Raw genomic sequence first — 57,671 nt, 5'->3', positions numbered from 1 at the left:
GGCCGGTCCGGACGATACCTATATCTCGCCCAGCCAGATCCGTCGCTTCAACCTGCGCACCGGCGATCACCTGTCCGGCCGCATCCGCTTCCCGAAGGACGGCGAACGCTATTTCGCGCTGTCGATCGTCGACACCATCAATGGCGAGCCGCTGGAAGCCAGCAAGAACAAGGTGCTGTTCGAGAACCTGACCCCGCTGTTTCCACGTCGGCGCTTCCGGCTGGAGCGTGGCGATGGGTCCACCGAGGACATCACCGGCCGCATCCTGGATCTGATGGCGCCGCAGGGCAAGGGCCAGCGCGCGCTGATCGTCTCCCCGCCCAAGGCCGGCAAGACGATGATGATGCAGCAGGTGGCCACGGCCATCACCAGCAATCATCCCGAAGTGCACATGATCGTGCTGCTGATCGACGAGCGCCCGGAAGAAGTGACCGAAATGCAGCGCACCGTGCGCGGCGAGGTCATCTCCTCCACCTTCGACGAACCGGCCGCGCGCCACGTGCAGGTCGCCGAGATGGTGATCGAGCGCGCCAAGCGCCTGGTCGAGCACAAGAAGGATGTGGTGATCCTGCTCGACTCGATCACCCGCCTGGCGCGCGCCTACAACAACGTGGTGCCCAGCTCCGGCAAGGTGCTCACCGGCGGTGTGGACGCCAATGCCCTGCACCGTCCGAAGCGCTTCTTCGGTGCGGCCCGTAACGTCGAAGAAGGCGGCTCGCTGACGATCATCGCCACGGCGCTGGTGGAAACCGGCAGCAAGATGGACGAGGTAATCTACGAAGAGTTCAAGGGCACCGGCAACAGCGAAGTGCACCTGAACCGTCGCATCACCGAAAAGCGCGTGTACCCGGCGATCGACATCAACCGCTCGGGCACGCGTCGCGAAGATCTGCTGATCGAGCCGGAGCTGCTGCAGAAGATCTGGATCCTGCGCAAGCTGCTGCACCCGATGGACGAAATCGCGGCGATGGAATTCCTGCTGGACAAGATGAAGACCACCAAGTCCAACGACGAGTTCTTCAGTTCGATGAAGCGCTGACCCGGTCGGCGTCATCGAGACAAAAAGCCCCGCACCGCGGGGCTTTTTTGTGGGTGCGGGGTTTGTACGGGCAGGCACTTCGCATGGCCCATGCCTTGCAGGTCGACATCGGGCGGCTACGCCAGACGACGCGAGTCCGCATAGGGCGGCGTGTCCGGATAATCATCCTCGCGCAGCCGGGTTTGCAGGTCGCGCCACCACTGCGGGTCGAACAGTTCCGGGTGCAGGTGCTTGACCGCTTCCAGCTGCGAGGGTGGCAAGCCCATGAACAGCGCGAAGCGCTCTGGGAACACATCGCGCGGGCCGACGTGGAACCAAGGTTCGGCGGCCATCTGTTCTTCGTAGGTGGTGGGCGTGGGCCAGTCGCGGAAGGTGCATTCGGTGATCAGGCACAGCTCGTCGTAGTCGTAGAACACCGCGCGCTGATGGCGGGTGATGCCGAAGTTCTTCAGCAGCATGTCGCCGGGAAAGATGTTGTTGCGCGCCATGTCCTTGATCGCCTGGCCGTAGTCCAGCGCGGCCGCATGCGCGGCTTCGGGCAGCTGTTCGCGCAGGTAGAGATTGAGCGGGCGCAGGCGGCGCTGCACGTAGCACAGCGCGATCAGCACGTCCTGGCCATCTTCGCTCAGGCTCGTCGCACAGCTGGTTTGCAGCTCTTCCAGCAACGCTGGCGCGAAACGTGATTTGGGAAACCGCAGGAAACGATACGGCTGCGCGTCCAGCAAGCGACCGATGCGATCGAGCTGGAACACCAGCTCGTACTTGCCCTCCACCTGCGCGCGACTCATGGTCTTGGGATAGGCAAAGCGGTCGCGAATCAGTTTGAACACCAGCGGATAACTGGGCAGGGTAAATACCACCATGACCATGCCGGGCGTGCCGTCGGCATGCACCAGCTGCTCGGAGGGATGCGCCTGGAAATGGCTGAAAAACGTGCGATAGCGTTCGGTCTTGCCCTGCTTGGCGCGCCCGAGCATCGTGTACAGCTCGTCGACCGGCTTGTGGGTAAGCAGGCTGCGCAAGAACACCACCGCGTCGCCGACGGTGGCCAGATCGGCCTGGAAGTAACTGCGCGAGTTGCTGAACAATTGCGCGACGTCGCTGCGTTTGGTCAGCACCGCTTCGGCACGCAGGCCGGCGTCGTTGTTGACCAGGGCGATGACGCATGGCGAGAAGCGATGTTCGCCGAACACGCGGCCGACCAGGTAGGCGCGCCGCTCGCGATAGAACACCGTCTCCAGCAGCTCCACGCTGCGCACCGGGTGCTCGCCCCAATGCGCGAGATCGTCGAGCAGGCGCACCGCGATCGCCGCTGCACAGCGGGTGCGATGCGCATACGGAACGTCGAAGGAATAATCGCCGAGCACGCACACCAGCATGTCGGTCAGCCGGCCGGGCGAGACCGCATAGGTGTGCCGCGCAACCGGCACCGTGATCGCATCGGTCGGCTCGATATCCAGCGCGATGAATTCGATCTCGGCATCCACGCCGTGGGTGCCGAAGTAACGCCGGGTCAGGGTGTTGTAGAAGGTCTTGTACAACTCCTGATCGATCAGCCCGCGCAGCAGCGCAGCGTAATGCACGCGTGCGCGCATCCACAGCGCGCGATCATGCGCCTGCCCCAGCAGTACCGCGCGCAGGCGCAGCATGCATTCGCTGATGTACTGGTCGTACAGCGCGATCCGCGCCACCGCGTCATCGCGCGCGCCGCTCCAGTCGCGCGTTTCGAAGCGCTGTTTGGCGCGTGCGGTGATCTCGGCAAACCGGGCGTGGTAGTCCTCGAAGGCGTCGTACACGGCATGGGCGATCGCCAGCGCACGGCGCTCGGACTGCGGCGGTAACGGGAGCTGGCTCATGGCCGCAGTGTACCCAGCGCATGTTGCGGCGTGCAGCCGAGAGCAAGGATCAATCGAACAGGCGCACAGTGGGCCAAATGCCCAGGCCGCTCGCAACGAGGCGCAGGACTCCTCGCAGGCAAGGCATTGCCAGGTCGTGAGACCTGGCACGCAACGACCGCGTTCTCGCGGTTGCACGCAAACGCCGGAAACGACAAGGCCCGCCTCTCATCGAGGCGGGCCCTGCCTGTCGCATCGCTGCACACACCGCCGACAGGCGGTGCGCTGGATCAGGCCTTCAGCGTGGCCAACACGTCGTTGAAGGTCTTGCTCGGGCGCATCGCCTCGCTGACCTTGGCCAGCTCGGGGTGGTAGTAGCCGCCGATCTCGACCGGCTTGCCCTGGGCGCCGTTGAGCTCGGCCACGATGGTGGCTTCGTTCTCGGTCAGCGCCTTGGCCAGCGGTGCGAACTTGGCCTGCAGGGCGGTGTCCTCGGTCTGCGCAGCCAGGGCCTGCGCCCAGTACATCGCCAGATAGAAGTGGCTGCCGCGGTTGTCCAGTTCACCGACCTTGCGCGCTGGCGACTTGTTGTTGTCCAGGAACTGGCCGTTGGCCACGTCCAGCGCCTTGGCCAGCACCGTGGCCGACGGATTGTCGTAGCGGTTGCCCAGATGCTCCAGCGAGGCGGCCAGGGCCAGGAATTCGCCCAGCGAATCCCAGCGCAGGCTGTTCTGTTCGACAAACTGCTGCACGTGCTTGGGCGCCGAGCCACCGGCACCGGTCTCGAACAGGCCGCCACCGGCCATCAGCGGCACGATCGACAACATCTTGGCGCTGGTGCCCAGCTCCAGGATCGGGAACAGGTCGGTGAGGTAATCGCGCAGCACGTTGCCGGTGACCGAGATGGTGTCCTGGCCCTTGCGGATGCGCTCCAGCGAGAAGGTGGTCGCTTCCACCGGCGGCAGGATGCGGATATCCAGGCCGTTGGTGTCGTGATCCTTCAGATAGGTGTCGACCTTGGCGATGACCTGCGCATCGTGCGCGCGGGCCTTGTCCAGCCAGAACACCGCAGGCGTCTCGCTCAGGCGCGCACGTTCGACGGCCAGCTTGACCCAGTCCTGGATCGGCGCGTCCTTGACCTGGCACATGCGCCACAGGTCGCCGGCTTCCACCGCATGTTCGAACACGGTGGCGCCGGTGTCGTCGGTGACCTTGACGGTGCCGGCGGCGGCAATCTGGAAGGTCTTGTCGTGCGAGCCGTATTCCTCGGCTTTCTGCGCCATCAGGCCGACGTTGGGCACCGAACCCATGGTGGACGGATCGAATGCGCCATGCGCCTTGCAGTCATCGATCACGGCCTGGTAGACATCGGCGTAGCAGCGATCCGGGATCACCGCCTTGGTGTCCTGCAGCTTGCCTTCGGCATTCCACATCTGACCGGAGTCGCGAATCATTGCCGGCATCGACGCATCGACGATCACGTCGCTGGGCACATGCAGGTTGGTGATGCCCTTGTCCGAGTTGACCATCGCCAGGGCCGGACGCTGCGCGTACTCGGCCTGGATATCGGCCTTGATCTGCGCCTGCTGCGCTTCCGGCAGCGTGGCGATACGTGCATACAGGTCGCCGATGCCGTTATTGGGATCGAAGCCGACCGACGCGAGCGCATCGGCATGCTTGCTCAGCGTGTCCTTGTAGAACTCGCCGACCACCACGCCGAACAGCACCGGGTCGGAGACCTTCATCATGGTCGCTTTCAGATGCACCGAGAACAGCACATCCTTGGCCTTGGCATCGGCGATCTGCGCGTCGATGAAGCTGGCCAGCGCGCGCTTGCTCAAGACGGCGGCATCGACGATCTCGCCGGCCTTGACCGCGACTTTTTCCTTCAACACGCTGCTGCTGCCGTCGTTGCCGACAAACGCGATCTTCAACGCGCCGGCGGCCGCCACGGTGGTGGATTGCTCGCTGCCAAAGAAGTCGCCCTCGTCCATGTGCGCCACGTGCGACTTCGAATCGCTGCTCCACTTGCCCATGCGGTGCGGATGCTTGCGCGCGTAATTCTTCACCGACAGCGGTGCGCGGCGGTCGGAATTGCCTTCGCGCAGTACCGGATTGACCGCGCTGCCCTTGACCTTGTCGTAGCGCGCCTTGATGTCCTTTTCGGCATCGTCCTTGGGCGTGTCCGGATACGCCGGCAGCGCATAGCCCTGGCCCTGCAGTTCGGCGATGGCGGCCTTGAGCTGCGGCACCGAGGCGCTGATGTTGGGCAGCTTGATGATGTTGGCTTCCGGCGTGGTGGCCAGCGCGCCCAGCTCACCGAGGTCGTCGGCGATCTTCTGCGCGTCGGTCAGGTGTTCGGGAAACAGCGACAGGATGCGGCCAGCCAGCGAGATGTCGCGGGTTTCGACCACGATGCCGGCGGTATCGGTGTAGGCATCGATGATCGGCAGCAGCGACTGCGTGGCCAGATACGGTGCTTCGTCGGTGAGCGTGTAGATGATCTTCGGTGTCTTCGACATAAGGTGCGATGGCTCGTGTGGTCGGAAGGAGCGCCAGTGTTCACGGCACCGGCGTTGGCGTGCGCGACGCAGGTCGCTGATGGCACGCCGATCGGCCTGCGCGCGGAACGCGGCAATGGATCAGCATGGCATTGTCGCGTCTGAGCCGCGCCCGGGTAAAGCGACCACAGGCGGATGCTCCGTCCCGCCACCCGGCCAATGCGATGGATGCAGCTGTAACGAACAGGCCATCCATGCAAAAGGGCGCGACCTTGCGATCGCGCCCTGCTGCGTCATGTAGCGAGTCAAGCATGCTGCGCGACATCCCCCGCCTCATCAAACAGCCGCAAGAATTGCCTTGCGGGCCGTCGGCTGCCAGCGATGTGCCAGATGCCTCCCTGTCGGCGCGCTTACTTCACCGTAACGGTCTGCGGCGTACCGGCCGGCTTGCCATCCACCATCGCCTGCACGGTATAGGTGCCGGCCGGCCAGCCATCGGGCTTGCTGAAGCTCAGGTTGGTGGTCTCGGCTCCGCTGGTATTGAGCGTGGCGGTCTGTTCGCCGGCAACCTGGCCATCCTGGTAGGTCATCTTGGCCGACACCGGCACGTTGCTGGCGCTACCGTCGGTCTTGATCGACACGATGATGGTGCTCTTGGCCCCGATGCTGGCCGACGGTGTCACGCTCTTGTCGGCAGCGGCCTCGGTACCGACCACCACGCTGGAGACCGCGACTGCCGATCCAGTCGTGGCGGCGCTGTCGGTGCTGGCGGCGCCGGTCGCCGTGCTCTGGCCGGCCTGGTCACTTGCCGGCGGTGTTGCGGCCGGGCCCGGCATCGCTTCGGTGGCGGCGCCGGAAGTCGGATCCTTGGACACGCTGTCGTCGTCGGCCTTCTTGCTGCAACCCGACAAGGCAAGCACGCCGGCCAGCGCGATGGCGAGGGTGCTGGAAACGGATTTGGTACGCATGGATCAATCTCCGGAAGATCAAGCTAAAAGTGGGTTTCGAAAAGTGGATTCGAGAAGTGGGTGCGCGGTGCGCCTAGGCCTTCGGCGGCAACTGCAAGACCTGACCAGGAAAGATCTTGTCCGGATCCTTGAGCGTTTCGCGGTTGGCCTCGAAAATACGCGGCCACAGGTTGCCGTCGCCGTAATGGCGCTTGGCAATGCTGGACAGACTGTCGCCCGCCTGCACGGTGACCGATTCGCCAACCAGTTGCGCGGTGCTCTGCACGCTGGTGCGAACGTTGGAGAAATCCGCCGCAGGCGCAACCTCCGCGGTGCTGTCGACCGAGGAGGTCACGTTGGAGAAATCTGCTTTCTTGTCGACATTCATTGCCGCAATCCCTTTGCATCACGATGCCTGAAGGGTGCGCGGTGCGCTGTTAAGCGTGGATCGCGCCACCGTGAAGCTGGCGCGATCCTGCAATGGCGGCGATTACTGGCGCAGGTCGCGGAAGATCGACAGCGGTGTCGGCACGCTGGGTGAGCTGCGCAAGGGGTTGATGTCCAGCCCGCCACGACGGGTGTAACGCGCTTCGACCACCAGCCACTCGGGCGCGCAGCGGAGCAGCACGTCATGGAAGATCCGCTCCACGCATTGCTCATGAAACTCGGCGTGGTCGCGGAAACTCACCAGATAGCGCAGCAGGCCTTCGCGGTCGATCGGCGCGCCGCGGTAGCGCAGCGTGACGCTGGCCCAATCCGGCTGACCGGTGACCGGGCAATTGGATTTGAGCAGGGCCGAGGTCAGCACTTCTTCGGCGACCGGTTGCGCGAGCGCCGACAGATGCGCGGCATTGGGCGGGCCATAGTCGTCGATGCTGACGTCCAGCGTATCGATCGATTCGCCCTCGCCGACCGCATCGATCGGCGGCAGGCCGAATTCCACCGCCACGTCGGCACCGGCGCGCGTGGACAGGTCGGTGGCGATGCGCGTACGCACCGCCTCGGCGCTATTGAAGCGGGTGGCGTTGAGCGAATTGAGATACAGCTTGAGCGACTTGGATTCGATCAATGAAGGGGAATCGCAGGGCACGTGCAAGGTGGCAGTGGCCACGCACGGCTTGCCCTGCGCATCGAGCCAGCTCAGTTCATAGGCATGCCAGCGGTCACGCCCGATGAAGGGCAAGGCCCCGCGCAGGCCGATCGCCTCGCGCCCGGCCGCGCGCGGAATCGGAAACAGCAGCGACGGATCGTAGCCGCTGGGGTAGGCAACCTCACGGCCGAGGGTGGAATCTTCTGGGGTATTCATCGCGCCATTTTAGGCCGGGCGGGCTGGCCGTGAGGTATATGGCAGACGCGGGAGCGCGCTGGCGACAGCAGCAGGCCGCTCCGAGCAGCCCGCCGACCAATGGATCGCCACCGGTCAACGGGAACCGTGCAACTGCACACGATTCCCGATTCCCGATTCAGCCCGCCTGCCCCTGATGCAGGTAATCCAGCGACACCTGCAACAGCGCCCGCAAGCCCACACCCAGCGACGATTCGTCGAGCAGGAACTGCGGCGAATGGTTGCTGGGTGCGGTGGCCGGGTCGATGCCCTTGGCGGTGGAGCCGACGAAGAAGAACATCGACGGCACCTGCTGGGCGTAGAACGAGAAATCTTCCGCGCCCATCTGCAACGGCGGTTCGTAGACATTGTCGGCGCCGACCACGGCCTGCAGGCTGGGCAGCATCTTCGCAGTCAGCGCCGGGTCGTTAACGGTGGCCGGATTGCCGGGCTGGTCCGGTACCTGCGCCTGGACGGTGGCACCGTGGGCGGCGGCGGTGTGCTCGGCCACCGTCTTGAGATCGGCGAAGATCTGCTGGCGCATGCCTTCGTCGAAGGTGCGGATGGTGCCGACCATGTCCACGTCGTCGGGGATGATGTTGTAGCGGATGCCGCCCTTGATCGCGCCAAAGCTCAGCACCGCCGGCTGCTTGGACAGGTTGGCGCGGCGGCTGACCACGGTCTGCGCAGCGCCGATCATGTCGGCACTGGCCACGATCGGGTCGATGCCGTTCCACGGCGCCGAGCCATGCGTCTGGCGGCCGATCATCTTGATCGCGAAGCGGTCCGAGGCCGCCATCAGCGGGCCACTGCGCACGGCGATCTTGCCGGCCTGCACGCTGGAGAACACATGCAGGCCGAACACCGCCTGTGGCTTGAAGTCGGCAAACAGGCCTTCCTTGAGCATCAGTGACGCGCCGCCCTCCTCGTTGCCCGGCGCGCCTTCCTCGGAGGGCTGGAAGATCAGCATCACTTCGCCCGGCAGCTGCTCGCGCATGCCGACCAGCGCCTCGGCCACCCCGAGCAGGATCGCGGTGTGGGCGTCGTGGCCGCAGGCGTGCATCACCCCGACCTGCTCGCCGCGGTACTCGGCAGTGGCCTTGGAGGCGAACGGCAGGCCGGTCTGCTCCTTGACCGGCAAGGCATCCATGTCGGCGCGCAAGGCGATCTTCGGACCCGGCTTGCCGCCCTTGATGATGGCCACCACGCCGTGATGGGCGATGCCGGTGCGCGGCTTGAGGCCGAGCTTGCGCAGCTGCGCGGCCACGGTGGCGGCGGTGCGCTCCTCGCGGTTGGACAGTTCCGGGTGCTGATGGAAGTCGCGGCGCCACTGCACCAGCTTGGTCTGCAACGGCGCGGCGGCGGCCTGCACCTCGGGCCGGGGCGCAGCCTGGGCGGCGGCCAGGGTGGGCAGGGCCAGCAGCAAGGCGCTGGTCAGCAGGCGGGAGTGGCGCATCGGCAATCCTCTGAAGATGGTTGCTTAATGTAGTGCAGGCGCGTGCCCGGCGGGCGGCAGTGGGCTCGATTCAGTCCTGCGGTCAACCGCATCGGCCCTGGCGCGTTGCCGCTGCACTGCATCCGTGAACGCTGCGGTCGTTTCGCCCGGCGAGCCGTTACTTCAGTAACGCTCAATTGCCTGACCGCAACGATATGCTGCGCACAGCCGCCCCACGGTCGCACCAGCGCCCGGCCCGCCATCAGGAGTTGTCGCATGTCGCGTTTTTGGAAGATCACACTGCTGGTCGTAGCGGTGCTCGTCGTGGTGTTCGTCGCCATGCGGATGTTCGGCGGGGGCAACCACGGCAAGCGGGCGGACGCGCCGGACGGCAATGGCACCGAGAACAGCGGCCCGGTGCCGGTCACGGTCGTGGCCGCCACCACCCAGGATGTGCCGGTCTACGCCAGCGCGCTGGGCACGGTGACCGCGCTCAATACGGTCACGGTCAGCCCGCAGGTCGGCGGCCAGCTGATGAGCCTCAACTTCAAGGAAGGCCAGGAAGTGAAGAAGGGCGAGCTGCTGGCGCAGATCGACCCGCGCACCCTGCAGGCCAGCTACGACCAGGCACTGGCGGCCAAGCGCCAGAACCAGGCGCTGCTGGCGACCTCGCGGGTGAACTACCAGCGCTCCAACGACCCGGCCTACAAGCAGTACGTCTCGCGCACAGACCTGGATACTCAGCGTAACCAGGTGGCGCAGTACGAGGCGGCGGTGGCGGCCAACGATGCGCAGATGCGCTCGGCGCAGGTGCAATTGCAGTTCACCCGCGTGACCGCGCCGATCGACGGGATTGCCGGCATCCGCGGCGTGGACGTGGGCAATATCGTCAGCGCCAGCTCCACCATCGTCACCCTGACCCAGATCCGCCCGATCTACGTGTCCTTCAACCTGCCCGAGCGCGAGTTGCAGGCGGTGCGCAGCGGCCAGGCTGCTGCCCCGCTGGACGTGGCGGCGCTGGATCGCGGCGATGCGCACGTGATCAGCGGCGACGGCAAGCTGGAGGTGATCGACAACCGCATCGCCGCCGACAGCGGCACCTTCGGTGCGCGTGCGATCTTCGCCAACACCGACAACGCGTTGTGGCCGGGCCAGTTCGTCAACGTGCGCCTGCAGCTGCGCACCATCTCCGGCGGCACCGTGGTGCCGACCCAGGCCGTGCAGCGCGGCCCGGACGGCGATTACGTCTACGTGGTCGGCAGCGACAACACCGCGCAGATGCGCACCGTGGTGCAGGGCGTGGAAGTGGACGACAGCCATGTGCAGGTCACCAAGGGGCTCAAGCCGGGCGAGCGGGTAGTCACCGAAGGCCAGTTCCGGCTCAAGCCGGGCAGCAAGGTCAGTGCGCTCAAGCCCGGCGAAACCCCGCCGGAGCCGACCGAGGCCGAACTCAAGGCCGCGCAGGACAAGAGCCATGGCGGCGCCGGTGGCCGACGCGGCGGCGGCGGTCCGCGCTAACTCGCGCGCACCGGCGACGGGACTTCCGTCACCGGTGCGCATCGGCGCCATGCGCGCCGGCATCGATTGACGTCTTCAGCAAGGACACCCCCCGTGGGCTTTTCGACCATCTTCATCCGCCGTCCCATCGCCACCTCGTTGTTGATGGCGGGCATCCTGCTGCTGGGCATCCTGGGCTACCGGCAATTGCCGGTCTCGGCGCTGCCGGAAATCGATGCACCCAGCCTGGTGGTCACCACCCAGTATCCCGGCGCCAACGCGACCACCATGGCCTCGCTGGTGACCACGCCGCTGGAGCGCCAGTTCGGGCAGATCTCCGGGCTGCAGATGATGACCTCCGATTCGTCGGCAGGCCTGTCCACGATCATCCTGCAGTTTTCGATGGACCGCGACATCGACATCGCCGCGCAGGATGTTCAGGCGGCGATCCGTCAGGCCACCCTGCCCTCGTCATTGCCGTATCAACCGGTCTACAACCGGGTCAATCCGGCCGACGCGGCGATCCTGACCCTCAAGCTCACCTCCGACTCGCTGCCGCTGCGCGAGGTCAACCGCTATGCCGATGCGATCCTGGCCCAGCGCCTGTCGCAGGTGCCGGGCGTGGGGCTGGTGTCGATCGCCGGCAACGTGCGCCCGGCGGTGCGCATCCAGGTCAATCCGGCGCAGCTGTCGAACATGGGCCTGACCATGGAGTCACTGCGCAGCGCGCTGACCCAGACCAATGTCAGCGCGCCCAAGGGGTCGCTCAACGGCAAGACCCAGTCCTACAGCATCGGCACCAACGACCAGCTCACCGACGCGGCGCAATACCGCGAAACCATCATCAGCTACAGCAATGGCCGCCCGGTGCGGCTGGCCGATGTGGCCAACGTGGTCGACGGCGTGGAGAACGACCAGCTCGCCGCCTGGGCCGACGGCAAGCCGGCGGTGCTGCTGGAAATCCGACGCCAGCCCGGCGCCAACATCGTGCAGACGGTGGAGCAGATCCGCAGCATCCTGCCGCAGCTGCAGTCGGTGCTGCCGGCCGACGTCCACCTGGAGGTGTTCTCCGACCGCACCGAAACCATCCGCGCCTCGGTGCACGAGGTGAAGTTCACCCTGGTGCTGACCATCGCGCTGGTGGTGGGGGTGATCTTCGTGTTCCTGCGCCGGCTGTGGGCCACCATCATTCCCTCGGTGGCGGTGCCGCTGTCGCTGGCCGGCACCTTCGGGGTGATGGCGTTTGCCGGCATGTCGCTGGACAACCTGTCGCTGATGGCGCTGGTGGTGGCGACCGGTTTCGTGGTCGACGATGCGATCGTGATGATCGAGAACATCGTGCGCTACATCGAACAGGGCAAGAGCGGGCGGGAAGCGGCCGAAGAAGGCGCCAGGCAGATCGGCTTCACCGTGCTGTCGCTGACCGTGTCGCTGGTGGCGGTGTTCCTGCCGCTGCTGCTGATGCCGGGCGTGACCGGGCGCCTGTTCCATGAGTTTGCGTGGGTGCTGTCGATTGCGGTGGTGATCTCGATGCTGGTGTCCCTGACGCTGACGCCGATGATGTGCGCCTACCTGCTCAAGCCCGACGCCCTGCCCGAAGGCGAGGACGCGCACGAACGCGCCGCCGCCGCCGGCAAGACCAACCTGTGGACGCGCACCGTGGGCGCCTACGAACGCAGCCTGGACTGGGTGCTGGCGCACCAGCCGCTGACCCTGGCGGTGGCGATCAGCGCAGTGGCGCTGACCGTGGTGCTGTACGTGGCGATCCCCAAGGGCTTGCTGCCCGAGCAGGACACCGGCCTGATCACCGGCGTGGTGCAGGCCGACCAGAACGTGGCGTTCCCGCAGATGGAGCAGCGCACCCAGGCGGTGGCCGCGGCGCTGCAGAAGGACCCGGCGGTGACCGGCGTGGCCGCCTTCATCGGCGCCGGCACCATGAACCCGACCATCAACCAGGGCCAGCTGGCAATCGTGCTGAAGACGCGCGGCGACCGCGAGGGCCTGGACGAGGTGCTGCCGCGCCTGCAAAAGGCGGTGGCCGGCATTCCGGGCGTGGCGCTGTTCCTCAAGCCGGTGCAGGACGTCACCCTGGACACCCGCGTGGCCGCCACCGAATACCAGTATTCGATATCGGACGTGGACAGCAGCGAGCTGGCCACCTGGGCCGGGCGCATGACCGAGGCGATGCGCAAGCTGCCCGAGCTGGCCGACGTGGACAACAACCTGGCCAATCAGGGCCGTGCGCTGGAACTGAGCATCGACCGCGACAAGGCCAGCATGCTCGGCGTGCCGATGCAGACCATCGACGACACGCTGTACGACGCCTTCGGCCAACGCCAGATCTCCACCATCTTCACCGAGCTCAATCAGTACCGGGTGGTGCTGGAAGTGGCGCCGGAATTCCGCAGCAGCACCGCATTGATGAACCAGCTGGCGGTGGCCAGCAACGGCAGCGGCGCGCTGACCGGCACCAATGCGACCAGCTTCGGCCAGCTGACCTCGTCCAATTCGTCCACCGCCACCGGCGTGGGCGCGCAGAACACCGGCATCGTGGTCGGGGCCGGCAGCATCATTCCGCTGGCCGCACTGGCCGAGGCCAAGGTCACCAACACGCCGCTTGTGGTCAGCCACCAGCAGCAGCTGCCGGCGGTCACCATCTCGTTCAATCTGGCACCGGGGCATTCCTTGTCGCAGGCAGTGGCGGCGATCGAGCAGGCGCGCCAGGACCTGAAGATCCCGACCCAGGTGCACGCGCAGTTCGTCGGCAAGGCGGCCGAATTCACCGGCAGCCAGACCGATATCGTGTGGCTGCTGCTGGCCTCGATCGTGGTGATCTATATCGTGCTGGGGGTGCTGTACGAGAGCTACATCCACCCGCTGACGATCATCTCCACGCTGCCGCCGGCCGGCGTCGGCGCGCTGCTGGCACTGATGCTGTGCGGGTTGAGCCTGTCGGTGGACGGCATCGTCGGCATCGTGCTGCTGATCGGCATCGTCAAAAAGAACGCGATCATGATGATCGACTTCGCCATCGACGCCCGCCGCGAAGGCGCCAACGCGCACGAGGCGATCCGCCGCGCCTGCCTGCTGCGCTTCCGCCCGATCATGATGACCACCGCCGCGGCGATGCTGGGCGCGCTGCCGCTGGCCCTGGGCACCGGCATCGGCTCGGAACTGCGCCGTCCGCTCGGCATCGCCATCGTCGGTGGCCTGCTGCTGTCGCAGCTGGTGACGCTGTACACCACGCCGGTGATCTATCTGTACATGGAACGTGCCGGCGAGCGGCTGCGCGACTGGCGCGCGCGCCGTGCTGCACGTCATGGCGATGCAGCTGCGGCTCCAAGCCCGGAGCGCCCGGCATGAGGACCGGTAGCGGTATCGCTGACCGATCCGCTGGCCCGCGGCATCGCCCGCTCGCACGCACGCGTGACAGTCGCTTTGGTTTCGGCTTTGGTTCTGGCCTTTCCCGAATCCCTAATCCCGATTCCCAAATCCCGGCACCACGGCCATGAACATCTCCGCGCCCTTCATCAAGCGCCCGATCGGCACCGCGCTGCTGGCGATCGGTTTGTTCGTGATCGGATTGATGTGCTACCTGCGGCTGGGCGTGGCGGCGTTGCCGAACATCCAGATTCCGGTGATCTTCGTGCACGCCACGCAGTCCGGCGCCGATGCCAGCACCATGGCCTCCACCGTCACCGCCCCACTGGAACGCCACCTGGGCCAGTTGCCCGGCATCGACCGCATGCGCTCCTCCAGTTCGGAGAGCAGCAGCCTGGTGGTGCTGGTGTTCCAGAGCAATCGCAACATCGATTCGGCCGCGCAGGACGTGCAGACCGCGATCAACTCCTCGCAGTCGGACCTGCCGTCCGGGCTCGGCACGCCGATCTATTCGAAAGCCAATCCGAACGACGATCCGGTCATCGCCATCGCGCTGACCTCGGACACGCAATCGGCCGATGAGCTCTACAACGTTGCCGACTCGCTGCTGGCGCAACGGCTGCGCCAGATCACCGGCATCAGTTCGGTCGACATCGCAGGCGCCTCCACGCCGGCGGTCCGCGTGGACGTGGACCTGCGTGCGCTCAACGCGCTGGGCCTGACCCCGGACGACCTGCGCAACGCGGTACGCGCGGCCAACGTCACTTCGCCGACCGGGTTTTTGTCCGACGGCAACACCACCATGGCGATCGTGGCCAACGATTCGGTGTCCAAGGCCGCCGACTTCGCGCAGCTGGCAATCTCCACCCAGTCCAACGGGCGCATCGTGCGGCTGGGCGACGTGGCCACCGTCTACGACGGCCAGCAGGACGCCTACCAGGCGGCCTGGTTCGACGGCAAGCCGGCGGTGGTGATGTATGCCTTCACCCGCGCCGGCGCCAACATCGTCGAAACCGTGGACCAGGTAAAGGCGCAGATTCCGGAGCTGCGCGCCTACCTGCAGCCCGGCACCACGCTGACGCCCTACTTCGACCGCACCCCGACCATCCGCGCCTCGCTGCACGAGGTGCAGGCCACGCTGATGATCAGCCTGGTGATGGTGATCCTGACCATGGCACTGTTCCTGCGCCGCCTGGCGCCGACGCTGATCGCGGCGGTCACCGTGCCGCTGTCGCTGGCCGGCTCGGCGCTGGTGATGTACGTGCTGGGCTTCACCTTGAACAACCTCAGCCTGCTGGCGCTGGTGATCGCCATTGGCTTTGTGGTCGACGATGCGATCGTGGCGATCGAAAACATCATGCGGCATCTGGACGAAGGCATGCCACGCCTGGATGCCGCATTGGCCGGTGCGCGCGAGATCGGCTTCACCATCGTGTCGATCACTGCCTCGCTGGTGGCGGTGTTCATTCCGATGCTGTTTGCCAGCGGCATGATCGGCGCGTTCTTCCGCGAGTTCACCGTGACCCTGGTGGCGGCGATCGTGGTGTCGATGCTGGTGTCGCTGACCCTGACGCCGGCGTTGTGCAGCCGCTTTCTGTCCGCGCACACCGAACCGGAAAAACCTAGCCGTTTCGGCGCCTGGCTGGACCGCTTGCACGAGCGCATGCTCGCGGTGTACACGGTGGCGCTGGATTTCTCGCTACGGCACGCCTTGCTGCTGTCGCTGACGCCGCTGCTGCTGATCGCCGCCACCGTCTTCCTCGGCGGTGCGGTCAAGAAGGGCTCGTTCCCGGCGCAGGACACCGGCCTGATCTGGGGCCGCGCCAATTCCAGCGCGACGGTGTCGTTTGCCGACATGGTCAGCCGCCAGCGCCGCATCACCGACATGTTGATGGCCGACCCGGCGGTGAAGACCGTCGGTGCACGGCTGGGTTCCGGTCGCCAGGGTTCCAGTGCGTCGTTCAACATCGAATTGAAGAAGCGCGACGAAGGCCGCCGCGAGACCACCGCGCAAGTGGTCGCGCGCCTGAGCGCCAAGGCCGACCGTTACCCGGATCTGGATCTGCGTCTGCGCGCGATCCAGGACCTGCCCAGCGACGGCGGTGGCGGCACCAGCCAGGGCGCGCAGTACCGTGTCTCGCTGCAGGGCAACGACCTGGCCCAGCTGCAGGAATGGTTGCCCAAACTGCAGGCCGCGTTGAAGAAGAATCCGCGCCTGCGCGATGTCGGTACCGACGTGGATACCTCGGGCCTGCGCCAGAACATCGTGATCGACCGGGCCAAGGCCGCGCGCCTGGGCATTTCGGTCGGTGCCATCGATGGCGCGCTGTATGGCGCGTTCGGTCAGCGCTCCATTTCCACCATCTATTCGGATCTCAACCAGTACAGCGTGGTGGTCAACGCACTGCCCTCGCAGACGGCAACGCCCAAGGCGCTGGATCAGGTGTTCGTGCCCAACCGCGCCGGCCTGATGGTGCCGATCACCTCCGTCGCCACCCAGGTGCCCGGGCTGGCGCCGCCGCAGATCGTCCACGAAAACCAGTACACCACGATGGATCTGAGCTACAACCTCGCACCGGGCGTGAGCACCGGCGAGGCGGACCTGATCATCAAGTCCACCGTGGAGGGCTTGCGCATGCCCGACGGCATCCGCCTCAGCGGCGACGACAGCTTCAACGTGCAACTCAGCCCCAACTCGATGGGCGTGTTGCTGCTGGCCGCGGTGCTCACCGTCTACATCGTGCTGGGCATGCTGTACGAGAGCCTGATCCACCCGGTGACCATCCTGTCCACGCTGCCGGCCGCCGGCGTCGGCGCGCTGCTGGCGTTGTTCCTCACCAACACGGAGTTGTCGGTGATCTCGATGATCGCGTTGGTGCTGCTGATCGGCATCGTCAAGAAGAACGCGATCATGATGATCGACTTTGCGCTGGTGGCGCAGCGCGTGCACGGCATGGATCCGCGCGCGGCTGCGCGCGAAGCCTCGATCGTGCGCTTCCGCCCGATCATGATGACCACGATGGTGGCGATCCTGGCCGCAGTCCCGCTGGCGGTGGGCCTGGGCGAAGGCTCGGAACTGCGCCGCCCGCTGGGCATCGCGATGATCGGCGGGCTGATCTTCTCGCAGGGCCTGACCCTGCTCAGCACCCCGGCGCTGTACGTGATCTTCTCCTGCCTGAGCGAACGCTGGAAGGCGCGTCGTGCACGCGCGCGTGCACGTCGGGCCGAGCGCGCGGCGGCACGGCGCCCGGCAACCTCGGCGCACTGAGCGTGCTCAAAAGACCGCACCCCGCCAGACGCATGCGGTCTTTGTGTGGGTAACAGATCGGGCTTTTTTTTACCAAGCTCACCGCCATATGGATGGCGCAGGCTTTCTGGTTCCCATCGGTACACGACCACGTTGGCAGGTGCGGTGCCCTCGCCGCTTGCGGGACCGTGTGGCGGCATGGATGCCGCCACCGAACCTACATGGACGTACTTGCGGCGTGTTCCGCAAGTGGTGAGGGCATCGCGCCCTCGACTCACCAAGCTTTTGGCCTGAGCCCACCTGACCGCATCCAGACGCCGCTGCTGAGCGGAATCGTCTGCTTTCCTGGCCTGACGTCGGGAGTGCGCCATCCGAGTCCGCAGCGGCGCACATCCTTGCAATGTGCACCGCGCGATCACGCCACGCCACGGGCGACAGGGCCGGCAGATCGCAGGCCTGCACACGCACGCGCCGCGGCGGGACCGCTACACCAGCAACGCCTGCAGCGACGCCCGTTCCAGCTGTGCGTACAACGCGCACTCATCGTGTACCTGCGCACCCAGCGCCTGTTCGAAGCTGCGCTTGCTCGAATGGGCGGCGTAGGCGCGTTGCTCGGCGCCGCCGAGATTGGACTGGAAGATGCCGGCCGCACTCACCGGGAGGAAGTCTTCATAGATGATCGGATCGGCACTGAGCAGACCGAGCGCAATCGCGGTTTCTGCCGGCAGTGCCGCCACTTGCGCGGGGTCGGCACGTCCGGCCTCGGTCAGCGCGTAGCGGAAATAGCCCAGGCCTTCCTGACGCAGCACGGCTTCGTCGTCGGGAAACGCCACGAACGCGGTCTGCAGGCGCGTGGCGTAATCGACGCCGGTGCTGCCCGCGCCATCGCTGTCGCGGGCCTGCGCCAAGAGCGCGTCATACAGCGCGCGGCCCTTGGGGGTCAGTGCGAGTCCGCGCTGTTCGATCTCGCCGAAGCGTGCGGTATGCGTGCCGTGCTCGGCCTGCCCGCTGTCGCCGACAAAGCGCACCGGCTCTTCCAGGGCCTTGAAGCTGGTCTGGCGCAGCAGGATCGGCACACGCCGACGCGGCGGCCCCTCGATCACCGCCTTGGCATCGATACCGGCGCGCTGCATCTGCGCCTGCGCCGCATCGATATCCAGCGTGCGCGGCGTCAGGTGATTGATATGCGGGCCGTGGAAACTCACCACGTCGGCGATCAGCTTGTGCGCCTGGCTCAACGCGCGGTAGGTCGGCAGCGAGACCGTGGCATCGCCATGCCAGCGGAAGGTTTCCAGCGCTTCGGCCACGAACTGCTGCGCCTGCGCCGCTTCCAGTCCACCATGACGCTCATGCTGTTCGATCAGCTCCAGCGCGGCGGCAGTGAAGATCTGCCGCTGCTCCAGGATTTGCGCCGCCTGCGCACGAAGCGCGGCGTCTTCGATCAATTCCAGCCGCAGCAAGGAGGTGAACACGCGGAATGGATTGGCCGACAGCGCCGCCTCGTCGATCGGGCGGAACGCGGTGGAATGCACCGGCACACCCGCTACCGACAAGTCGTAATACCCCACCGGATGCATGCCCATCACCGCAAACAGCCGCCGCAGCGTGGCCAGTTCCTGCGCCGTGCCGACCCGGATGGCGCCATGCCGTTCCAGATCCAGGCGTGCACGCTCGTCATTGCGCTGCAGGCGCGCGGCCAGGGCCGGATCGGCGCTCAGGGTGTCGGCGTTGACCTGCGCCACCAGCGCCATCAGGTCGCCGTACAACGGCACCTCGGCGCGATACATGTCCGACATCGCCTGCGCGAACAGGCTGCGGATGTGATCGGGGGAGACAAACACGGTATCGCGCATGGGCTGGTCTTGGCAGTGCCGGCCAACGCCGACGTTGCGGCATTCTCGCCGACCGCGCCCCGCGGCGACCAGCTGCACGGCAGCATCGCGTCCGCGCGTTGCCGCGCAGACAGCCGGCCGTAGCACGCCCGACTCCGGCGAAACGCCTTGCGCCGCGTTACAACCCCGCCTGCGCTGCGGCGTCGGCCGCCTCGCTGGCCTCGCGCGCAGCCTCCAGCCGTTGCGCATGATCGCCGAGCTGGCGACGCAGCAGTGCGTCCAGGGTGATCGGCCGTTCCCAGCGGTCGTAGCTGGCGACGATGGCATGCCGCAGCGCGCGCAGATGCGCGTTATCCGGTGCCACCGACAGCCGCGTGATCACACCCTCCCAGCCGTCATGATGGTCGCGCGTGTAGGCGCGCACGCTTTCGCGGCACGACAGCTGCACCGTGTGCGCCCACGCGCAGGCGAAGTAGATGTCGCCGGCATGCCAGCCATGCACCTGCAACAGCGCCTGCACATAGCCGCGCGGGGTCTCGGTATAGCGGGCAACCTCATCGATGAAACTGTCGGGATAGCGCTGCGCATAGCTGCCCATATCGGCAAGATGCTGGTCCACCCACGCATCGCCGGTGCCGGGCATCACCGCCGGCGCAGCCTCCTGCGCCGGGATGCCGGCAGCCGGCGCCGGTACGCCCTGTGCCATTGCCAGCGCCGGAGCCAGAAGGGCAGCCAGCAGTGGCAGCGATCGCAACCGAGGGGAGCGGAAGGCAGGCATGCCCCGATGATGCCGCATGCACGCGCCGGTGTCAGGCCACACGCGTGTCAGCGCAGATCGTAAAAGCCGATGGAATGCACCTCGCGGCAGCCGCTCAGGTCGCAGGAGCCCACGTAACCGGGACCGATGTAACGCTGACGCGCATCGCGGTTGTGCGGGCTGCTGTACGGGTCCGGCCCGTACAGGCCGTTGCCGTAGTAGATCTGCCCATACGGACGGTTGCGCGATGCACCAAACCGTAGCTCACGGCCATAGCCATAACCGCTATAGGCACCGCCGTATCGGGCATCGGAATATCGATCGGCCGAAAACGCGGAAGCGCGATCGCCCGCAGTCGGGCGGGACTGCAATGTCGCGATGCTCTGGCCGTGCGCATCCACATAGCCTTGCTCTCGGTCGAAGCGGACGGTGCGGAAATACACGGTCTCCCCACCCACCTTGCGCGTGCGAAGACGCACATAGTCGCCCGCATCGTCGTAGTACGGCTGCCCGTCGCGAAAGATCACCTCGCTCGGGTTGATGATTTCTTCTTCCAGCTCGGCCGCCGCAAGCGGCGTGGCGCCCACAAGCAGCCCTAGCGCAACGGCCAGCACTGCATGATGGATGACGGACAACATGTTCATGGGCAATCCCTCCAAGGTCGGCCACGCACGCCTGGTGGCCGGAACGTCCTGTTGGCGGGCACTGCGATACGCCCGCATGTTGATTCATAGCATCTGCAAACCGGCGCCTCGGTCACGCCCACCCCTGGCTCCTGCAGCCGACGTGGAAAATCCAGCCACTACCACGGCGGTGCGACGACCTAAGGCGAGTCGATACGGAGCAGGTATCCCAAGCGGCCGCGGCCGCTCCCCATACCCGCAGACGCGTGCCGTGGTGCTCAGCTTAGCGCGTGCTGCCTGGCCAGTGCATCCAGGCCATGCACCGCCGCCGGCCAGCCGGCGGCGTCGGGCACTTCGCGCATGCGCGGTTCGTCGGCGGCCACCCCGTGCTCCTGCTCGTGCGCCCAGGTCACCGCGTACGGGGTGTAGATCCCCCAGCCGCCGATGGCCAGCACCGGCTCCACGTCCGAGCGCAGGGAATTGCCGATCATCACAAAGCGCTGCGCCGGCAGGTCGAACTCGCCCAGCACGCGCGCATAGGTGTGGGGATCCTTTTCGGACACCACCTCCACGCGCGGAAACAGATCGGCCAGACCGGACTGCTCGATCTTCTGCTCCTGGTGGAACAGGTCGCCCTTGGTGATCAGCACCACCGCATAGTCGGCGGCGATCGCGCTGACCGCCTCGCGCACGCCGGCAATCACCTCCACCGGGTGCTGCAGCGTGGCCCGGCCGATTTCGACGATGCGCTGGATGTCGCGTGCGTTGATGCGCGCCTGCGTCAGTTCGATCGCTGTCTCGATCATCGACAGCGTCATGCCCTTGGCGCCGTAGCCGAACACCTTGAGATTGCGCCGCTCCACCGCCAGCAGATGCTGCTGCATGCGGCTGTCGCCCAGATCCAGATACGCAGCCAGGATCGCTTCGAAATCCGCCTCGGCAGTGCGGTAATAGTCCTCGCTTTTCCAGAGGGTATCGTCGCCGTCGAAGCCGACCAGTTGGATCGCCTGGCCGTCGCGCTGTGCAAGAGAGCTCATCGCGACAGTTTAGCAGCGCACTGGAGCGCTGCTGCGATCAATCCCCTGCGGCATCGCCCGGGCCGGGCTGGTAGCTGGCAAATTCGTCGCGCGACAGGCGCCCATCGCCATTGCTGTCGAAGCCGGCGAAATTCTCGCGCAGGACGGGGTCGGCGCCGGCTTCGGCCGGCGTCAATGCACCATCGGCATCGCTGTCCAGGCTGCGGAAGGTGCGTGGCGCCAGCGTGCCGGCTTGTGGCACCAGCGCGGCCTCTGCCCCACCCTTGGCGCCCGATGGCGCGGCAGCGTCGGCCGGTAGCAAGGGCGTGGTGGCAGGCGACGGTGGGTCGATCGGCAACGGCGCCATTACCGGTGCTGTCGGTCCTGCGCTGGAAGACCCCGCACGCGGCGGGTTGGCGGGCGGCAACTCTGGCGGCGCCGCCAGGGCCCCCAGTGGGTTCGACAGGCCGATTAACACGGCAATGCGCGGCAGCATGGGCATGTGCCAAGGAGACGGGCCGGCGAATGTAGCGCGGCGCACGTAAAGAAAACGGGAGCGACCCTGGCAGATCGCTCCCGCGTGTCCATCCTGTTACCTGGTCATGCTGCTATTTGCTCAAGTACATGCTCGAGCCGGGCATCTGACCGCGATGCTGCGGATCGAACCGCTGTTCAAACAACTGCGACTGCGGAAGCTGCCTCCTGGTATCGAAAGAACTGTCAGCAAACGAATTCACTGCGTTGCGTACTCCTTCCTCAGTTGCCCTCAGTTGCCTTGCGACCCGCTTGCCGCGGCGCCGCCCTGCTGCTTGACGACAAACGCCTTGTATTCATCCGGAGTCAGTTTGCCGTTCTTGTCCGAATCGGCGTCATTGAAGATCTGCGCGAGCCCGGCGTTGACCTGGGCCTCTTGCGTGCTGATGGCGCCGTCGCTGTCGGTGTCGACACTCGCCCAGGTCTGGCCGCCGCCGGATTGCGCAGGCTGCGCCGCAGTGGTGGCAGAACTTCCCGACTGGGCCGACGTCGCGGCGGCATCCTGCTGCGTACTCTGCGCCATGGCCGGCAGCGCCAGGGCGGCGGCAAGAGCGGCGGTGGCGGCGAGCAGCGAGGTGCGGTTGCGATTCTTCATTGGGTGGTCTCCTTGGCTTGGGAATGCGCGGTGTCGCCGCACATGGCCCCACCTTACCCAGCCCGAATGAACGTAAAACCCGCTGCAATTTCCTGCAAAACATCCTCTTAACCACCCGCCGAATGTTTGCGTCTAGTCGTCTGTTAGACCTCGGTGAGCCAAACAGAAGCACCGCATTCAATGCATGGAAATATGCGAACCACGCCGCATTTCAGTGCGTAGTTTTACGCGGTCGGCGCCTCGTCGTCCCAGCTGCCGGAGCTGAACAGTTTCCAACCCACCACGACGCCCGCGATCGCCCCGGCCACTTCCAGCACCACGCGCGATCCCAATTCATTCGGATCGTGGATCCTGGCCAGTGCCAGACGCGCGTAGAGCGGCGACTCCAGCCGCACGATGCTGGTATAGACAAGATTCCAGATGTCGTAGCCGCCGCCGATGGCGACCGCGAGCAGACAGGCAATGCCCAGCGTGTGCCCGTGGCTGAAGTGCAGACGCCGGCCGAGGTGCTCGACCGCCGCGAAGACCAGCACGCCCAGCACCAACGCGATCAGGCCAGCCTCCAGTGAACCGAGCAGACCGAAGTGCAGGGGCAGATTCATCGTGACGATCCAGGCAGCAGGCGCATCAGTCTAGCGGTTGCGGTGGATGGATCCCGGCCAAAGCCGCAGGCGCGAGCGGTGATGCGAACGAGGCTGGGCCGGGTGATCCAGCTGCCCGATCCCGCGACACGCCGTGCTCACGCATCGTCCTGCCCGCGCGCACGCACCTGCGCTTCGCCTTCTTCATCCCATTGCACGCTGACCGAGATCGGCTTGCAGCACACCTGGCAATCTTCGATGTAATGCTGGTCGCCGCCGGTCAGATCCAGCGTCAGGGTGATCCACTCCCCGCAATACGGGCAGGCGATATCGACAAAGCGTTCCGGGTCGGACATGGCAATTCCTTGCAGCGGCTTGGAGTGATGGACAACAGGGATAGTGCGGTGCCGCGTCACCGCCTGCGGCGCGTCATTCAGTTGACCGGCACATCGAACGCGGTCTCCGGCATCGGCTCGGGGCGGAACGTGAAGTGCCACCACTCCATCGGATAGTTGGCAAATCCCTCCGCCGCCATCGCATGCAACAACTGCTGGCGGTGGGCACGCTGTACCGGGCTGATGTCGCGCGCATCGGTATGCGCACGCGCATCGAAGAAATCGAACTCGGTGCCCATCTCCACCGGCTGGCATGGGCCGTGCCGGCAGTCCAGCAGCCCCAGGTCCAGCGTTGCGCCGCGGCTATGCCCGGAGGTCTCGGCGATGTAGTCGCCCAGCAGCGCGCGTTTGTCCACGCGCGGGTAGTGCTGCGCCTTGGTCGACTGGTCCTGCAGATCCGCAGCCCAGGCCACGAATGCCTGCACCGCCCGCACCGGCCGGTAGCAATCGAACACCTGCAGTCGATAGCCCTGGGGCTTGAGCGACCGCGCCACCCGCGCCAGGGCCTCCGCGGCCGGACGCAGCAAATAGCAGGTGGGCGCCAGATACCCCGGCACCACGCGCCCGGTGAAGTTGTTGCTGCCCGCATAACGCATGTCCAACACGATTTCCGGCGCGAGGTCTTGCACATTGACCAGACCGGCTTGTGCGGCGGTCGTTGCTGAAGAGATGTGCACCTGGGCGGCTGTGGCAACGCACGGCACCAACGCAATCGACAGCAGGGCACAACAGACCTTGCCCCGAAACCGAGAAGATAATGTCCGTGCCGACTTGATGTGCCTCATCGTTTCTCCTTTGCAACCATATGGAAACACTGCGCCGGAAGTATCGCGTCCGTATCGGCTCGCCAAGAAGACGCATGGCGGCTGCGACCACGATGCACCTATGAACCGTCGCTCTCAAGCCGTTCTGCCGCAGCCGGCAGGCCGGGTAGTCGCAGCGGCCCGGTCAACGCATGCAGGATGCGCGCATCCTCGGCATCCAGCGTGCGGGCGTCGCTGCTGCGGTAGTGATGATGAAACGCCTGCAGGGTGGCGGCGGGATCGTCGAGGCTGTAGCCGAGCAAGGCGAGCGCCTGCCAGGGATCGAAACCTGCCGGCGCGGCAGGGGCATCGGCGGCAGGCCAGCGGCCGAAGCCGGCGTCGGCCAGGCGTTTCCACGGAAACAACGGGCCGGGGTCGTTCTTGCGGGTCGGGGCCACGTCTTCGTGGCCGACGATCTGGGTGCGCGGGATGCGCAGGCGGGTGCACAGGTCGTCCAGCAGCACCAGCAGGCTGTCGATCTGGGCGGGCGCGAACGGCTCGCTGCCGTCGTTGTCCAGCTCGATGCCGATCGAGGCGGAGTTGATGTCGGTGATGGTGCCCCAGCGCCCGGCACCGCCGTGCCAGGCGCGCTGGTCGTCGCTGACCAGTTGATAGCGTGTGCCATCTTCGCCAATCAGATAGTGCGCACTGACCCGACCGCCGCTATTGCGCCCGCGCAGCGTGCCCAGGCTCTGCGGCACCGACTGCTGGTCGGTGAAGTGCAGCACGATCAGGATCGGCCGCCGTGCGTCGTAATTGGGCGAAGGCACCCACCGGGCCAGCGGATTGCGCTGCGGCGTGTGCGCACACGCGCCCAATGACAGCACCACCAGACACAGCGCGGCGCGTAGCCAGGGCAATAGCGATGGCGTGGAAGCAGATGACATCGGATTCTCCTGGCGAAACGACAAGGGGCGTGCGCTGTACCTGCGCCCCGATGGGCCGCGCATGCGAGGCGCCCATTATCTGCCGGGTGGGCGATGGCGTGCGTCACGCCGCTGCGGCAGGCGACAGGCCGGCGGCTGCGCAGACACCTCCGAACCCGGCCAGCGCCCAGCACCATGCAAGCCACGCCAGGGATACGTGTGCATGCGTACACTACAAACCGGCGCAGCCCTCGCACCTCCACACGGCGCTTGCGGTCGTGGTTCCTTGCACAGATTTCTCGTCAGTCGCTGCACCCCTCAAGAGTCTTCTTCATGCCATTGTCGCGCTGCCTGCTGACGTTGTTGCTGCTGGTCATCGGCCTGCCCTGCGGTGCCGCTGCGGCAAACCCTGCCACCCCAACGCCGCACACCGCGCCATTTGCGGCCAGCGATGCGCAGTTGGCGGCCGACTACTGGATCCAGCGCAGTCGCAACGCGCAGACGCTGCGCATGACGGCCGCGCAGATTGCCAGCCTCAATGCGCGCTTGCTGCGCGACGATGGCTCCATGCACGACCTGTCGCAGCTGGCCGAGGTGCTACCCGCGGCCGAGGTGCGCGCGCGCATCGAAGCACGGTCGGCCACACCGACGCGTGCGCTCTACGACAGCAATGGGCGCAGCATCGATGCCTCGCACCTTGCGACGCTGCGCCAGGCCCTGGCACTGGAGGCGCTGCCCGCACAGGTCGTGCCACGGTTTGCCCTGGTGGTGCAGCGCGCGGCACTGCGCACCTTCCCCACCGCGCAGCGCGTGTTCAGCACCACCGACGACCACGATATCGACCGCTTCCAGGAATCGGCGCTCTACCCCGGCACGCCGGTGGCAGTGCTGCATACCAGCGCCGATGGTGCATGGCACTTCGTGCTGGCGGCCAACTATGCGGCCTGGATTGCTGCCGACCGGATTGCCCTGGGCACGCGTCGCGAGGTGCTGGACTACGCACGCCGCCGCCCGCAGCTGCTGGTCACCGGCGCACGCGTGCAGAGCGCCTACACCCCGGACGTGCCGGCCGTCTCCGCACTGACGCTGGACATGGGCACCAGCGTGCCGCTGCTCGGCGACTGGCCGCCGCAACAGCCGGTCAACGGGCAGCTGCCGCAGGCTGCCTATGTCGTGCAGTTGCCGCTGCGCGGCAGCGACGGGCGTTTGCAGCTGGTGCCGGCACTGATTCCGCGCGGCGCCGACGTGCGCCTTGGCCCGCTGCCGGCCACGCCTGCGGCATTGCTGCAGCAGGCGTTCAAATTCCTCGGCGAACGCTATGGCTGGGGCAACGACTACGATGCGCGCGACTGCAGTGGGTTCGTGCTGGATGTGTATCGCAGCCTGGGCATCGCATTGCCACGCAATACCGGCGACCAGGCACGCAGTCCGGCACTGCTCGGCGTTCCGTTCCAGACGCAGGCGCCACTGCCGCAGCGCCTGCAGCAACTTGCACGGCTGCAGGTCGGCGATCTGATCTATATCCCCGGTCATGTGATGCTGGTGATCGGACACGAGCACGGCGCACCATGGGTGATCCATGATGTGGCCGGTGCCCATTACCGCGACGCGTCCGGCAGCGTGCAGCGCGCGCGCTTGAACGGTGTGTCGGTGACGCCGCTGCTGCCCTTGCTCGCCAGCGATGGCACGCCGTTCGTCGATCACATCACCCGCATCCAACGCATCGCACCGACTGGCTCCCCATGAAGATCACCGGCTTTCGCCTCGGCATGCTGCGCGTGCCATTGAAGACCCCGTTCAAGACAGCGGTCCGCACCGTGCAGGCGATCGAGGACGTGGTGGTGCTGCTGCAGACCGATAGCGGCCATATCGGTTATGGCGCCGCGCCGGCCACCGCGCCGATCACCGGCGATACGCACGGCGCCATCATCGCCGCCATCAGCCATTGCATCGGCCCGGCGTTGATCGGCCAGGACGTGGCCGATCTCAACCGGCTATGCGTGCTGGTGCAACACGCGCTGGAGCGCAACACCAGCGCCAAGGCGGCGGTGGAGATCGCGCTCTACGACCTGTGGGCGCAGGGCTTCGGCACCCCGCTCTACCAGGCGCTTGGCGGCGGCACGCCGCGCATCACCACCGACATCACCATCAGCGTCGATAGCATCGAGGTGATGGTGGCGCAGGCGCACTCGGCGCTCGCACGCGGCTATCGGTCGCTGAAGATCAAGGTCGGCAAGGACAGCGACTCGGACGTCGAACGGATCATGGCGATGCATGCCGCTGTCGCTGGTCGCGCATCGCTGCGCCTGGATGCCAACCAGGGCTGGACGCCCAAACAGGCGGTGCGCACCATGCGCACGCTGGAACACGCCGGCATCGTGATGGAACTGGTGGAACAGCCGGTCAAGGCCGCGGACATCGACGGGCTGGCGTTTGTCAGCGCACGGATCGACACGCCGGTGATGGCCGACGAAAGCGTGTTCTCGCCGGTCCAGGTGATCGACCTCATCCAGCGCCGCGCCGCCGATATCGTCAACATCAAGCTGATGAAGACCGGCGGGCTATCCAATGCGATCCGCATTGCCGATATCGCGGCCGTGTACGGCGTGCCGTGCATGATCGGCTGCATGATCGAATCCAGCGTCAGCGTGGCCGCGGCAGTGCATCTGGCCGTGGCCAAGGCCGACAGCATCACCCTGGCAGATCTGGATGCGCCTGCACTCGGGCAGTTCGATCCCACCGAGGGCGGCGTGCATTTCGACGATGCCCGGATCCATATCGACGACTCGCCAGGCCTGGGGATCCGCCGCATCCGCGGGCTGGAGCTGTTGCCGGGCTAACGCGTCATTGGATATTTCCAAGCCGCGTCGGTCGGTCTGTCGAGCGCGCGGTGCCCTCGCCGCTCGCAGGACACGCCGTGAATCCGTCCGTGGAGGCTCAGTGGCGGCATCCATGCGCCACACGGTCCCGCAAACGGCCAGGGCACCGCGCCAGAGAGTTCGTCGGTTGCCCTACTGAAACCATGCATACCCGCACTCTCGAATGGTTTCAGCCGCTCCAAGGCCCGCCAAGCACGCACAGGAACATCGCGCATGCATGCACTACACAGCTGCGTTGCTGGGTACAGTAGCGATAAGGTGTTGGTCAGCAATGCAGTGTAGAGGCACCGCACTGTCGCCGCCAACAGCCGATCGACTCAACGCAGCTCACCCTGCCAGACCCATCCCCCCGGAGCCTGCATGCGCCTTGCCACCGTGTTTCGATCCGTTGCGCTGCTGGCGCTGGCAAGCTGCAGCAGCCTTGCCGTCGCTGCCGGCCCAATCGACGCCTTGAATCAGGCGCGCGCACTGGTCGTGGTGACCACGCCGGATTGGGACAGCACCCAGGCACGCCTGCAGACATTCGCCCGTGTGGACGGTCACTGGCAACCGGCCGCACCGGGCTTTACGGTCGCGCTCGGGCGCCACGGCAGCGCCTGGGGCGATGGCCTGCATCCAAAGCAGACGCAAGGCCCGCAGAAGCGCGAAGGCGACGGCCGCAGCCCGGCCGGTGTGTTCGCGATCGGCCCGGCCTTCGGTTACGCCCAACAGATCGACAGCGCCATGCCGTACCAGGCGATGAGCGCCACCCACTACTGCATGGATGTGCCGAGCTCGCCGCTGTACAACCGTATCGTCGACGCCGCGCAGGTCGGGGAGGCCGCAGTGGCCGGGTCGAGCGAACCGATGCGCCTGGACCTGCAACATCCCGGCGATGCGCGCTACAGCGAGGGCTTTGTGATCGCGCACAATCCCGATGCGGTGCCCGGGCACGGCAGCTGCATCTTCGCGCATCTATGGCGCACGCCGGGCCAGTTCACCGCCGGCTGCACTGCGATGGCGCCAGCCGATATGCAACGCCTGCTGGCCTGGTTGAAGCCCGACGACACACCGCTGTTCGTGCTGTTGCCGCGTGCCGAATACGCACGCCTGCAGGCCCAGTGGCAGTTGCCCGAGTTGAAGGAGGTCGGCCGATGAGCAGCGCGGCTCCCGCACCCGACCCCACTGGCCTGGTCCGCGTGGTCAGCCGCTGGCAGATCGTCGGCTTGTCCATCAACGATGTCATCGGCAGCGGCATCTACCTGCTGCCGGCGGCCACCGCTGCGCTGCTCGGGCCGATGAGCCTGTGGGCAGTGATGCTGGCCGGTCTGGCAGTGGCACTGCTGGTGTTGTGCTACGCGCAGGCGGCGAGCTATTTCGACACCCCGGGCGGCAGTTATCTGTACACGCGTGAGGCGTTCGGCCCGTTTGTCGGCTTTCAGATCGGCTGGATGATCTGGCTCACCCGCATCAGTTCGGCAGCGGCATTGAGCAACGGCCTGGCTGACGCGGTCGCGCGGTTCTGGCCGACAGTGGCAACCGATCACTGGGCGCGCCTGCTGGTGGTCGTCGGTTCTTTGGGTGTGCTCACCGCCATCAACGTGATCGGGGTGAAATCGGCTGCGCGTACCGGCATTGCGCTGGTGATCGGCAAGCTGGTGCCGTTGCTGCTGTTCGTGGCAATCGGCGTGTTCTACGTGGACTGGTCGTGGGCCTTTGCCGGCACCACGCCGGACCTGCGCGACCTGGGCAATCTCGGCGAAGCGGCCTTGCTGCTGCTGTTCGCCTATGCCGGGTTCGAAAACATCCCTGCGGCCGCTGGCGAGTACCGCAACCCGCGTCGCGATGTGCCATTTGCGCTGATCACCATGATCGTCACCGTCACCTTGATCTATGCGGCGGTCCAGGTCGTGGCACAAGGCACGCTGCCCAATCTTGCCGCCTCGCCCACGCCCCTGGCCGATGCCGCAAGCCGTTTCGGCGGCGAAGCGCTGGCGCTGATCCTCACCGTCGGCGCCACCATTTCCATCCTCGGCACCACCAGCAACACGGTCATGCTCGGGCCGCGCTTTCTGTTCGCGCTGGCGCAAGACGGCTACGGCCCGGCATTTCTGGCACGTGTGCATCCACGCTTCCACACCCCGGCAGCGGCGGTGCTGACCCAGGGCGTGCTGTCGCTGGCGCTGGCGGTGTCGGGCTCGTTTACGCAGCTGGCATTGCTGTCGATGGTCACCCGGCTGTTTGCCTATATCGGCACGGCCGCGGCAGTGATCGTGCTGGCGCGTCGCTACCGGCAACGCACCGACACCTTGCGCCTGCCCGGCGGGCCGGCCATTCCCATCGCCGCGCTGCTGCTGTCGCTGGGCCTGCTCGCCAGCGCCAGCTGGCAGAACCTGGCGGCCGCCGGTGTGGCGCTGCTGGTGGGCTGGGTGATCTACCTGTTCCCGCGCAAGCCTGCATAACCACTTTCGCAGGACGCTCGCGCAACGCTCACGTACGACTAACCGCGCGCGTCCAACGCTGCAGCCCTGACCTGCATGGGAGCTTGCAATGAAACTGCGCCGTGTCTACAGCACACCCGATATCGAGAGTGCGCAACGCGTCATGCAGGCCGCACGCAGCGCCGGCATCGACAACGATGCGCTGTCGTTGATTGCCCGTTCGGATATCGAACTCGAAGGCATTCCCGACGAGCGCAAGGATGCCAAGACCGATTTTCTCCCCGCCGCAGCGCGCGGCGCCGCGACCGGTGGCGCTGCGGGGCTGGTGGCCGGGCTGGTCGCGATCGCCGTGCCTCCGATCGGGCTCACCATTGCCGGGGCAGGCGTCATGGCGTTGGCAGGGGCTCTGGTCGGCACCTGGTCATCTGCGTTGATCGGCGCCACCGTGCCCGACCCGGTACGCCGTCAATTCGAGGACGAAATCCAGGCAGGGCGCGTGCTGGTGATCATCGATGCCGACGAGCCATCGCTGCAGCACGCAGAGGCCAGCCTGAATGCCGCCGGCGCCACGCCGCTGCCGTATGAAGCTGCATCGGCTGCGACGTGATGCGTGCGCACGCACTGGCAGCCTCGCATGCGTCGCGTCCGGCATCGACGACGCGGCATGCCACACAGCGCGGCCGGCAAGCAGTTGTCAGATGCCGACATGTCTTGATGCCCTCCTCACCCGCCCTGGCAACGGATTTAACACCCGCCCGCCTAGGTTAGAGCGCACATTCACCACGGAGACGAGCATGAACGTGCCGTATCAGATTCCAGGCCGTGCGCCGGACGAAGACCGCAGCCAGAACGTATCCAACTATTGGCGCGAACGCTTCACCGAAGAATCGTATTACACCGAAGGGGACCGCTACGAGGACTACGAAGGCGCCTACCTTGCCGGGCACGAGGCGCGTATCCGCGAAAACGCGCGTGCCTACGACCAGGTGGAAGCGGAGTTGCACCGCGACTGGGAAGCCAACCGCGGCACCAATGGCCTGAGTTGGAGCAAGGCGCGTCACGCAGTCAAGCGCGCTTGGGAAAATGCGGCTGACTTCGTCGCCGGCGACAACAAGTCCAAGCCCTGAACACAACAACGCCACCGTCGAGGTGGCGTTGTTGTATCACCAGCTCGCGCAGCAGTGGCGGCGGATGCCTTTCCAATGCTGGCGGCACGGTGCGCGATGCATCGTCCGCCTCACCGCATCGGGCCTGTCCTTTCACACGCGATCGCACCGGACGGGCTGCCCTAGTGCGATGCAGCCACCGAAACTCGCTTCATGGTGAAACAACGATTCGGGATAAGCGCGTTCCGCAGAGAGTGATCTACGACAAGGGCGGCCCCGACGGCGTCGTGTAAGGTGTTGAAAACCCAACGCAGGACACGTTGCGGGAGGGCTGCAACGTCACTGCGCCCATCCCCTGGAGGACCTCATGTCTGTCCGACGTCTGCTTGCCCTGGCCTGCTCGGCCAGCTTGTTCACTACCACCGTCGCATGTGCTGCGCCTGCCGTCGCGCCGGCTGCCGCCATTCCCAAGGCGCAGTGGCCGTTCCAGGCCACCGCCGTTGCCGATTTTGACGAGCCCTGGGCGATGACCTTCCTGCCGGATGGCAGCCTGCTGGTCAGCGAAAAACGCGGTGCGCTGATGCGGCTTGACCTCAAGACCAAACGCAAGAGCGCCATTACCGGCATTCCGGCAGTGGCCTACGGCGGCCAGGGCGGCTTCGGCGATGTACTGGCGCATCCGCGCTTTGCCAAGAATGGCCTGGTCTATGTCAGCTACGCCGAACCCGGGCAGGGCGATACGCGCGGCGCTGCGGTGGCAAGGGCCAAGCTCACGCTGGATGGCACCGGCGGCGGCACGCTGTCGGATTTGAAGGTGATCTGGCGCCAGGATCCCAAGGTCACCGGCAACGGTCACTTCGGGCATCGGCTGGCCTTCGGCCCGGATGGCAAGCTGTGGATCAGCTCCAGCGAGCGCCAGAAGTTCACCCCGGCCCAGGACATGCAAGCCAATCTCGGCAAGCTGATCCGTCTCAATGATGACGGCAGCGTGCCGGCCGACAACCCGTTCGCTGCGCAGGGCGGCGTTGCCGCGCAGGTGTGGTCGCTGGGTCACCGCAATATTCTCGGCCTGGCCTTCGACGGCAAGGGGCGCCTGTGGGAACACGAAATGGGTCCGCTTGGCGGCGATGAGCTGAACCTGATCCAGCGCGGCGCCAACTACGGTTACCCGGTCGTCTCCAACGGAGACAACTACGACGGCACCCCGATCCCGGACCACAATACCCGCCCGGAATTTGCCGCGCCCAAGATCAGCTGGACTCCGGTGATCTCGCCGGCCGGCTTTGTGATCTACAGCGGCAAGCAGTTTCCTGCATGGCGCGGCAACGGCTTCATCGGCGGCTTGTCGTCGATGGCGCTGGTGCAGGTGTCCCTTGGCGATCAGCCGCGTGAGCTGGCCCGCTACGACATGGGCGCGCGCATTCGTGAAGTGGAACAGGGTCCGGACGGCGCGCTGTGGTTGCTGGAAGACGAAGCCAGCGGCAGCACCGGGCGCCTGCTCAAGCTGACGCCCAAGAGCAAGGCGGCGGTCGAGAACGACGCGTAATTGCACGGAAATGCGTCCAGGGGATCGTGCCACCGCCACACGTCAACCGCGTGCTGGCGGTGGCCACGATTTTCGCGGCCAAGCCACGTTCGATCCGGTGCGGTGCATGTCGCGACGCACGCAGAATCCACGCACCGTGGCAACACCGATCAGTCACGCGCCTGCGTCACCTGTGACCCGATGACGGTGCGCCCTTCGGCCACGTCCGTCATCGTTTATCTGGTGCAATAGCCGCACGCGCTGCTTACTACGCAAGCGCGCGCACCACGCCCAGGTGTGCTCAGGCGTCCAGCAACTCGAACGTCACTGCCTCGCCACTCTTGGCCGATGCGCACACCCATACATCGAACACCCCCGGCTCGGCACCAAACACGTTCCTGTGATTGGTGAAGGCCAGCGCGTCGCGCGCCAGGGTGAAGGTCACGTCCGCGCTTTCGCCGGGCTGCAACAACACCTTGCGGAAGCCCTTGAGTTCGCGCACCGGGCGCACCCTGCTGGCCACGCGATCGTGCACATACAGCTGCACCACTTCCTCGCCGGCCACGCGGCCGGTGTTGGTGACGCGCGTGGTGATGGTCAGCGTCTGGTCCCAGCCAAGCTGCGCGCTGCTCAATTGCGGCTGCGCATAGGCAAAGGTGGTGTAACTCAGGCCATGGCCGAACGGATACAACGGCTCGTTGGGCATCTCGCGCCAGCGCGCCTTGTACTCGGACAGCGTCGGCAGTTCCGGGCGACCGGTGCGCAGATGGTTGTAGAAATACGGCTGTTGCCCGGTCACCTGCGGAAAACTGATCGGCAGACGCGCGGACGGGTTGTAGTCGCCGAACAACACATCGGCCACACCGGTTCCGGTCTGCGTGCCCAGGTACCAGGTCACTGCAATCGCATCGGCATCGCGCACTGCACCGCTCAGGGCCAGCGCGCGGCCATTGCGCAGCAACACCACCATCGGCGTGCCGGTGGCGGCGATGGCTTCGGCCAATGCCTGCTGCGCCGGCGGCAACACGATCTCGGTGCGCGACTGCGCCTCGCCACTGAACCGCTGCGGTTCGCCCAGCGCCAGCACCACCACGTCGGCGGCCTGCGCCGCATCGATGGCGGCGGAAATACCGCCCGGCAGCGCCTCTTCCAGGCCGCAGCCCGGCACCACCGTCAAATGCTCGCTGCCGACCACCGCACGCACGCCCTGCTCCAGGGTCACATAGCGGTCCTTGTCGCCGAACAGCGTCCAGCAACCCTCGATATTCTCGCGGTCCTGCACGAACGGCCCGATCAGCGCGATGCGCTGGCCGCTTTTCTTCAGCGGCAACAGGTCGCCTTCGTTCTTCAGCAACACGATCGAACGCCGCGCCGCATCGCGCGACAGCGCATCGTGTGCAGGCAGATGCGTGGTATCGGCTTCGCGTGCCGGATCCAGCGAGCGGTACGGGTTGTCGAACAGCCCGATCGCTTCCTTCAGCTGCAGCATGCGGCGGACGCTGGCATCCAGCGTTGCCATCGGCACCTCGCCACTTTCCACCAGCGACGGCAGGTGCGCGGCATAGAAACCGCTCTGCATGCTCAGATCCAGGCCGGCCAGGAACGCCTTCTTGGTCGCATCGCGCTCATCGGCCGCATAGCCGTGCGCAATCAGTTCCATGTCGGCGGTGTAATCGGAAATCACCACGCCGGGGAACTGCCATTCACCGCGCAGGATCTCGGTCAGCAATTCGTGGTTGGCGCTGGCCGGCACGCCGTTGATGTCGTTGAACGAGGACATCACGGTCAATGCGCCGGCATCGAAGGCGGCCTTGAACGGCGGCAGGTGCACATCGCGCAGGGTCTGCGGCGCGATGTCCACGGTATTGTATTCCATGCCCGCCGCCACCGCACCATAGGCGGCGAAGTGCTTAGGCGTGGCCAGCAGGCAGTCGTCAGCCTTCAGATCGCTGCCCTGGAAGCCGCGCACGCGGGCGGCGGCAAACGCCGCGCCCAGCACCACGTCTTCGCCGGCGCCTTCGGCGCCACGGCCCCAGCGCTGGTCGCGCGCGATGTCCACGGCCGGTGCGTAGGTCCAGTGCAGGCCGGCGGCGGTCGCTTCGATCGCGGTGGCGCGCGCGGTGCGCTCGGCCAGTTCGGGTTCGAAGCTGGCCGCTTCGCCCAGCGGAATCGGGAACACCGTGCGCATGCCGTGGATCACATCCGCCGCCAGGATCACCGGGATGCCCAGGCGGCTTTCTTCCACCGCCACCTTCTGGATCTGTGCGCCCAGCGCAGCGCCGACGCCGTTGAACAGCGAGCCGACCCGACCCGCGCGCACCTGCTGCAGCACCTCGTCGGCGTTGAGCACGTTGGCTTCGGGATTCACGTCCGGTGCGAACGGCCGCACCATGTCGGCGAACACACCCAACTGTCCGACCTTCTCTTCGACGGTCATCTGGGCAATCAGGGTTTCGATACGATCAGCAGCCATGAGATCCTTGAGAAAACGTTTACATGGCCGTCAATTCTAGCCTGACGCGACCGCGAGGGGGCAAGTGTCGGGATTTGGAATGCGGGATCCGGGATTTGCAGGGGCCGGTTGAACTACGCGTTGGCGCTGTGGATCCGCGGGTTGTGGATCGCTGGTCCGGTGCCGGGTGGATCTCCGAGGCTCGGCATGGCCCGAAGGCGCCGCCCGATGCAGCACTCGGTAGCCGTCAGCGGGCCCGCTCGCGCTCGATGATCACCCCCACCGCCTGCGCGCCGCGCACCGCACCGGGCTTGCTCAGCTTCAACCGCAGCCAGTGCACGCCGAATTCGTCCAGCACGATCGCCGCGCAGCGCTCGGCCAGGGTCTCGACCAGCCCGAAGTCCGATGCCTGCACGAATTCGATCAGCCGCTTGCTCACCGCCTTGTAATTCAAGGTATCGGCGATATCGTCGCTGGCGGCCGGAATGCGGTTGTCGAAGCCCATTTCCAGATCGAACCGCAGCGTCTGGCGGATGCGCCGCTCCCAGTCGTAGATGCCGATCAGCGCATCGATTTCCAGGCCTTCGATAAAAACTTTGTCCATAGGTGGGGAATCGGGAATGGGGATTAGGGAATGGTGAGAATCACAAGCAACAACAAGGCAGCGCGAACGGAATCGAAATAGCGCTCTTACTATTCCCGATTCCCGATTCCCGATTCCTCCGCCGCCAGCGGCGGCAAGCCAGCCATATCCCAACGCGGCGTCACATGCACCGCCGCGTCGGCGCGCTCGCCGGCCTCCAGCCGCAGCGCGCCGGCGAAAGCGATCATCGCGCCGTTGTCGGTGCACAGGGCCGGCCGCGGGAAGCACACCCGGCCACCGCGCCGCTGCGCCGCCTCCTGCAGGCGTGCACGCAGGCGCTTGTTGGCGCCGACGCCACCGGCCACCACCAGGGTGTTGCAATCGGCCGCATCCAGCGCGCGCAGGCATTTGATTGCCAGCGTCTCCACCACCGCATCCTCGAACCCGCGCGCGATGTCCGCCCGCGTGGTGTCGGACTGGTCACTGCCGCGCCAGGCCAGCAGCACCTGGGTCTTGAGCCCGCTGAAACTGAAATCCAGCCCGGGCCGGTCGGTCATCGGCCGGGCGAATTTGTAGCGCCCCGGGGTGCCGGTTTCGGCCAGGGCGGCCAGCTGCGGGCCACCCGGATACGGCAGGCCCATCATCTTGGCAGTCTTGTCGAAGGCCTCGCCGGCCGCATCGTCCAGCGTCTCACCAAGCACGGCGTACTGGCCCAGGGCCTTCACCGACACCAACTGGGTGTGCCCGCCGGAGACCAGCAGCGCCACGAACGGCGGCTGCGGCGGGTCATCCTCCATCAATGGCGCCAGCAGATGGCCTTCCATGTGATGCACGCCGATCGCCGGCACATCCAGCGCCCAGGCCAGCGATCGCGCCACGCCCGCACCGACAAGGAGTGCGCCGACCAGGCCCGGGCCGGCGGTATAGGCCACCCCATCGAGTTCGTCGATCCCCAGTCCGGCCTCGTCCAGGGTCTGGCGGATCAGCGGCAGCAGCTTGCGCACATGGTCGCGACTGGCCAGCTCCGGCACCACCCCGCCGTATTCGGCATGCAGCGCGATCTGGCTGTAGACCGCGTGGGCGCGCAGCGCCGGCACCCCGGACAGCGCGGTGTCGTAGACCGCCACACCGGTCTCATCGCATGATGATTCGATCCCAAGAACTTTCACGGCAACTCGGCAGGCAGGCACATGCGGCCTATTTTCGCAGCTTTTGCCCTGCGCAGATCGGCCAGGGGCGATCTGCTGCACAGCCGGGCGATCGCCACCGATCCCGCGCCAGCGCAGGGTTTAGCAGGCCTGCTCGCGCCCATGCTGCCGGGGGCTTGCAGGCCGCCTGCAAGTCGTTATAATGCGCGGCTCGCCGGGGCAACCCGGAAATTCCGTCACGCGAGTCCGCTCGCACCCGCCCGGGGCTCCCGGACGGAAATCCCATTATCTGGAGAACCCATGCCCAGCGTTAAAGTCCGCGAGAACGAGCCCTTCGAATTTGCGCTCCGCCGTTTCAAGCGCACCTGCGAAAAGGCCGGCGTGCTGGCCGAAACCCGCAAGCGCGAGTTCTATGAAAAGCCGACCCAGGAGCGCAAGCGCAAGGCTGCCGCTGCTGTGAAGCGTCAGTTGCGTCGTTCCTCGCGCGACGTCACCAAGCGCCAGCGCTTGTACTGATCGAACGCGGTTCCCTGCCGAGGGGCATGCGCTGAAGGCGCGGCCCACCGGGTGGAACCCAAGAGCCGGCACGCGCAAGCGTCGCCGGCTTTTTGTATTGGTCCTATGCCAGGCGAGCGCTTCGCAGCTGTCAAGGCGACCGGCAGTGCCCGCGGTCGTCCGCGCCGCTCAGGCCCCACTTCCTGCCGATGCACTGCGCCCGTCATGGCGCATCGGCACATCTGTCACACGCCCTCCCAGGAGTTACACCATGCCCCTCAAGCAACAGCTCACCGATGACATGAAAGCCGCCATGAAGTCCGGCGACAAGCACAGCCTGGGCGTGATCCGGCTGATCAATGCCGCGATCAAGCAGAAGGAAGTGGATGAGCGCATCGAGATGGACGATGCCGCCGTGATCGCGGTGCTCGACAAGATGGTCAAGCAGCGCAAGGACTCGGTCACCCAGTACGAAGCCGCCGCACGCGAAGACCTGGCGCAGATCGAGCGCGAGGAGATCGTGGTGATCGAGCGCTACCTGCCGGCCAAGATGGGCGAAGCCGAGATCGTCGCTGCCATCCAGGCAGCCATCGCGCAGACCGGTGCCAGCAGCCCGGCCGATATCGGCAAGTTGATGGGCGCGCTCAAGCCCAAGCTGGCCGGTCAGGCCGACATGGGCCTGGTCTCCACGCTGGTCAAGCAGCATCTGGCAGGCTGAGTCTTCGCCTGCGCAGCGCCCTGTGCCCGATGGCCAGGGCACCGCAACCAGCCGCCTGCGTGCGGCTGGCTGCAGCGCCGTTTCAACGGCAGCACACGCGCAACATCCAGCGCCCGCTTTCACCAGATCTTTGAACGGCCCCTGTTAGAACACCTTCGCCAGCACAGGTCCGGGTGAAGCATTCCGCATGCCGGCTTCGCCTCACGACGCCTGCGCACATAACGGTATGCCCAAGGATTCCCCCGCCGGTGACGAAGCTCTCAACCGAACACCTGCAAAAGCACCTGAGCCGCCTGCAGCGCAGCCTGCCGATGGCACTGCTCAATCGCTTTCTCGAGATCGACGTGATGACGCAGGCCGCGTCGCTGTCGTTCTACGCCTTGCTGTCGCTGGCACCGCTGCTGGTGCTGCTGCTGTGGCTGACCGCCTCGCTGTATCCGCCTGCGCAGGAAGCGCTGGTGCAGCAGATCGCGCAACTGGCTGGCGGCAGCGCGGCGGAAGTGGCCGATACGGTGATCCGCAACGCCACCGATCAACCCGGCGTGGGTTCGCTGGCCGGACTGTGGAGCACGCTGCTGCTGTTCATCGGTGCCACCGCGGTGTTCGCGCAGTTGCAGAACGCGCTGAACCTGATCTTCCGCACCGACAAGCAGCGCCTGGAAGGGCTGATGGCGTGGCTGAAGAAGCGCGTGTTCTCCTTCGGCGTGATCCTGGCACTGGGCTTTTTGTTGATCGTGTCGATGATTGCCACCACCGCGTTGCAGGTGGTGTTTGCACGCTTGCCGTCGGTGCTGCCGGCGATTGGCTACATCACCACCCTGGCGCTGTATTCGCTCGCCTTCGCCTTCCTGTATCGCTATCTGCCCGACCGCACCGTCAACTGGCGGCAGGCCTTTGTCGGCGGCGTGATCACTGCACTGCTGTTCGCGCTGGGTCGCTACGGCATCGGCCTGTACATCGCCAGGGCCGCCCCTGGCAGCGCATACGGATCGATGGGCACCCTGGTGATCCTGCTGGTGTGGATGTACTACGCCTCGGTGGTGTTCTTTGTCGGCGCCCTGCTGACCGCGGTGATCGACGAGCGCGTGCGCTCGCATCGCAAGCTGCGCGAGGCCGGCGTGGATACGGACAACCTGCCGCCGGTCGCCGCCGAACCGGATGCCACGCTGCAGCCGCCGGAAGCACCGACGCGCAGTTGATTGCGCATGCTGCGCCGGGTGCCGCGCGTACCCAGGCGGCATCCACCGCTTCGCTGAGGGCCGTCGCTCACTGAAATCGGCGCGCGCCGGCGGCTGGGATATCCTAGCGGGATGGCCCGCATCCCCGACGCGTTCATCGACGAACTGCTTGCCCGCACCGACATCGTCGAGGTGGTGGGCGGTCGGGTGCCGCTCAAGCGTCAGGGCAAGGAATATTCGGCACGCTGCCCGTTCCACGACGAGCGCTCGGCCTCGTTCACGGTCTCGCCGACCAAGCAGTTCTATCACTGCTTCGGCTGCGGCGCGCACGGCACCGCGATCAGCTTTCTGATGAATTACGACCGCCTCGAATTCCTCGATGCGGTCGACGAGCTGGCCAAGCGCGCCGGCATGGACATCCCGCGCGAGACCCAGCAACGCAGCCCGCAGCAGCAGGACGACAGCCGCGAGCTGTATTCGGCACTGGAAGCGGCGACCAAGTTCTTCCAGCGCCAGCTCGAGGGCAGCGAACGCGCCCGCGACTATCTGGACGGCCGCGGCGTGGATGCCGACAACCGCGCGCGTTTCCAGATCGGTTACGCGCCCGATGGCTACAGCGCACTGAAGGACACGCTGGGCACCGATGCGCGCCGCATGAGCGTGCTCGAACGCGCCGGGCTGTTTTCCAAGAACGATCGCGGCCATGTCTACGACAAGTTCCGCGACCGGGTGATGTTCCCGATCTTCGACCGCCGCGGCCGCGTGATCGCCTTCGGCGGACGCATCATGGGCGCGCCGGCCGATGGCCGCGACCCGGGGCCGAAGTACCTCAATTCGCCGGAAACCGCGCTGTTCCACAAGGGCCGCGAGTTGTACGGCCTGTGGCAGGTGCGCCAGGCCAATCAGAAGATCGAGCGGCTGATCGTGGTGGAAGGCTATATGGACGTGGTCTCGCTGTTCCAGTTCGGCGTCACCCAGGCGGTGGCCACGCTGGGCACCGCGACCACGCCCGAACATGCCGAACTGCTGTTCCGCAACGCGCCGGATGTGTATTTCTGCTTCGACGGCGACAACGCCGGCCGCAAGGCGGGCTGGCGTGCACTGGAATCGGTGCTGCCGCGCATGAAGGACGGCCGCCAGGCGTTCTTCCTGTTCCTGCCCGACGGCGAGGACCCGGACACCATCGTGCGCAAGGAAGGCGCGCAGGCCTTCGACCAGCGATTGAAACAGGCCACGCCGCTGTCGCAATTCTTCTTCGACGAGATGTCGCGCGAGATCAATCTGCACACGCTCGATGGCAAGGCCCGGCTTGCCGAACGCGCAAAGCCGATGCTGGCACAGATTCCCGAAGGTGCGTTCGGCGATCTGATGAAGCAGGAACTGTCGCGCCTGACCGGCGTGGGCGCCACCAGCGCGACACAAGCGTCCGCACCGCAAGGACGGCCACTTGCACGCATGGGCGCGCCCACGCAAAAACGCAGCCTGGTACGCGCCTCGATCGCGATCCTGCTGCAGCGGCCGTCGCTGGCGATGAGCCTGGAGGGCGACCACGATTTTTCCGGCCTGCGCCTGCCCGGCATCGACCTGTTGATGGAACTGCTGGCGCTGGTGCGGCAACGCCCGGAAATCAGCACCGGCGCGCTGCTGGAGCACTTCGCCGAACGCGAAGAACTGGTGGCCCTGCAGAAACTGGCCGCCCAGGCACTGCCCGGCGACGAACACAGCTGGGCGATGGAGCTGCATGACGTGGTCGCGCAACTGGACAAGCAATTGCTGCGGCAGCGCCTGGACGAACTGCAGGACAAGCAGCGCGCGCAGGGCCTGGACGACACCGACAAGTACGAGCTGCGCGAACTGTTCAAGGCGCTCGCCGCGTTGTAGCGCGTGGGGGCAATCGGAGCAGACCACCTGTTGCCGACGTAGCCGATCAGCCATGCAGGCACGCGCTCATGGCCGCCTGAACAAGATCCCGGCCATCGAGCCGAGCGCCGCGCTGGCTGCTTCACTCCTGTCCCGGGTGTGGGCCGATGCCGGCGCGACCGACTCGCAGGCGGCACACGGGCCTCTACAATGGCACTCTGCAGACAGCTCCCCCCTCAATACGCACGATGATCAAACACTGGCTGGCGCGGCTGCGCATCGATCCATTCACCCTCGCGCTGCTGTGCACGGTCACGCTCGCCTCGTTCCTGCCGGTCTCGGGCACCGCCGCCGCGATCATGGACGATGTCACCGACGTGGCGATTGCTGCGCTGTTCTTCCTGCACGGCGCGCGCCTGTCGCGCGAGGCGGTCAAGGCCGGCGCACTGCACTGGCGCCTGCATCTGCTGATCCTGGCCTGCACCTTCGTGCTGTTCCCGCTGCTCGGGCTGTTGTTCAAACCGCTCGCGCATCTTGCACTGACACCGGAGCTGTATATCGGCGTGCTGTTTCTGTGCGCGCTGCCGTCCACGGTGCAATCGTCGATCGCCTTCACCTCGATGGCGCGCGGCAACGTGCCGGCGGCTGTCTGCGCCGCCTCGCTTTCCAGCCTGCTGGGGGTGTTCTTCACACCGTTGCTGATGGGCGCCCTGGTCGGCAGTCAGGGCGCGATGGCGCACCCGGCTGAGGCAATCGGCAAGATCCTGCTGCAGTTGCTGGTGCCGTTCCTGGCTGGCCATTTCATGCGCCCGTGGATCGGCGACTGGGTCGAACGGCATCGCGCGGTGCTGCGTTACACCGACCAGGGCACCATCCTGCTGGTGGTCTACACCGCCTTCAGCGCATCGGTGAACGAAGGCCTGTGGCAGAAGACGCCGTTGCCGGCCTTGCTCGCGGTGCTCGGTGCGGCCGCGCTGTTGCTGGCGGTGGCGATGCTCTCGATCACCTTCATCGCGCGGCGCCTGCGCTTCAACCGCGCCGACGAGATCGCGATCGTCTTCTGCGGTTCGAAGAAGAGCCTGGCCACCGGCGTGCCGATGGCCAAGGTGATGTTTGCCGGCGGTGGCCTGGGCGCGATCGTGTTGCCGATCATGCTGTATCACCAGCTGCAGCTGATTGTCTGCGCCTTCGTGGCCGCGCGTTATGCACGCACCGCACCGGGCGAGACGCCGGCCGATGCCGGCGGGCATTGAACCTGACGGCCACGGCACGACGGTGGCCTGATCGGTGACACCCGGCGCCTCCCGCGCTGCGTGTCCTGCCCCAAAGGGCTGTTTGCCACCGGCGGGTTGCCTGCGCCGGGTTCGCCAGGCCGCTACGCCCGGCGCGACACCGGTTCGCGCTGCGTGTCGTTGCGGGTTGTAAGCAGATATACAACGGTCATGACGCACTCCGCCGCTGGCACGGTGCCGCTCGCTAGAGTGTTCGATCCACCTGCCTGCCACGCCCATCGGTGATTGCCATGACGCTGTCGTTCCGACGCCCTGCCCCGCCCCTGATCGCGCTGCTGGCGGTACTGGCCACGCTCACCGCCTGCAACAAGCCCGCCACGCCGGCCGCCCCCGCGCAGACCGGGGCAGCGACCACGCCGGCGCCCGCGTCCAGCATTGCCTGGCGCGAGGGCGATGTCGACGATGCCTTCGCCGAGGCCAGGGAAAGCGGCAAGCCGATCCTGTTGTACTGGGGTGCGGCCTGGTGCCCGCCCTGCAATCGCCTGAAAGCCACCTTGTTCAAGGACCCTACCTTCATCGCCCGCACCCAGCAATTCGTGGCGGTGCATCTGGATGGCGATTCGGAGGGTGCGCAGGCCTGGGGCGAGCGCTTCGGCATCAAGGGCTATCCGACCATCATCGTGCTGCGTCCGGATCGCAGCGAGATCACCCGCCTGGCCGGCGATGCCGACAACGCGCGGCTGGCCGATGTCTTGCGCGTGGCCGCCAAGAGCACCAGCACCGTCAGGCAACTGCTCGACACCGCATTGCAGCGCCCGCAGCAACTCAGCGCGGACGACTGGGCCGTGCTCGGCAACTACGCCTGGGGCACCGACGACCGGCTGGTCAAGCCGGAGCAGGCCGTCGATGTGCTCACGCGCCTGTCCAGGTCGGCGCCGCAACCGGCCCTGCAACGCAGCTTCGCCCTGGCAGCGATTACTGCAGCCAAGCACCCACCGGCCGCCAGCGCGGCGTCGCGCAGCTTGCTGGAAGCGGTGCTGGCCGACCCGGCAGAGGTGCGTGCCAATCTCGGCACGCTGAGCTACATGCCCGCACGGCTGGTCGCCGCTGCCAGCAGCGATGCCGGCGAGCGCACCACCTTGTCCAACGCGCTGAATCTGGCGCTGGACAAGATCTATGCCGACCCCGCATTGCCGATCGCCGACCGGCTCGGCACCGCGTACGCACGGATCCAGCTGGCCCGCCTGGCGCAAGGCCAGCCCACCGAGACCGAGGCCAAGGGCGCGCAACCGCCGCTGCCCAAGGCCGTGGTCGACACCGTGCAGCAACGCGTGCAATGGGCCACCGACACCGCCAGGACCGATGAGGAACGCCAGTCCACCATCAGCACCGCCGCAGCGTTGCTCGGCGAGGTGGGCGACAACAGCGGCGCCGAACAGTTGCTGCTGGCCGAGTTGACGCGCAGCAAGACGCCCTACTACTACATGCCCGAACTGGCCGACCTGGCCGAACAACGCGGCGATAAGAAGACCGCGCTGTCCTGGCTCAGGAAGGCGTACGAAAGCGCGCAAGGGCCGGCCACTCGCGTGCAGTGGGGCGTGATGTACGTGGATGGGCTGATCCGGCTCAGCCCGGACGACACTGCCGGCATCGAGGCCGCTGCCACGCAGGTGATCGGCGAACTGGCCGGGCAGCCCGATGGCTACCGCCAACGTACCCGGCAGCGCTTTGCCACGCTGGGCGCCACCTTGAAGACCTGGAGCAAGCGGCATCGCCAGGACGGCAATGCGGTGCTGGCGCGCCTGCAGCAGAAGATGCAGAGCAGCTGCGGCAGCAAGAACACCGGCGAATGTGCCAGCTGGTTGGGCTGAGCCGGCATGGCGGCGCAGCCATCCGCACCGCGAGTGTGGCCACGCTGACACCATCGCAGCGGCGGTTTGGGGGTTGGCCGCCGGATTCCCGACCACGCGCGCAACCGGCGGCTATGAGCGAGATGGGCCGGTTGCAGCCACCGGCCAGCTCACTCCGCCAACAGCCCTGGCAGGTCTACCGATGGCTGTTGGCGGTGGCGGGCTTCACTGCGCTGCCGCTAGCGCACCCACGGCAACAGCAGGTGATCCACCATCAGGAACGCGAACAGCGCCATCAGATACACGATGGAGTAGCCGAACATCTTCATTGAGAACAGCTCATCCGGCGGGTCGAGCATGCGCCAGGCGTACCAGAGGAACACCACGTTGAGCACCACCGCGCCGCCCAGGTAGAACAGCCCGCTCATGCCCACCGCCACCGGCAGCAGGGTCACGATCGCCAGCAGCACCGTGTACACCAGGATCTGCTTGCGCGTATGCGGCACACCGTGGGTGACCGGCAGCATCGGGATCGCCGCCTTGGCGTAATCGGCACGCCGGAAGATCGCCAGCGCCCAGAAATGCGGCGGTGTCCAGATGAAGATGATCAGCACCAGCAGCGAGGCATTGATCCAGTCGGCGCTGGTCGGCAAGCCGGTCACTGCGGCCCAGCCCAGCATCGGCGGCGTGGCGCCTGCCAGGCCACCGATCACGATGTTCTGCGAGGTCGCCCGCTTCAGGTACACGGTGTAGATCACCGCGTAACCGATCAGCGACGCAAACGTCAGCACCGCGGTGATCACGTTCACCCAGACCACCAGGATGGTCATGGAGATCACGATCAGCACGCTGGCAAACAGCAGCACCTGCCACGGCCGCACCTTGCCCACCACCAGCGGCCGCCATGAGGTGCGTGCCATCTGCGCGTCGATCTTGGCATCCAGCAACTGGTTGATCGCCGCCGCAGCCGATGCCGCCAGCCAGATGCCCAGAAAGCCCAATGCACCGGTGCGCACCTGCAGCCACGTCGGAACATCCGGGATGGCCAGGAACATGCCCACCAAGGCGGTGAACACGATCAGTGCCACCACCTTGGGTTTGGTCAGATCCCAGTAGTCGCGTGCGCTGACGGCCATGCTCACTCCGGCGCGCGCAGCCGCGCCAGCAGCGAGACCAGCACGAACAGGAGCGCAACTGCGCCGCCGTTATGCAGCACCGACACTTCCAGCGGCAGGGCCAACTTGACGTTGAGCATGCCCAGCGTCACCTGCACCGCCACCAGCACCGCCAGCGCACCGGCCCACACGCGCATGCCCGGCGAGCGCGACAGACGCCAGGCCAGCCACCACAGGTAGAGCGCCGTCGCAATTGCCCACAACCGGTGCGCCATCTGGATGGCGATACGCGCTGCGCCATCGAGCACACCGCCTTCGTAATCCACCCCGATCCCGCGCCACAGCGTGAAGCCTTCGCGGAAGTCGTGCGGCGGCCACCACTGGCTGACGCAGCGCGGGAAATTGTCGGCCGACCAGCTGCCACCGCCACAGGCCAGCGCCGCGTAATTGGCACTGACCCAGCCGCCAAGCGCGATCTGCAGGCCCAGCACCGCCACGCCCGCGCGCAACAGCCACGTGAGCCGCGAGGCATCGGCCAGCGTGATCGGCAAGTGGGTTGCGCGCCAGGCCATCCATACCAGCAGCGAGAACATCAGCATGCCGCCGAGCAGATGGCCCATCACCACGATGGGCTTGAGCAGCAACGTCACCGTCCACATGCCCAGCAGCGCCTGGAAGATCACCACTGCCAGCGTCAGCACCGCCGCACGTGCCAGATCGATATTGCTCCAGCGCAGCGCCGCCAGCAGCAGGATCGCCTCGCCCGCGATCGCCACGCCGAACGCCAGCGTGTGCCAGCCGGACATGTACAGCGGAATGGACAACGCCACCAGCACCGCGGCAGCGACCACCTGGGCGATGCCCATGCGGCGGCGGCGCACCGCCAACAACGACAACACCAGCACCTCCACCCCGAGCGCGCCGGCCAGGAAGCGGTGCACCTGCTCGCGCCAGGCCTTGTGCGATTCCAGCGGTCGGATCTTGCTGGCCACATGCGCGTTGGCTTCGTCGCTGGTCTGTGGCCAGGTGACGCGGCCGTAGCAGGTGGGCCAGTCCGGGCAGCTCATGCCGGCATCGGACAGCCGCACGAACGACCCAAACAGGATCGTGCTCGCAGTGAACAGCGCAGCCAGCCAGGCCATGCGATGGAAGTGGCGGAACAATGCCGGTGGCGCAAACAGATTCATCGAAACGGGCTCACATCAGTTTCAGCAGCTTGACCAGATCGGCACGCAGGCCGGCCGGGTCGAACCCCGGGGCATAGCGCAGGATCACGAAGCCGTTGGGGTCGATCACATACACCGGCACGCCGGCGGCATCATCGGCACGCGGCAGGCCCTGCCGCAGCCGCGCGTCGTCGCGCAGCACACGCAGGGCCGGCATCGGCGGCAACCCGGCCGGCGGGATGCCGATCCACAACACATCCACCTTGTCGGCGCGATGCCCGAGCAGTTGCCACACCTTGTCCAGTTCGACCGCCAGCGTCACGCATTGCTGCGTACAACGGGCCGGCGGTGCGAGCGCAATCCGCCACACGCGTTCGGCAGGCGTCCAGGCATACGGCTGCCCGTCCGCGCGCACCGGCACCAACCCGCGCAGGTCGGCGGGCGGCTTGAGCAATTCGCCGTGATTGCGCATCGATGCCGGCTGCCATCCGGAGAAGCGCAGCACGCCGGCCAGCAACATCGAGCCGAAGAACAGCACCGCCAGGGCAATCAGCATCCTGCGGCCGCGTTTGACCGAATGCGGCGTGGCCGATGTGGAGGAGGTCATGCCGGCGATTTTCTCATGCCGCAGGCGTCAGTGCCCGCGTCGACGGCTGCGACGCGCACGCCACGTCAGCAGCGTCGCGGTGACCAGCACGGCTGCGGCCAGACCGAACCATTGCACCGCATAACCCAAGTGCCGCGCGGGCGGAAGCGTATTCGGCAGCATCTCCAGGTCGCGTGCGTAACCGACCGGCAGGGCCGGATCCAGGCGCAGGACCTGCGACGAAATGTCGCGCCTGCCAAGCGCACTGCGCAGGGCGGTGGTCTCCAGACGCGTAGCCAGCCAGGTCTGCGGCGCATCGGCAGCCGACAACGCCGGCCCCATCGCAAGCCCGGCCGAGGGCGGCGCACCCAGCAACCCCTGCAGCGTATGGGTCCCTTGCAGCGGCGTGATCCTCGGCAATTGCCGATTGGCCGGCAACGGCAGCCAGCCCAGATCGACCAGCAGCGTGACGGAGCTGCCCTGCGGCGCGGCAAGCTGATAGATCCGCACACCGGCGCGCCCGGCATGCAGCTGGTTGTCCAGCAGCACCTGCTGCGGCAGGAACCGCACCTGTCCGCTCACCCAGGCCAGCGCATGCGGCGTGGCCAGCGCCTGCACCAGGGTCAACGGCGTCTGCCGCACCTGCGCCGCGCGTTCCAGCAACGCCTGTTTGTCGTGCATGCGTTGCAGCTGCCACTGTCCAAGCGCCACAAAACCCGCGCTGACCAGCACGGCCAGGCACCATCCCAGCACCGCCGTGTGCTTGCGCATCATGACAAGCGACGCAAAAAGGCGTGCAATGCCGCTACCACGCCGACGACCACCGGGGCTGTTGTGAACGATTCGCTCAAGACGTTGCTGATTGTCGCCTTCCTGATCGTGATCCTGTGGAACCTGGGCGCAGGCCTGTACTACCTGCTCACCGACCGTGGCGAAACCAAGCGTACCGTCAACGCACTGACCTGGCGCATCGGCCTCTCAGTCGCACTGATCGCCGTGGTGATCCTGGGCATCTATACCGGCTGGATCAAGCCGCATGGGCTCGGCCGCTGACGCGGCTGGGAATGGGGAATGGGGAATCGTAAAAGCAAAAAGGGGCTCGCTCTTGCGATTCCCGATTCCCGATTCCCGATTCTCAAAGTACATACACGAACAGGAATAGCGCCAGCCACACCACGTCGACGAAGTGCCAGTACCACGCGGCCGCTTCGAAGGCGAAGTGGTTGTCGCGGGTGAAGTGCCCGCGCGCGACACGCAGCCACATCACCGCCAGCATGATCGTGCCCAGCAGCACGTGCATGCCGTGGAAGCCGGTGAGCATGAAGAAGGTCGAGCCGTAGATGCCAGATCCCAGCGTCAGATTGAGCTCGGTGTAGGCGTGGATGTATTCCTCGGCCTGCAGGAACAGGAACACGCAGCCCAGCAGCACGGTCAGCCCCAGCCACAGCAATAGCGCGCCGCGACGACCGCCCTTGAGTGCGTGGTGCGCGATGGTCAAAGTCACGCCGGAACTGAGCAGGATCAGCGTATTGATCAGCGGCAGGCCCCAGGCCGGAATGGTCTGGAATTGCCCACCGATCGTGCCGGGGCCATTGGTCGGCCACGCAGCGGAATAACCGTTCCACAACAGTTCGTTGGTCATCACGCCATCGCCTTCGCCGCCCAGCCAGGGCAGCGTCAGCACGCGCGTGTAGAACAGCGCACCGAAGAAGGCGCCGAAGAACATCACCTCGGAAAAGATGAACCACACCATCCCCATGCGGAACGAGCCGTCCACCTGGCGGTTGTAGTGCCCGGCATTGGATTCGCGAATGACATCGCCAAACCACATGAACAAGGTCGCCAGCAGCATCGCCATGCCGACGAAGAACGTCCAGCGTCCCCATGCCGCATCGTTGAGCCAGCTGGCCACGCCGATCATCATCACGAACATCGCAATCGACCCGACAAAGGGCCACTTGCTCTGGCTCGGGACGAAATACGCATCGGCATTGGGACTGTGGTCGGCCATGGCGTTGCTTCCGTGTCGGTGCTGCGTGTGGATGAGGGATTACGGCGCGGCGCGCGGCGCGCTGGATGCGCCACCGCCCTGCAGCTCCGAGGTTAGGGTGTCGTTGCGATAGAACGTATAGGACAGGGTGATCGTGGTGACTTCCGGCGGCAGCGCAGGGTCGACGATGAAACGCAGCGGCATGTCGCGCGTTTCGCCGGCCTGCAAGGTCTGCGCGGTAAAACAGAAACATTCGGTCTTGTTGAAGTATCCGGACGCGCGCGCCGGTGCGACCGATGGCACCGCACTGCCGACCACCGCACGCGCGCTGTCGTTGCGCGCAAAATACAGCGCCTCGTTGAGTTCGCCCGGCACCACATCCATCGTCATCTGCTCGGGATGGAAGGTCCACGGCAGCTTGGAATTGACCCCGGCATCGAACTCCACCCGCACCGTGCGTTTGCCAGGCCCTGCAATCGCCGCGCCATTGGCACGCGTGCTGCCCGGTGCGCGCTCCATGCGGATGCCGAAGACTTTTTCGCACGCGATGCGATACAGCGGCACCAGCGAAAAGGTCAGCACGAACACGCCCAGCACCACGCCCAGCAGCTTGAACAAGCCGGCCGTCGGTGCAGGTGCGGGCGCCCGCGCGTTCACCGCCCGATGACTCCCGACGCGATGAAACCCGCGTAGATCAGCAGCGCGATGATGCCGACGGTGATCGCCGTGCGGCGCACCGCGCGACGCTGCTGCGCCTGCCGTTCGGCAGCCGAGAGCAGGCGCGCCACCGCTGCCGGCGCCGACTCAGTGACCGATGTCTTCATGCGCAAGATCTCCAGGCTTGATCACCGGTGGCACGGTGAAGGTATGCGCCGGTGCCGGCGACGGCACCGTCCACTCCAGTCCCCTGGCGCCTTCCCAGGCCCGTGCGTCGGCCTTGGCCCCGCTGCGTAACGAGGCGAGCAGGATGCCGGCCATCAGGAACGGCGTGGCGAACATGCCGAACGCGCCGATCGAGCTGATCAGGTTCCAGTCGGCGAACACCACGTTGTAGTCGGGAATCCGCCGCGGCATGCCGGCCAGGCCGAGGAAGTGCTGCGGGAAGAACAGCAGGTTGACGAACACCATCGTCCACCAGAAATGAAATTTGGCCCAGGTTTCGTTGTACATCCGCCCGGTCCATTTCGGCCACCAGTAGTAGACCGCCGCGATCAACGCGAACACCGCTCCGGTGACCAGCACGTAATGGAAATGCGCGACCACAAAATACGTATCGTGGTACTGGAAATCCGCCGGCACGATCGCCAGCATCAGGCCCGAGAATCCACCGATGCTGAAAAGGATCACGAAGGCCACCGCCCACAGCATCGGCGATTCGAACGTCAGCGAGCCCTTCCACATCGTGCTGACCCAGTTGAACACCTTCACCCCGGTCGGGATGGAGATCAGCATCGTGGCGAACATGAAGTAGATTTCGCCACCGAGCGGCATGCCCACGGTGAACATGTGGTGCGCCCACACGATGAAGCTCAGGAACGCGATCGCCGCGATCGCATACACCATCGCCTGATACCCAAACAGCGGCTTGCGGCTGAAGGTCGGGATGATCTCGCTGACCACGCCGAACGCCGGCAGGATCATGATGTAGACCTCCGGGTGCCCGAAGAACCAGAAGATGTGCTGGTACATCACCGGGTCGCCGCCGCCGGCCGCATTGAAGAAGCTGGTGCCGAAGAACTTGTCGGTCAGCAGCATGGTCACTGCACCGGCCAGCACCGGCATCACCGCGATCAGCAGGAAGGCGGTGATCAGCCAGGCCCAGCAGAAGATCGGCATCTTCAACAGATCGATGCCGGGCGCGCGCATGTTGAGCACGGTGGCGATGATGTTGATCGCGCCCATGATCGAACTGACGCCGGCCACGTGAATTGCAAACACGCTGAAGGCCACGTTGTAGCCGCCCTGCAGCGACAGCGGCGGATACAGCGTCCAGCCACCGGCCGGCGCACCGCCGGGCAGGAACAACGTCAGCAGCAGCAGGGTGAAGGCCACCGGCAGCAACCAGAACGACCAGTTGTTCATGCGCGGCAACGCCATGTCCGGCGCGCCGATCTGCAGTGGAATCATCCAGTTGGCCAGGCCGACGAAGGCCGGCATCACGCCGCCGAAGATCATCACCAGTGCATGCACGGTGGTCATCTGGTTGAAGAATTCGGGTTTGACGAACTGCAGCCCGGGCTGCATCAGTTCGGCGCGGATCACCACGCTCATCGCCGCGCCGATGATGAACATCACGAAGGAAAACAGCAGGTACAGCGTGCCGATGTCCTTGTGATTGGTCGAGAAGAACCAGCGCTCGACGAAACCGGGCTGGTGGTGTCCGTGGTGATCGACTGCGGTATGCGCCATGACGGAACGACCTCTACGAAGCGATGCGGTTGCGGGCGATTAAAGAGCGGCAGTCGGCGCGGCGGCCGGAGCAGGCGCAGCCTCGCCGGCAGGCGTTGCTGCAGGGGTGGACGCCGGCGCCGGTGCGGGGGCGCCCGCCGGTGCAGCAGGCGATGCATTGGCACTGCGACGCGCGGCCAGCCAGCGCTGGAATTCGGCCTTGGGCAGCGCCTCCACCACGATCGGCATGAAGCCATGGTCCTTGCCGCACAATTCGGCGCACTGGCCCCGATACACGCCCGGCTGCTCGATGTTGGTCCATGCCTCGTTGACGATGCCGGGGATGGCGTCCTGCTTCCAGCCCAGGGCCGGCACCCACCACGCATGGATCACGTCGTCGGCGGTGATCACGAAACGGATCTTGGTCCCGACCGGCAGCACCAGGCGGTTGTCCACATCCAGCAGGTAATGCGGTTGCGAGGCAGCGGTCGGACGCTCGCCACTCTGGCGGATGCGATCGGACTCGCGCGCCAGCCGGCTGGTGAATTCCACGCCCTGGCCCAGATACTCGTATTTCCACATCCACTGGTAGCCGGTGACCTTGACGGTCATTTCCGACTCGCGGGTGTCGTACATCGCGATCAGCTTGGCCGTTGCCGGCCAGGCCATCGCAATCAGCACCAGCACCGGAATCACCGTCCACAACACCTCGGCCGTGGTGTTGTGACTGAACTGCGCAGCCACAGCGCCCTTGGACTTGCGGAACTTGAAGATCGCATAGCCCATGGCACCGAACACCAGCGCGCCGATCACCACGCAGACCCACAGCGCCACCATATGCGCCTCGTAGGCCATGCGCGCGGTCTGAGTGACCCCGCGGCCCATGTTGAGCTGCCATTCCTTCGGGTCGGCCGATTGCGCCCAGGCAGCCGGTGCGCCCAGCAGCGCCGCCATCGCCAAAGCCATCTTCGAATACGTCGCCTTCCAGCTGCTGCGTTGCGTCATTGCCTAGACCCTTACGTCATCGGTGACGGCCATTGGCGGCCGCGAGCAAGCGTTTCAGCGTAGTTGCCAGTTCCACACGTTCGGCCGGCCCGAGAAAACTTCCGATCTCGATCTGCTTGCCGCTGCTGACCAGCACCACCCTGTCGTCGCGTTCCATGCATAGCCGCACCCAATGCGGATGTGCCTGAAACGCTGGTGGCGCATGCCCGGACGCGAACACCTCGACGACGGTGTCTCCCACCCGGATCGCTTCTTCGCGCTCGCCACTTCGCCACAACTGCCGCAGCGCCAGCGCCACCACACCACTGTGCAACAGGGCGAACACCGGCGCGAATGCATTGCCGGTCCACCACCCCAGGCCCGCAAATACCCACATCGTTCCCGCCAATATTGCGAACAACTGCACGAACTGCCTGGCCGACAATGCCCGCGGAGGCCGCAACCGCAACTGCGTCCCGACCCCTTCGGACATCAACGGCAGTACTTCGATCATTGGCAACACGCAGCGCACTGCGGGAATGGCCCGATGGTAGACCCGCACGAACGCAGGCGGCAAGCGTTTCCGGCAATCGTCGAATTGCTGCAGTGCAGCTAAAAACACGCGTAAATCAATCACTTCCCGAAGCCGGCAGCGATCCTCGTGCCCGTGGCCGGCAACGATCGAGCCCGCTTGGGCCTGCGCTGGCCACGTGCACAAAACGGCGGAAAAGCTGCCGCTTCCACACAAGTGCGCGGAGCCCGCGGCTCTCTAGAATGAGCACGGATTCCCAGGCGCCCTACGCATGAACGCTCAGCTCGACCCGCTTGCCTCTCCCTCAGTTGCGCGCCCGCTGTTGGCGCCCGAGCTGCCTGCCGCACCCGGCGCATTGCGTGCGGCGATCACGGCCGCATGGCTCAAGGACGAAACCGAGCACGTACGCGAACTGCTCGACCAGGCGCGGCTGCCCGCCGCCGAGCAGGCCAAGGTGCAGGCGCTTGCCGCCGACCTGGTCACCCGCGTCCGCGCACGTGCGCAGGACCAGGGCGCGATCGAGGCCTTCATGCGCCAGTACGACCTGGGCAGCGAAGAAGGCGTATTGCTGATGTGCGTGGCCGAGGCGCTGTTGCGCATTCCCGACCAGGACACCGCAGACAAGCTGATCCGCGACAAGCTCGGCGATGCGGACTGGAAGAAGCACGTCGGCGGCAGCGACTCGGTGCTGGTCAACGCATCGACCTGGGGCCTGATGCTCACCGGCAAGCTGGTGCAGCTCAACGACCTCACCCGCGCCGACGTGCCGGGCGCGTTCAAGCGCCTGATCGGCCGCGTCGGCGAGCCGGTGATTCGCCTGGCCGTGCGCCAGGCGATGAAGATCATGGGCCACCAGTTCGTCATGGGCCGCACCATCGGTGAAGCCCTCTCGCGCTCGCGCAAGGGCGACAACGCCGATTACCGCTATTCGTTCGACATGCTCGGCGAAGGCGCATTGACCATGAAGGATGCGCAGCGCTATTTGCAGGCATACCGCGATGCCATCCACGCGATCGGCCGCAGCGGCAGTTTCGTCGGCACCGATGTATTCGCAGCGCCCAGCATCTCGATCAAATTGTCCGCACTGTATCCGCGCTACGAACATGCCAAGCGTGCGCGCGTGATGGCCGAGCTGGTCCCGGGCGTGCTCGAGCTGGCGCAACTGGCCAAGTCCTACGGCATCGGCTACACCGTCGATGCCGAAGAAGCCGACCGCCTGGAACTGTCGCTGGACATCATCGAGGCCACGTTCTCCGACCCGTCGCTGGATGGATGGGAAGGCTATGGCCTGGCGGTGCAGGCCTACCAGAAGCGCACGCCGTACACGATCGATTTCCTGGCCGACCTGGCACGCCGCGTCGGCCGTCGGATTCCGGTGCGTCTGGTCAAGGGCGCGTACTGGGACGCGGAGATCAAGCGCGCACAGATCGAAGGTCACCCCGGCTATCCGGTATTTACCCGCAAGCAGAATACCGACGTGTCGTACCTGGCCTGCGCACGTCGCATGTTCGCGCACAGCGATGCGCTGTACCCGATGTTCGCCACGCACAACGCGCAGACCATCGCGGCGGTCCGCGCGATCTCCGGCGGCAAGGTGTACGAACACCAGAAACTGCACGGCATGGGCGATGACCTGTATGCCGAAGTGATTCCGGCCCATCGCCTGGGGCTGCCCTGCCGCGTGTACGCACCGGTCGGCTCGCACGAGGATCTGCTGCCGTACCTGGTGCGACGCCTGCTCGAAAACGGCGCCAATTCCAGCTTCGTCAATCGCATCACCGACGAGGACGTCGCCATCGAAGAGCTGATCCGTGATCCGGTCGAAGCAGTGTCCTCGTTCGGCTCCATCCCGCATCCCAAGATTCTGCTGCCGACCGATCTGCTGCGCAGCCAGAACCAACACAGGAAAAATTCCATGGGCGCCAATCTCGCCAACGACAACGATCTGCGGCAGCTGGCCGAGCAACTCAATGCCGCCATCAAGCCGTGGAAGGCCGGCCCGCTGGTGCCCAGCGCGGTGATCAGCACGCCCAGCCAGGCCGTGCTCAACCCGGCAGACCGCCGCGACACGGTCGGGCAGTGGCAGCCAGCCGATCCTGCCACCGTACAGACGGCGTTGGCGACCGCGGCTGCCGCGCAGCCAGCCTGGAACCGCACACCTGCCGCCAGCCGCGCCACCATCCTGGAGCATGCGGCCGACCTGCTTGAAGCGCGCATGCCCGAGTTCATGGCCATCTGCGTCAAGGAGGCCGGCAAGACCCTGCCCGACGCCGTGGCCGAGGTGCGCGAGGCGGTCGACTTCCTGCGTTATTACGCCAGCCAGGCACGCGCCCAGTTCGGTGCGCCCGAACGCCTGCCCGGGCCGACTGGTGAATCCAACGAACTGCAGCTGCATGGCCGCGGCGTATTCGTCTGCATCAGTCCCTGGAACTTCCCGCTCGCCATCTTCCTCGGCCAGGTCGCCGCCGCATTGGCCGCCGGCAACAGCGTCATCGCCAAGCCCGCAGAGCAGACCAACCTGATCGGCTACGCCGCAGTGAAGCTACTGCACGAAGCGGGCATCCCCGAGGCGGTCGTGCAGTTCCTGCCGGGCGACGGCGCCACCGTCGGCGCGGCGCTGACCAATGACCCGCGCGTGGCGGGCGTTGCCTTCACCGGCTCCACCGAGACCGCACGCGTCATCAACCGCACCCTGGCTGCGCGCGACGCCGCAATCGGTGTGCTGATTGCCGAAACCGGTGGCCAGAACGCCTTCATCGCCGACTCGTCCTCGTTGCCGGAAGCCGTCGTCAAGGACGCGATCTCCAGCGCCTTCATGTCCGCCGGCCAACGCTGCTCGGCGGCCCGCGTTCTGTTCGTGCAGGACGACATCGCCGACAAGGTCATGACCATGCTGGCCGGCGCCATGGGGGAATTGAAGATCGGCGATCCTGCGCTCCTGTCCACCGACGTTGGTCCCGTCATCGATGCAGATGCACTCAAGATCCTCGATGATCATGCAGCGCGCATGGATCGCGAAGCCCGCCTGATCGGCTCCACCACCCTGGATCCGGCCGCCGCTAACGGCAGTTTTTTCGCCCCACGTGCGTACGAGCTGACCTCGCTGGCGCAGCTGCAGCGCGAGGTTTTCGGACCTGTACTGCACGTCATTCGTTGGAAGGCCGACCAGCTCGACGCCGTCATCGACCAGATCAACGCCACTGGCTATGGCCTGACCCTGGGCGTGCATTCGCGCATCGACGAGACCATCGATCGCATCACCGCACGCGTTGCGGTGGGCAATGTCTACGTCAACCGTAACCAGATCGGCGCGGTCGTCGGCGTACAACCCTTCGGCGGCCAGGGCCTGTCGGGCACCGGCCCGAAAGCCGGGGGTCCACATTACCTGCTGCGCTTCGCTACCGAGAAGGTCGTCACCGTCAACACGACCGCCGCAGGCGGCAATGCCTCCCTGCTGACCTTGGGCGACTGATCCTCGCCTCGATGCAGGCGTCATAGTGCAGTCGATTGGACCAAAAAACCCCGCTCACGCGGGGTTTTTTGTTGGCTTGTGCCCTGCTAATGCCTCATGCGACGGCGATAAGTGATGTGGCCAAGCACATGCGTATCGGATGCAGTCTCGGTGAGCAGCATGGCGGCCAAGAATAGGCCAGTCACCGAGTCACCGAGTCACCTCGATCTTGATCAATTGTATGGCCCTGATAGTCCCAGCGCCCCTGATAGTCCCCAGGGCTCCTGCCGGTCCCAGGAGTCTGGCGCCTCTGGAGTGCAACCAGGCCCCATTTGCCCGCACTGGTCGGCGATCAGTGCTCCTCGTGCCGATCCTATAAGCGGGAAGCCACCGCCATCACAGGTACTTTTCAGGTGCTCTCAGGTGCTTTCACTGGCGACGCACTGACTGGTCGGTTCTTTGACCATATGCCAATCGATCGGATGTCTCTTCGATCATCAGGGCAAGGTGGGTGCCGCTGCAGTACCAGTGAGTGGGCCCTCAGCGCCGAGCGCGTGTCCTGGTATCGGTGCCCTGCTCCGAGTGCGCCTTGCCGGTCCGGGTTCTGCGGTGACATTCAGACCCTTCGGCCTTGCTATCGCGTCCCTGCTTTGCACAAGCGCCAGGCGCGTGTCGTGCCACCAGTACCTGGCTCAGCCTGAGCGTCGAGCCTGCGGATGCGGATCCGCTGGTCAGCGTGCGTCCTTGTGCGGTGTCTTTGGCGGTTACGTTGCGGATTTTGGACAAAAAGAAACCCTCAGTCCTG

At 66.0% G+C, this 57,671-nt stretch carries 48 protein-coding genes (1 of these 48 running past the window's edge); 19 read left to right on the top strand and 29 right to left on the bottom strand.

The features are described from left to right. Nucleotides 1-1,039: the 3' portion of a transcription termination factor Rho gene (rho, locus tag EO139_RS18820; RefSeq protein ID WP_164739919.1), read on the top strand. The gene continues 848 nt to the left of window position 1, outside the view; 1,039 of the gene's 1,887 nt are visible here — the last part of the coding sequence; the start codon falls outside the window, past its left edge; its stop codon occupies nt 1,037-1,039. A 116-nt stretch (nt 1,040-1,155) separates the two neighbouring features. Here rho and aceK read toward each other — a convergent pair whose 3' ends face one another. From aceK to EO139_RS18790, 6 genes are all read right to left on the bottom strand, one after another. Next, on the bottom strand, nt 1,156-2,895 hold the full coding sequence (gene aceK, locus EO139_RS18815; protein WP_126971934.1) for a bifunctional isocitrate dehydrogenase kinase/phosphatase: 1,740 nt from the start codon (nt 2,893-2,895) through the stop codon (nt 1,156-1,158). A 269-nt stretch (nt 2,896-3,164) separates the two neighbouring features. Continuing rightward, entirely contained in the window at nt 3,165-5,396 is a 2,232-nt protein-coding gene (locus tag EO139_RS18810) for an NADP-dependent isocitrate dehydrogenase (protein ID WP_126971932.1), read from the bottom strand. A 389-nt stretch (nt 5,397-5,785) separates the two neighbouring features. After that, nucleotides 5,786-6,343 (bottom strand): hypothetical protein, encoded by a 558-nt coding sequence (locus tag EO139_RS18805; RefSeq protein WP_126971930.1) that lies wholly within the window; start codon nt 6,341-6,343, stop codon nt 5,786-5,788. A 73-nt stretch (nt 6,344-6,416) separates the two neighbouring features. Next, nucleotides 6,417-6,710, bottom strand: a complete 294-nt coding sequence (locus tag EO139_RS18800; RefSeq protein WP_104584101.1) for a LysM peptidoglycan-binding domain-containing protein — start codon at nt 6,708-6,710, stop codon at nt 6,417-6,419. Between the two features lie 102 nt (nt 6,711-6,812). Next, a complete protein-coding gene (gene queF / locus EO139_RS18795; protein WP_126971928.1) occupies nt 6,813-7,628 on the bottom strand; it encodes an NADPH-dependent 7-cyano-7-deazaguanine reductase QueF in 816 nt (271 codons plus the stop codon). Between the two features lie 157 nt (nt 7,629-7,785). Beyond that, a complete protein-coding gene (locus tag EO139_RS18790; protein ID WP_126971926.1) occupies nt 7,786-9,102 on the bottom strand; it encodes a M20 family metallopeptidase in 1,317 nt (438 codons plus the stop codon). Nucleotides 9,103-9,357: 255 nt separating this feature from the next. Between EO139_RS18790 and EO139_RS18785 the strand changes: the two genes are divergently transcribed. The 3 genes from EO139_RS18785 to EO139_RS18775 all read left to right on the top strand — a co-directional run bounded on the left by EO139_RS18785 (nt 9,358) and on the right by EO139_RS18775 (nt 17,227). Beyond that, nucleotides 9,358-10,599, top strand: a complete 1,242-nt coding sequence (locus EO139_RS18785) for an efflux RND transporter periplasmic adaptor subunit (protein ID WP_104584104.1) — start codon at nt 9,358-9,360, stop codon at nt 10,597-10,599. Between the two features lie 93 nt (nt 10,600-10,692). Then, nucleotides 10,693-13,941: an efflux RND transporter permease subunit gene (locus EO139_RS18780; RefSeq protein ID WP_126971924.1), complete on the top strand. Its 3,249-nt coding sequence runs from the start codon at nt 10,693-10,695 to the stop codon at nt 13,939-13,941. Nucleotides 13,942-14,086: 145 nt separating this feature from the next. Then, entirely contained in the window at nt 14,087-17,227 is a 3,141-nt protein-coding gene (locus EO139_RS18775; RefSeq protein WP_126971922.1) for an efflux RND transporter permease subunit, read from the top strand. A gap of 464 nt (nt 17,228-17,691) precedes the next feature. Here EO139_RS18775 and EO139_RS18770 read toward each other — a convergent pair whose 3' ends face one another. The 10 genes from EO139_RS18770 to EO139_RS18725 all read right to left on the bottom strand — a co-directional run bounded on the left by EO139_RS18770 (nt 17,692) and on the right by EO139_RS18725 (nt 25,229). Further along, nucleotides 17,692-19,059 (bottom strand): VOC family protein, encoded by a 1,368-nt coding sequence (locus tag EO139_RS18770; protein WP_126971920.1) that lies wholly within the window; start codon nt 19,057-19,059, stop codon nt 17,692-17,694. 157 nt (nt 19,060-19,216) lie between these two features. Continuing rightward, nucleotides 19,217-19,834 (bottom strand): hypothetical protein, encoded by a 618-nt coding sequence (locus EO139_RS18765; RefSeq protein WP_104650075.1) that lies wholly within the window; start codon nt 19,832-19,834, stop codon nt 19,217-19,219. A 29-nt stretch (nt 19,835-19,863) separates the two neighbouring features. Then, a complete protein-coding gene (locus EO139_RS18760; protein WP_119131682.1) occupies nt 19,864-20,439 on the bottom strand; it encodes a hypothetical protein in 576 nt (191 codons plus the stop codon). Between the two features lie 257 nt (nt 20,440-20,696). Continuing rightward, a complete protein-coding gene (locus EO139_RS18755) occupies nt 20,697-21,455 on the bottom strand; it encodes an HAD family hydrolase (protein ID WP_115677786.1) in 759 nt (252 codons plus the stop codon). A gap of 37 nt (nt 21,456-21,492) precedes the next feature. Next, a complete protein-coding gene (locus EO139_RS18750; RefSeq protein ID WP_206515169.1) occupies nt 21,493-21,900 on the bottom strand; it encodes an EF-hand domain-containing protein in 408 nt (135 codons plus the stop codon). Nucleotides 21,901-22,200: 300 nt separating this feature from the next. Next, on the bottom strand, nt 22,201-22,563 hold the full coding sequence (locus EO139_RS18745) for an EF-hand domain-containing protein (RefSeq protein ID WP_104584111.1): 363 nt from the start codon (nt 22,561-22,563) through the stop codon (nt 22,201-22,203). Between the two features lie 224 nt (nt 22,564-22,787). Beyond that, nucleotides 22,788-23,165 carry a hypothetical protein gene (locus EO139_RS18740; protein WP_119131680.1) on the bottom strand — a complete coding sequence of 126 codons (378 nt, stop codon included), beginning with the start codon at nt 23,163-23,165 and terminating at the stop codon, nt 22,788-22,790. Between the two features lie 137 nt (nt 23,166-23,302). Then, nucleotides 23,303-23,500, bottom strand: a complete 198-nt coding sequence (locus tag EO139_RS18735; RefSeq protein WP_104584113.1) for a CPXCG motif-containing cysteine-rich protein — start codon at nt 23,498-23,500, stop codon at nt 23,303-23,305. Nucleotides 23,501-23,577: 77 nt separating this feature from the next. Next, nucleotides 23,578-24,324 carry a M15 family metallopeptidase gene (locus tag EO139_RS18730; protein ID WP_206515165.1) on the bottom strand — a complete coding sequence of 249 codons (747 nt, stop codon included), beginning with the start codon at nt 24,322-24,324 and terminating at the stop codon, nt 23,578-23,580. Between the two features lie 98 nt (nt 24,325-24,422). Beyond that, nucleotides 24,423-25,229: an N-acetylmuramoyl-L-alanine amidase gene (locus EO139_RS18725; RefSeq protein WP_126971916.1), complete on the bottom strand. Its 807-nt coding sequence runs from the start codon at nt 25,227-25,229 to the stop codon at nt 24,423-24,425. 312 nt (nt 25,230-25,541) lie between these two features. Here EO139_RS18725 and EO139_RS18720 point away from each other — a divergent pair, with 312 nt between their 5' ends. The 7 genes from EO139_RS18720 to EO139_RS18690 all read left to right on the top strand — a co-directional run bounded on the left by EO139_RS18720 (nt 25,542) and on the right by EO139_RS18690 (nt 33,159). Beyond that, nucleotides 25,542-26,954: an SH3 domain-containing protein gene (locus tag EO139_RS18720; protein WP_126971914.1), complete on the top strand. Its 1,413-nt coding sequence runs from the start codon at nt 25,542-25,544 to the stop codon at nt 26,952-26,954. After that, complete coding sequence (locus EO139_RS18715; RefSeq protein ID WP_126971912.1) at nt 26,951-28,048, top strand: dipeptide epimerase; 1,098 nt, start codon at nt 26,951-26,953, stop codon at nt 28,046-28,048. Before EO139_RS18720 ends, EO139_RS18715 begins: the two co-directional genes overlap by 4 nt. Before the next feature lie 399 nt (nt 28,049-28,447). After that, a complete protein-coding gene (locus tag EO139_RS18710; protein ID WP_104650021.1) occupies nt 28,448-29,224 on the top strand; it encodes a L,D-transpeptidase family protein in 777 nt (258 codons plus the stop codon). Then, nucleotides 29,221-30,528 carry an APC family permease gene (locus EO139_RS18705; RefSeq protein WP_104584120.1) on the top strand — a complete coding sequence of 436 codons (1,308 nt, stop codon included), beginning with the start codon at nt 29,221-29,223 and terminating at the stop codon, nt 30,526-30,528. Before EO139_RS18710 ends, EO139_RS18705 begins: the two co-directional genes overlap by 4 nt. 88 nt (nt 30,529-30,616) lie before the next feature. Further along, nucleotides 30,617-31,114 (top strand): hypothetical protein, encoded by a 498-nt coding sequence (locus tag EO139_RS18700; RefSeq protein ID WP_104584121.1) that lies wholly within the window; start codon nt 30,617-30,619, stop codon nt 31,112-31,114. A 187-nt stretch (nt 31,115-31,301) separates the two neighbouring features. Continuing rightward, complete coding sequence (locus tag EO139_RS18695) at nt 31,302-31,634, top strand: hypothetical protein (RefSeq protein ID WP_115677782.1); 333 nt, start codon at nt 31,302-31,304, stop codon at nt 31,632-31,634. 346 nt (nt 31,635-31,980) lie between these two features. Further along, nucleotides 31,981-33,159 carry a PQQ-dependent sugar dehydrogenase gene (locus EO139_RS18690; protein ID WP_126971910.1) on the top strand — a complete coding sequence of 393 codons (1,179 nt, stop codon included), beginning with the start codon at nt 31,981-31,983 and terminating at the stop codon, nt 33,157-33,159. Between the two features lie 280 nt (nt 33,160-33,439). Here the strand turns inward: EO139_RS18690 and EO139_RS18685 are convergent, their stop codons facing one another. From EO139_RS18685 to tsaD, 3 genes are all read right to left on the bottom strand, one after another. After that, entirely contained in the window at nt 33,440-35,611 is a 2,172-nt protein-coding gene (locus EO139_RS18685; RefSeq protein WP_126971908.1) for a glycoside hydrolase family 3 N-terminal domain-containing protein, read from the bottom strand. A gap of 226 nt (nt 35,612-35,837) precedes the next feature. Next, nucleotides 35,838-36,194 carry a dihydroneopterin aldolase gene (gene folB / locus EO139_RS18680; RefSeq protein ID WP_024938857.1) on the bottom strand — a complete coding sequence of 119 codons (357 nt, stop codon included), beginning with the start codon at nt 36,192-36,194 and terminating at the stop codon, nt 35,838-35,840. Between the two features lie 89 nt (nt 36,195-36,283). Continuing rightward, nucleotides 36,284-37,342: a tRNA (adenosine(37)-N6)-threonylcarbamoyltransferase complex transferase subunit TsaD gene (gene tsaD / locus EO139_RS18675; RefSeq protein WP_126971906.1), complete on the bottom strand. Its 1,059-nt coding sequence runs from the start codon at nt 37,340-37,342 to the stop codon at nt 36,284-36,286. Between the two features lie 279 nt (nt 37,343-37,621). Between tsaD and rpsU the strand changes: the two genes are divergently transcribed. From rpsU to EO139_RS18645, 6 genes are all read left to right on the top strand, one after another. Continuing rightward, entirely contained in the window at nt 37,622-37,837 is a 216-nt protein-coding gene (gene rpsU, locus EO139_RS18670; RefSeq protein ID WP_002808376.1) for a 30S ribosomal protein S21, read from the top strand. A 250-nt stretch (nt 37,838-38,087) separates the two neighbouring features. Next, nucleotides 38,088-38,534, top strand: a complete 447-nt coding sequence (locus EO139_RS18665; RefSeq protein WP_126946494.1) for a GatB/YqeY domain-containing protein — start codon at nt 38,088-38,090, stop codon at nt 38,532-38,534. 248 nt (nt 38,535-38,782) lie between these two features. Continuing rightward, nucleotides 38,783-39,733 (top strand): YihY/virulence factor BrkB family protein, encoded by a 951-nt coding sequence (locus EO139_RS18660; RefSeq protein WP_126971904.1) that lies wholly within the window; start codon nt 38,783-38,785, stop codon nt 39,731-39,733. A gap of 111 nt (nt 39,734-39,844) precedes the next feature. Beyond that, entirely contained in the window at nt 39,845-41,593 is a 1,749-nt protein-coding gene (dnaG, locus tag EO139_RS18655) for a DNA primase (RefSeq protein ID WP_126971902.1), read from the top strand. Nucleotides 41,594-41,820: 227 nt separating this feature from the next. Continuing rightward, nucleotides 41,821-42,825: a bile acid:sodium symporter family protein gene (locus EO139_RS18650; RefSeq protein WP_164739918.1), complete on the top strand. Its 1,005-nt coding sequence runs from the start codon at nt 41,821-41,823 to the stop codon at nt 42,823-42,825. A gap of 269 nt (nt 42,826-43,094) precedes the next feature. Then, nucleotides 43,095-44,675 carry a thioredoxin family protein gene (locus EO139_RS18645; protein WP_126971901.1) on the top strand — a complete coding sequence of 527 codons (1,581 nt, stop codon included), beginning with the start codon at nt 43,095-43,097 and terminating at the stop codon, nt 44,673-44,675. A gap of 218 nt (nt 44,676-44,893) precedes the next feature. Here the strand turns inward: EO139_RS18645 and cyoE are convergent, their stop codons facing one another. Genes cyoE through EO139_RS18625 form a run of 4 tightly spaced genes read right to left on the bottom strand, consistent with a single transcriptional unit; the run spans nt 44,894 to nt 48,295 of the window. Then, complete coding sequence (gene cyoE / locus EO139_RS18640; protein WP_104584131.1) at nt 44,894-45,790, bottom strand: heme o synthase; 897 nt, start codon at nt 45,788-45,790, stop codon at nt 44,894-44,896. 2 nt (nt 45,791-45,792) lie between these two features. Then, the gene (locus EO139_RS18635; RefSeq protein ID WP_104584132.1) at nt 45,793-46,956 is read right to left on the bottom strand and encodes a COX15/CtaA family protein; all 1,164 of its coding nucleotides are present in this window, start codon (nt 46,954-46,956) and stop codon (nt 45,793-45,795) included. Between the two features lie 10 nt (nt 46,957-46,966). Beyond that, nucleotides 46,967-47,542 carry a hypothetical protein gene (locus tag EO139_RS18630; RefSeq protein ID WP_126971899.1) on the bottom strand — a complete coding sequence of 192 codons (576 nt, stop codon included), beginning with the start codon at nt 47,540-47,542 and terminating at the stop codon, nt 46,967-46,969. Nucleotides 47,543-47,569: 27 nt separating this feature from the next. Next, nucleotides 47,570-48,295 carry an SURF1 family protein gene (locus EO139_RS18625; RefSeq protein ID WP_126971897.1) on the bottom strand — a complete coding sequence of 242 codons (726 nt, stop codon included), beginning with the start codon at nt 48,293-48,295 and terminating at the stop codon, nt 47,570-47,572. A gap of 60 nt (nt 48,296-48,355) precedes the next feature. Between EO139_RS18625 and EO139_RS18620 the strand changes: the two genes are divergently transcribed. Further along, complete coding sequence (locus tag EO139_RS18620) at nt 48,356-48,574, top strand: twin transmembrane helix small protein (RefSeq protein WP_006449736.1); 219 nt, start codon at nt 48,356-48,358, stop codon at nt 48,572-48,574. Nucleotides 48,575-48,656: 82 nt separating this feature from the next. On the opposite strand, the gene EO139_RS18615 is transcribed toward EO139_RS18620, so the two are convergent. Genes EO139_RS18615 through EO139_RS18590 form a run of 6 tightly spaced genes read right to left on the bottom strand, consistent with a single transcriptional unit; the run spans nt 48,657 to nt 53,397 of the window. Then, the gene (locus tag EO139_RS18615) at nt 48,657-49,532 is read right to left on the bottom strand and encodes a cytochrome c oxidase subunit 3 (RefSeq protein ID WP_104535425.1); all 876 of its coding nucleotides are present in this window, start codon (nt 49,530-49,532) and stop codon (nt 48,657-48,659) included. A 39-nt stretch (nt 49,533-49,571) separates the two neighbouring features. Continuing rightward, entirely contained in the window at nt 49,572-50,168 is a 597-nt protein-coding gene (locus EO139_RS18610) for a cytochrome c oxidase assembly protein (protein ID WP_104584136.1), read from the bottom strand. Further along, entirely contained in the window at nt 50,165-50,335 is a 171-nt protein-coding gene (locus EO139_RS18605; protein ID WP_104584137.1) for a hypothetical protein, read from the bottom strand. The genes EO139_RS18610 and EO139_RS18605 overlap by 4 nt, the downstream gene beginning before the upstream one ends. Next, entirely contained in the window at nt 50,316-51,920 is a 1,605-nt protein-coding gene (gene ctaD, locus EO139_RS18600; protein WP_065032999.1) for a cytochrome c oxidase subunit I, read from the bottom strand. The genes EO139_RS18605 and ctaD overlap by 20 nt, the downstream gene beginning before the upstream one ends. A 39-nt stretch (nt 51,921-51,959) precedes the next feature. Continuing rightward, on the bottom strand, nt 51,960-52,904 hold the full coding sequence (gene coxB, locus EO139_RS18595; RefSeq protein ID WP_115677773.1) for a cytochrome c oxidase subunit II: 945 nt from the start codon (nt 52,902-52,904) through the stop codon (nt 51,960-51,962). 16 nt (nt 52,905-52,920) lie between these two features. Continuing rightward, nucleotides 52,921-53,397, bottom strand: coding sequence for a DUF2244 domain-containing protein (locus EO139_RS18590; protein WP_126972072.1), 477 nt, complete (start codon nt 53,395-53,397; stop codon nt 52,921-52,923). A 289-nt stretch (nt 53,398-53,686) separates the two neighbouring features. Here EO139_RS18590 and putA point away from each other — a divergent pair, with 289 nt between their 5' ends. Further along, the gene (putA, locus tag EO139_RS18585; protein WP_126971895.1) at nt 53,687-56,887 is read left to right on the top strand and encodes a bifunctional proline dehydrogenase/L-glutamate gamma-semialdehyde dehydrogenase PutA; all 3,201 of its coding nucleotides are present in this window, start codon (nt 53,687-53,689) and stop codon (nt 56,885-56,887) included. Nucleotides 56,888-57,671: the final 784 nt, after the last annotated feature.

The organism is Xanthomonas sp. BRIP62411 (assembly GCF_003993525.1).
Classification (GTDB): Bacteria; Pseudomonadota; Gammaproteobacteria; order Xanthomonadales; family Xanthomonadaceae; genus Xanthomonas; species Xanthomonas euroxanthea.
Note: the sequence above shows the minus strand (reverse complement) of the source record. Positions and strands in the feature narration are given on the sequence as shown.

What these genes read in the sequence shown, in the direction of transcription:
- aceK (WP_126971934.1), bottom strand. Translation starts at nt 2,895, where the DNA reads ATGAGCCAGCTCCCGTTACCGCCGCAGTCCGAGCGCCGTGCGCTGGCG.
- EO139_RS18810 (WP_126971932.1), bottom strand. Translation starts at nt 5,396, where the DNA reads ATGTCGAAGACACCGAAGATCATCTACACGCTCACCGACGAAGCACCG.
- EO139_RS18805 (WP_126971930.1), bottom strand. Translation starts at nt 6,343, where the DNA reads ATGCGTACCAAATCCGTTTCCAGCACCCTCGCCATCGCGCTGGCCGGC.
- EO139_RS18800 (WP_104584101.1), bottom strand. Translation starts at nt 6,710, where the DNA reads ATGAATGTCGACAAGAAAGCAGATTTCTCCAACGTGACCTCCTCGGTC.
- queF (WP_126971928.1), bottom strand. Translation starts at nt 7,628, where the DNA reads ATGAATACCCCAGAAGATTCCACCCTCGGCCGTGAGGTTGCCTACCCC.
- EO139_RS18790 (WP_126971926.1), bottom strand. Translation starts at nt 9,102, where the DNA reads ATGCGCCACTCCCGCCTGCTGACCAGCGCCTTGCTGCTGGCCCTGCCC.
- EO139_RS18785 (WP_104584104.1), top strand. Translation starts at nt 9,358, where the DNA reads ATGTCGCGTTTTTGGAAGATCACACTGCTGGTCGTAGCGGTGCTCGTC.
- EO139_RS18775 (WP_126971922.1), top strand. Translation starts at nt 14,087, where the DNA reads ATGAACATCTCCGCGCCCTTCATCAAGCGCCCGATCGGCACCGCGCTG.
- EO139_RS18770 (WP_126971920.1), bottom strand. Translation starts at nt 19,059, where the DNA reads ATGCGCGATACCGTGTTTGTCTCCCCCGATCACATCCGCAGCCTGTTC.
- EO139_RS18765 (WP_104650075.1), bottom strand. Translation starts at nt 19,834, where the DNA reads ATGCGGCATCATCGGGGCATGCCTGCCTTCCGCTCCCCTCGGTTGCGA.
- EO139_RS18760 (WP_119131682.1), bottom strand. Translation starts at nt 20,439, where the DNA reads ATGAACATGTTGTCCGTCATCCATCATGCAGTGCTGGCCGTTGCGCTA.
- EO139_RS18755 (WP_115677786.1), bottom strand. Translation starts at nt 21,455, where the DNA reads ATGAGCTCTCTTGCACAGCGCGACGGCCAGGCGATCCAACTGGTCGGC.
- EO139_RS18745 (WP_104584111.1), bottom strand. Translation starts at nt 22,563, where the DNA reads ATGAAGAATCGCAACCGCACCTCGCTGCTCGCCGCCACCGCCGCTCTT.
- EO139_RS18740 (WP_119131680.1), bottom strand. Translation starts at nt 23,165, where the DNA reads ATGAATCTGCCCCTGCACTTCGGTCTGCTCGGTTCACTGGAGGCTGGC.
- EO139_RS18735 (WP_104584113.1), bottom strand. Translation starts at nt 23,500, where the DNA reads ATGTCCGACCCGGAACGCTTTGTCGATATCGCCTGCCCGTATTGCGGG.
- EO139_RS18730 (WP_206515165.1), bottom strand. Translation starts at nt 24,324, where the DNA reads ATGAGGCACATCAAGTCGGCACGGACATTATCTTCTCGGTTTCGGGGC.
- EO139_RS18725 (WP_126971916.1), bottom strand. Translation starts at nt 25,229, where the DNA reads ATGTCATCTGCTTCCACGCCATCGCTATTGCCCTGGCTACGCGCCGCG.
- EO139_RS18720 (WP_126971914.1), top strand. Translation starts at nt 25,542, where the DNA reads ATGCCATTGTCGCGCTGCCTGCTGACGTTGTTGCTGCTGGTCATCGGC.
- EO139_RS18715 (WP_126971912.1), top strand. Translation starts at nt 26,951, where the DNA reads ATGAAGATCACCGGCTTTCGCCTCGGCATGCTGCGCGTGCCATTGAAG.
- EO139_RS18710 (WP_104650021.1), top strand. Translation starts at nt 28,448, where the DNA reads ATGCGCCTTGCCACCGTGTTTCGATCCGTTGCGCTGCTGGCGCTGGCA.
- EO139_RS18705 (WP_104584120.1), top strand. Translation starts at nt 29,221, where the DNA reads ATGAGCAGCGCGGCTCCCGCACCCGACCCCACTGGCCTGGTCCGCGTG.
- EO139_RS18700 (WP_104584121.1), top strand. Translation starts at nt 30,617, where the DNA reads ATGAAACTGCGCCGTGTCTACAGCACACCCGATATCGAGAGTGCGCAA.
- EO139_RS18695 (WP_115677782.1), top strand. Translation starts at nt 31,302, where the DNA reads ATGAACGTGCCGTATCAGATTCCAGGCCGTGCGCCGGACGAAGACCGC.
- EO139_RS18690 (WP_126971910.1), top strand. Translation starts at nt 31,981, where the DNA reads ATGTCTGTCCGACGTCTGCTTGCCCTGGCCTGCTCGGCCAGCTTGTTC.
- EO139_RS18685 (WP_126971908.1), bottom strand. Translation starts at nt 35,611, where the DNA reads ATGGCTGCTGATCGTATCGAAACCCTGATTGCCCAGATGACCGTCGAA.
- folB (WP_024938857.1), bottom strand. Translation starts at nt 36,194, where the DNA reads ATGGACAAAGTTTTTATCGAAGGCCTGGAAATCGATGCGCTGATCGGC.
- rpsU (WP_002808376.1), top strand. Translation starts at nt 37,622, where the DNA reads ATGCCCAGCGTTAAAGTCCGCGAGAACGAGCCCTTCGAATTTGCGCTC.
- EO139_RS18665 (WP_126946494.1), top strand. Translation starts at nt 38,088, where the DNA reads ATGCCCCTCAAGCAACAGCTCACCGATGACATGAAAGCCGCCATGAAG.
- dnaG (WP_126971902.1), top strand. Translation starts at nt 39,845, where the DNA reads ATGGCCCGCATCCCCGACGCGTTCATCGACGAACTGCTTGCCCGCACC.
- EO139_RS18650 (WP_164739918.1), top strand. Translation starts at nt 41,821, where the DNA reads ATGATCAAACACTGGCTGGCGCGGCTGCGCATCGATCCATTCACCCTC.
- EO139_RS18645 (WP_126971901.1), top strand. Translation starts at nt 43,095, where the DNA reads ATGACGCTGTCGTTCCGACGCCCTGCCCCGCCCCTGATCGCGCTGCTG.
- cyoE (WP_104584131.1), bottom strand. Translation starts at nt 45,790, where the DNA reads ATGGCCGTCAGCGCACGCGACTACTGGGATCTGACCAAACCCAAGGTG.
- EO139_RS18635 (WP_104584132.1), bottom strand. Translation starts at nt 46,956, where the DNA reads ATGAATCTGTTTGCGCCACCGGCATTGTTCCGCCACTTCCATCGCATG.
- EO139_RS18630 (WP_126971899.1), bottom strand. Translation starts at nt 47,542, where the DNA reads ATGACCTCCTCCACATCGGCCACGCCGCATTCGGTCAAACGCGGCCGC.
- EO139_RS18625 (WP_126971897.1), bottom strand. Translation starts at nt 48,295, where the DNA reads ATGATGCGCAAGCACACGGCGGTGCTGGGATGGTGCCTGGCCGTGCTG.
- EO139_RS18615 (WP_104535425.1), bottom strand. Translation starts at nt 49,532, where the DNA reads ATGGCCGACCACAGTCCCAATGCCGATGCGTATTTCGTCCCGAGCCAG.
- EO139_RS18605 (WP_104584137.1), bottom strand. Translation starts at nt 50,335, where the DNA reads ATGAAGACATCGGTCACTGAGTCGGCGCCGGCAGCGGTGGCGCGCCTG.
- ctaD (WP_065032999.1), bottom strand. Translation starts at nt 51,920, where the DNA reads ATGGCGCATACCGCAGTCGATCACCACGGACACCACCAGCCCGGTTTC.
- coxB (WP_115677773.1), bottom strand. Translation starts at nt 52,904, where the DNA reads ATGACGCAACGCAGCAGCTGGAAGGCGACGTATTCGAAGATGGCTTTG.
- EO139_RS18590 (WP_126972072.1), bottom strand. Translation starts at nt 53,397, where the DNA reads ATGATCGAAGTACTGCCGTTGATGTCCGAAGGGGTCGGGACGCAGTTG.
- putA (WP_126971895.1), top strand. Translation starts at nt 53,687, where the DNA reads ATGAACGCTCAGCTCGACCCGCTTGCCTCTCCCTCAGTTGCGCGCCCG.